The sequence below is a fragment of the Mesorhizobium sp. CNPSo 4671 genome (assembly GCF_057784245.1).
On the sequence record NZ_JBWLUW010000001.1, the window covers coordinates 285897 to 342854 of the forward strand.

51 protein-coding genes (2 of these 51 running past the window's edge) are annotated in these 56958 nt (G+C 63.9%); 26 read left to right on the forward strand and 25 right to left on the reverse strand.

The window, feature by feature from the left end; genetic code table 11:
* Positions 1 to 347, forward strand: the end of a protein-coding gene (locus tag AC04SF_RS01220; protein ID WP_488476154.1) for an aldehyde dehydrogenase. 1144 nt of this gene lie to the left of the window's left edge; only the last 347 of its 1491 coding nucleotides appear in the window; its start codon lies off the left edge, out of view; it ends in the stop codon at positions 345 to 347.
* Positions 348 to 397: 50 nt separating this feature from the next.
* Positions 398 to 1333 carry a LysR family transcriptional regulator gene (locus tag AC04SF_RS01225; protein ID WP_488476155.1) on the forward strand — a complete coding sequence of 312 codons (936 nt, stop codon included), beginning with the start codon at positions 398 to 400 and terminating at the stop codon, positions 1331 to 1333.
* A gap of 12 nt (positions 1334 to 1345) precedes the next feature.
* Here the strand turns inward: AC04SF_RS01225 and argE are convergent, their stop codons facing one another.
* A complete protein-coding gene (gene argE, locus AC04SF_RS01230) occupies positions 1346 to 2512 on the reverse strand; it encodes an acetylornithine deacetylase (RefSeq protein ID WP_488476156.1) in 1167 nt (388 codons plus the stop codon).
* Between the two features lie 280 nt (positions 2513 to 2792).
* Between argE and AC04SF_RS01235 the strand changes: the two genes are divergently transcribed.
* Complete coding sequence (locus AC04SF_RS01235) at positions 2793 to 4862, forward strand: oxidoreductase (RefSeq protein WP_488476157.1); 2070 nt, start codon at positions 2793 to 2795, stop codon at positions 4860 to 4862.
* Positions 4863 to 4936: 74 nt separating this feature from the next.
* Positions 4937 to 5809 carry an S-formylglutathione hydrolase gene (gene fghA, locus AC04SF_RS01240; RefSeq protein ID WP_488476158.1) on the forward strand — a complete coding sequence of 291 codons (873 nt, stop codon included), beginning with the start codon at positions 4937 to 4939 and terminating at the stop codon, positions 5807 to 5809.
* Between the two features lie 13 nt (positions 5810 to 5822).
* Here fghA and AC04SF_RS01245 read toward each other — a convergent pair whose 3' ends face one another.
* The 6 genes from AC04SF_RS01245 to AC04SF_RS01270 form a co-directional block, all read right to left on the reverse strand.
* Positions 5823 to 6755 carry a nucleoside hydrolase gene (locus AC04SF_RS01245; protein WP_488476159.1) on the reverse strand — a complete coding sequence of 311 codons (933 nt, stop codon included), beginning with the start codon at positions 6753 to 6755 and terminating at the stop codon, positions 5823 to 5825.
* A gap of 11 nt (positions 6756 to 6766) precedes the next feature.
* Positions 6767 to 7780: a nucleoside hydrolase gene (locus AC04SF_RS01250; RefSeq protein ID WP_488476160.1), complete on the reverse strand. Its 1014-nt coding sequence runs from the start codon at positions 7778 to 7780 to the stop codon at positions 6767 to 6769.
* Positions 7781 to 7793: 13 nt separating this feature from the next.
* Positions 7794 to 8777, reverse strand: a complete 984-nt coding sequence (locus tag AC04SF_RS01255) for an ABC transporter permease (RefSeq protein WP_488476161.1) — start codon at positions 8775 to 8777, stop codon at positions 7794 to 7796.
* Entirely contained in the window at positions 8765 to 9805 is a 1041-nt protein-coding gene (locus tag AC04SF_RS01260; RefSeq protein WP_488476162.1) for an ABC transporter permease, read from the reverse strand. The genes AC04SF_RS01255 and AC04SF_RS01260 overlap by 13 nt, the downstream gene beginning before the upstream one ends.
* On the reverse strand, positions 9805 to 11322 hold the full coding sequence (locus tag AC04SF_RS01265) for an ABC transporter ATP-binding protein (RefSeq protein WP_488476163.1): 1518 nt from the start codon (positions 11320 to 11322) through the stop codon (positions 9805 to 9807). Before AC04SF_RS01265 ends, AC04SF_RS01260 begins: the two co-directional genes overlap by 1 nt.
* A gap of 143 nt (positions 11323 to 11465) precedes the next feature.
* Positions 11466 to 12443, reverse strand: a complete 978-nt coding sequence (locus AC04SF_RS01270; RefSeq protein WP_488476164.1) for a BMP family lipoprotein — start codon at positions 12441 to 12443, stop codon at positions 11466 to 11468.
* Positions 12444 to 12723: 280 nt separating this feature from the next.
* Here AC04SF_RS01270 and AC04SF_RS01275 point away from each other — a divergent pair, with 280 nt between their 5' ends.
* The gene (locus AC04SF_RS01275; RefSeq protein WP_027033912.1) at positions 12724 to 13308 is read left to right on the forward strand and encodes an amino acid synthesis family protein; all 585 of its coding nucleotides are present in this window, start codon (positions 12724 to 12726) and stop codon (positions 13306 to 13308) included.
* Positions 13305 to 13889 carry an amino acid synthesis family protein gene (locus tag AC04SF_RS01280; RefSeq protein ID WP_488476165.1) on the forward strand — a complete coding sequence of 195 codons (585 nt, stop codon included), beginning with the start codon at positions 13305 to 13307 and terminating at the stop codon, positions 13887 to 13889. Before AC04SF_RS01275 ends, AC04SF_RS01280 begins: the two co-directional genes overlap by 4 nt.
* 3 nt (positions 13890 to 13892) lie before the next feature.
* Here AC04SF_RS01280 and AC04SF_RS01285 read toward each other — a convergent pair whose 3' ends face one another.
* From AC04SF_RS01285 to AC04SF_RS01295, 3 genes are read right to left on the reverse strand one after another with little or no spacing between them, the layout of a single operon-like run.
* Positions 13893 to 15086, reverse strand: a complete 1194-nt coding sequence (locus AC04SF_RS01285; RefSeq protein ID WP_488476166.1) for an amidohydrolase family protein — start codon at positions 15084 to 15086, stop codon at positions 13893 to 13895.
* Positions 15087 to 15127: 41 nt separating this feature from the next.
* Entirely contained in the window at positions 15128 to 15676 is a 549-nt protein-coding gene (locus tag AC04SF_RS01290; protein ID WP_488476167.1) for a MarR family winged helix-turn-helix transcriptional regulator, read from the reverse strand.
* 42 nt (positions 15677 to 15718) lie between these two features.
* Positions 15719 to 16363: a cysteine hydrolase family protein gene (locus tag AC04SF_RS01295; RefSeq protein ID WP_488476659.1), complete on the reverse strand. Its 645-nt coding sequence runs from the start codon at positions 16361 to 16363 to the stop codon at positions 15719 to 15721.
* Between the two features lie 234 nt (positions 16364 to 16597).
* Between AC04SF_RS01295 and AC04SF_RS01300 the strand changes: the two genes are divergently transcribed.
* Together AC04SF_RS01300 and AC04SF_RS01305 are read left to right on the forward strand one after the other, a co-directional pair.
* Complete coding sequence (locus AC04SF_RS01300) at positions 16598 to 17452, forward strand: NAD-dependent epimerase/dehydratase family protein (RefSeq protein WP_488476168.1); 855 nt, start codon at positions 16598 to 16600, stop codon at positions 17450 to 17452.
* Positions 17449 to 18255, forward strand: coding sequence for an SDR family NAD(P)-dependent oxidoreductase (locus tag AC04SF_RS01305; protein WP_488476169.1), 807 nt, complete (start codon positions 17449 to 17451; stop codon positions 18253 to 18255). The genes AC04SF_RS01300 and AC04SF_RS01305 overlap by 4 nt, the downstream gene beginning before the upstream one ends.
* A 34-nt stretch (positions 18256 to 18289) precedes the next feature.
* Here the strand turns inward: AC04SF_RS01305 and AC04SF_RS01310 are convergent, their stop codons facing one another.
* From AC04SF_RS01310 to AC04SF_RS01340, 7 genes are all read right to left on the reverse strand, one after another.
* Positions 18290 to 19360 carry a Gfo/Idh/MocA family oxidoreductase gene (locus tag AC04SF_RS01310; RefSeq protein ID WP_488476170.1) on the reverse strand — a complete coding sequence of 357 codons (1071 nt, stop codon included), beginning with the start codon at positions 19358 to 19360 and terminating at the stop codon, positions 18290 to 18292.
* A 1-nt stretch (position 19361) separates the two neighbouring features.
* Positions 19362 to 20255 carry a carbohydrate ABC transporter permease gene (locus tag AC04SF_RS01315; protein WP_488476171.1) on the reverse strand — a complete coding sequence of 298 codons (894 nt, stop codon included), beginning with the start codon at positions 20253 to 20255 and terminating at the stop codon, positions 19362 to 19364.
* Positions 20255 to 21187 carry a carbohydrate ABC transporter permease gene (locus AC04SF_RS01320; protein ID WP_488476172.1) on the reverse strand — a complete coding sequence of 311 codons (933 nt, stop codon included), beginning with the start codon at positions 21185 to 21187 and terminating at the stop codon, positions 20255 to 20257. Before AC04SF_RS01320 ends, AC04SF_RS01315 begins: the two co-directional genes overlap by 1 nt.
* On the reverse strand, positions 21184 to 22122 hold the full coding sequence (locus tag AC04SF_RS01325; RefSeq protein WP_488476173.1) for a sugar phosphate isomerase/epimerase family protein: 939 nt from the start codon (positions 22120 to 22122) through the stop codon (positions 21184 to 21186). The genes AC04SF_RS01320 and AC04SF_RS01325 overlap by 4 nt, the downstream gene beginning before the upstream one ends.
* Positions 22123 to 22220: 98 nt before the next feature.
* Positions 22221 to 23573, reverse strand: coding sequence for an ABC transporter substrate-binding protein (locus tag AC04SF_RS01330; protein WP_488476174.1), 1353 nt, complete (start codon positions 23571 to 23573; stop codon positions 22221 to 22223).
* A 316-nt stretch (positions 23574 to 23889) separates the two neighbouring features.
* Positions 23890 to 25173: an NAD(P)/FAD-dependent oxidoreductase gene (locus AC04SF_RS01335; RefSeq protein ID WP_488476660.1), complete on the reverse strand. Its 1284-nt coding sequence runs from the start codon at positions 25171 to 25173 to the stop codon at positions 23890 to 23892.
* 162 nt (positions 25174 to 25335) lie between these two features.
* On the reverse strand, positions 25336 to 26439 hold the full coding sequence (locus tag AC04SF_RS01340; protein ID WP_488476175.1) for a histidinol-phosphate transaminase: 1104 nt from the start codon (positions 26437 to 26439) through the stop codon (positions 25336 to 25338).
* Between the two features lie 229 nt (positions 26440 to 26668).
* Here AC04SF_RS01340 and AC04SF_RS01345 point away from each other — a divergent pair, with 229 nt between their 5' ends.
* From AC04SF_RS01345 to AC04SF_RS01375, 7 genes are all read left to right on the forward strand, one after another.
* Positions 26669 to 27442, forward strand: coding sequence for an SDR family NAD(P)-dependent oxidoreductase (locus tag AC04SF_RS01345; protein ID WP_488476176.1), 774 nt, complete (start codon positions 26669 to 26671; stop codon positions 27440 to 27442).
* Positions 27443 to 27526: 84 nt separating this feature from the next.
* Positions 27527 to 28849, forward strand: coding sequence for a histidinol dehydrogenase (hisD, locus tag AC04SF_RS01350; protein WP_488476177.1), 1323 nt, complete (start codon positions 27527 to 27529; stop codon positions 28847 to 28849).
* Positions 28850 to 28864: 15 nt separating this feature from the next.
* Positions 28865 to 29890 carry a zinc-dependent alcohol dehydrogenase gene (locus AC04SF_RS01355; protein WP_488476178.1) on the forward strand — a complete coding sequence of 342 codons (1026 nt, stop codon included), beginning with the start codon at positions 28865 to 28867 and terminating at the stop codon, positions 29888 to 29890.
* Positions 29891 to 29921: 31 nt separating this feature from the next.
* Positions 29922 to 30653: a histidine utilization transcriptional repressor HutC gene (gene hutC / locus AC04SF_RS01360; protein ID WP_488476179.1), complete on the forward strand. Its 732-nt coding sequence runs from the start codon at positions 29922 to 29924 to the stop codon at positions 30651 to 30653.
* A 296-nt stretch (positions 30654 to 30949) separates the two neighbouring features.
* Positions 30950 to 31957 (forward strand): ABC transporter substrate-binding protein, encoded by a 1008-nt coding sequence (locus AC04SF_RS01365; RefSeq protein WP_488476661.1) that lies wholly within the window; start codon positions 30950 to 30952, stop codon positions 31955 to 31957.
* A 28-nt stretch (positions 31958 to 31985) separates the two neighbouring features.
* On the forward strand, positions 31986 to 32849 hold the full coding sequence (locus AC04SF_RS01370; RefSeq protein WP_488476180.1) for an ABC transporter permease: 864 nt from the start codon (positions 31986 to 31988) through the stop codon (positions 32847 to 32849).
* Positions 32850 to 32859: 10 nt separating this feature from the next.
* Complete coding sequence (locus AC04SF_RS01375; RefSeq protein ID WP_488476181.1) at positions 32860 to 33642, forward strand: ABC transporter ATP-binding protein; 783 nt, start codon at positions 32860 to 32862, stop codon at positions 33640 to 33642.
* Positions 33643 to 33743: 101 nt separating this feature from the next.
* Here AC04SF_RS01375 and AC04SF_RS01380 read toward each other — a convergent pair whose 3' ends face one another.
* On the reverse strand, positions 33744 to 34064 hold the full coding sequence (locus AC04SF_RS01380; RefSeq protein WP_488476182.1) for a hypothetical protein: 321 nt from the start codon (positions 34062 to 34064) through the stop codon (positions 33744 to 33746).
* Between the two features lie 323 nt (positions 34065 to 34387).
* Between AC04SF_RS01380 and AC04SF_RS01385 the strand changes: the two genes are divergently transcribed.
* Together AC04SF_RS01385 and AC04SF_RS01390 are read left to right on the forward strand one after the other, a co-directional pair.
* Complete coding sequence (locus tag AC04SF_RS01385; RefSeq protein WP_488476183.1) at positions 34388 to 35833, forward strand: DHA2 family efflux MFS transporter permease subunit; 1446 nt, start codon at positions 34388 to 34390, stop codon at positions 35831 to 35833.
* Between the two features lie 537 nt (positions 35834 to 36370).
* A complete protein-coding gene (locus AC04SF_RS01390; protein WP_488476184.1) occupies positions 36371 to 36772 on the forward strand; it encodes a hypothetical protein in 402 nt (133 codons plus the stop codon).
* 559 nt (positions 36773 to 37331) lie between these two features.
* On the opposite strand, the gene AC04SF_RS01395 is transcribed toward AC04SF_RS01390, so the two are convergent.
* Together AC04SF_RS01395 and AC04SF_RS01400 are read right to left on the reverse strand one after the other, a co-directional pair.
* The gene (locus tag AC04SF_RS01395) at positions 37332 to 39224 is read right to left on the reverse strand and encodes an ABC transporter ATP-binding protein (RefSeq protein ID WP_488476185.1); all 1893 of its coding nucleotides are present in this window, start codon (positions 39222 to 39224) and stop codon (positions 37332 to 37334) included.
* Positions 39224 to 41107 carry an ABC transporter ATP-binding protein gene (locus tag AC04SF_RS01400; protein WP_488476186.1) on the reverse strand — a complete coding sequence of 628 codons (1884 nt, stop codon included), beginning with the start codon at positions 41105 to 41107 and terminating at the stop codon, positions 39224 to 39226. Before AC04SF_RS01400 ends, AC04SF_RS01395 begins: the two co-directional genes overlap by 1 nt.
* A gap of 256 nt (positions 41108 to 41363) precedes the next feature.
* On the opposite strand from AC04SF_RS01400, the gene AC04SF_RS01405 reads away from it, so the two are divergent.
* The 3 genes from AC04SF_RS01405 to AC04SF_RS01415 all read left to right on the forward strand — a co-directional run bounded on the left by AC04SF_RS01405 (position 41364) and on the right by AC04SF_RS01415 (position 45617).
* On the forward strand, positions 41364 to 42341 hold the full coding sequence (locus AC04SF_RS01405; protein WP_488476187.1) for a phosphatase PAP2 family protein: 978 nt from the start codon (positions 41364 to 41366) through the stop codon (positions 42339 to 42341).
* A 272-nt stretch (positions 42342 to 42613) separates the two neighbouring features.
* Entirely contained in the window at positions 42614 to 43960 is a 1347-nt protein-coding gene (locus AC04SF_RS01410) for an NAD(P)/FAD-dependent oxidoreductase (RefSeq protein ID WP_488476188.1), read from the forward strand.
* Between the two features lie 217 nt (positions 43961 to 44177).
* Positions 44178 to 45617: an NAD(P)-dependent oxidoreductase gene (locus AC04SF_RS01415; RefSeq protein ID WP_488476189.1), complete on the forward strand. Its 1440-nt coding sequence runs from the start codon at positions 44178 to 44180 to the stop codon at positions 45615 to 45617.
* Between the two features lie 47 nt (positions 45618 to 45664).
* Here the strand turns inward: AC04SF_RS01415 and AC04SF_RS01420 are convergent, their stop codons facing one another.
* The 5 genes from AC04SF_RS01420 to AC04SF_RS01440 all read right to left on the reverse strand — a co-directional run bounded on the left by AC04SF_RS01420 (position 45665) and on the right by AC04SF_RS01440 (position 51941).
* On the reverse strand, positions 45665 to 47161 hold the full coding sequence (locus AC04SF_RS01420) for an HAL/PAL/TAL family ammonia-lyase (protein ID WP_488476190.1): 1497 nt from the start codon (positions 47159 to 47161) through the stop codon (positions 45665 to 45667).
* Positions 47162 to 47299: 138 nt separating this feature from the next.
* Complete coding sequence (locus AC04SF_RS01425; RefSeq protein ID WP_488476191.1) at positions 47300 to 48403, reverse strand: alcohol dehydrogenase family protein; 1104 nt, start codon at positions 48401 to 48403, stop codon at positions 47300 to 47302.
* A gap of 9 nt (positions 48404 to 48412) precedes the next feature.
* The gene (locus AC04SF_RS01430) at positions 48413 to 49792 is read right to left on the reverse strand and encodes an aminotransferase (RefSeq protein WP_488476192.1); all 1380 of its coding nucleotides are present in this window, start codon (positions 49790 to 49792) and stop codon (positions 48413 to 48415) included.
* 33 nt (positions 49793 to 49825) lie between these two features.
* Positions 49826 to 51319, reverse strand: coding sequence for an NAD-dependent succinate-semialdehyde dehydrogenase (locus AC04SF_RS01435; RefSeq protein WP_488476193.1), 1494 nt, complete (start codon positions 51317 to 51319; stop codon positions 49826 to 49828).
* A 130-nt stretch (positions 51320 to 51449) separates the two neighbouring features.
* Complete coding sequence (locus AC04SF_RS01440) at positions 51450 to 51941, reverse strand: Lrp/AsnC family transcriptional regulator (protein WP_488476194.1); 492 nt, start codon at positions 51939 to 51941, stop codon at positions 51450 to 51452.
* An 83-nt stretch (positions 51942 to 52024) separates the two neighbouring features.
* Between AC04SF_RS01440 and ehuR the strand changes: the two genes are divergently transcribed.
* From ehuR to eutA, 6 genes are all read left to right on the forward strand, one after another.
* On the forward strand, positions 52025 to 53410 hold the full coding sequence (gene ehuR, locus AC04SF_RS01445) for a MocR-like ectoine utilization transcription factor EhuR (protein ID WP_202351033.1): 1386 nt from the start codon (positions 52025 to 52027) through the stop codon (positions 53408 to 53410).
* A 125-nt stretch (positions 53411 to 53535) separates the two neighbouring features.
* Complete coding sequence (ehuA, locus tag AC04SF_RS01450; RefSeq protein ID WP_488476195.1) at positions 53536 to 54327, forward strand: ectoine/hydroxyectoine ABC transporter ATP-binding protein EhuA; 792 nt, start codon at positions 53536 to 53538, stop codon at positions 54325 to 54327.
* A gap of 65 nt (positions 54328 to 54392) precedes the next feature.
* A complete protein-coding gene (gene ehuB / locus AC04SF_RS01455) occupies positions 54393 to 55244 on the forward strand; it encodes an ectoine/hydroxyectoine ABC transporter substrate-binding protein EhuB (protein ID WP_488476196.1) in 852 nt (283 codons plus the stop codon).
* 205 nt (positions 55245 to 55449) lie between these two features.
* Positions 55450 to 56109, forward strand: a complete 660-nt coding sequence (gene ehuC, locus AC04SF_RS01460) for an ectoine/hydroxyectoine ABC transporter permease subunit EhuC (protein WP_096455411.1) — start codon at positions 55450 to 55452, stop codon at positions 56107 to 56109.
* A 34-nt stretch (positions 56110 to 56143) separates the two neighbouring features.
* On the forward strand, positions 56144 to 56803 hold the full coding sequence (gene ehuD, locus AC04SF_RS01465) for an ectoine/hydroxyectoine ABC transporter permease subunit EhuD (protein ID WP_475452226.1): 660 nt from the start codon (positions 56144 to 56146) through the stop codon (positions 56801 to 56803).
* A 3-nt stretch (positions 56804 to 56806) separates the two neighbouring features.
* Positions 56807 to 56958 carry the 5' end (the start) of an ectoine utilization protein EutA gene (gene eutA / locus AC04SF_RS01470; RefSeq protein ID WP_488476197.1) on the forward strand. Its footprint extends 625 nt past the window's final position, so the window shows 152 of its 777 coding nt (coding positions 1-152); it begins with the start codon at positions 56807 to 56809; its stop codon lies beyond the right edge, outside the window.

The following is a 56958-nucleotide window of genomic DNA, read 5'->3' on the forward strand; positions in this document are numbered from 1 at the left end:
TACAGCCCACCATCTTCGACAATGTTGCCCATGACGACCCGATCGCCAGGGACGAGATATTCGGGCCGGTGCTCTCGGTCATTGCCTTCGACGATGAGGACGAGGCTATCCGCATCGCCAATGACAGCCCGTACGGGCTGGCCGCCTCGCTGTGGACCGACAGTCTTTCGCGCGCCCACCGCGTTGCCGGCCGGCTGCGCGCCGGCAATGTTTCCGTCAACACCGTCGATGCGCTGAGCCCGATGACGCCGTTCGGCGGCGTCAAGCAATCCGGCTTCGGCCGCGACCTGTCGCTGCACGCGCTGGACAAGTACACCGCGCTGAAAACGACATGGATCAAGTACTGAGGCGGAGCGGGCGCTTGATCGCAGCGCCCAAACCGGCAACATAGAAGCCCATGCCGTTACGCTTCACCCTGAGACAGTTGGAATATTTCGTCGCCGTCGGCGAAGCCGGCTCCATTACCAAGGCCGCCGAGCAGGTCAATGTCTCGCCGCCTTCGATCTCGGCGTCGATCGCGCAGCTGGAGGCCGAATTCGGCGTCCAGCTTTTTGTCCGCAAGCATTCGCATGGCCTGTCGCTCACGGCCGGCGGGCGCGTTTTCCTCAAGGAGGCCGCTCGGCTGCTGGCCGACGCCGATGCCCTGCACGATATTGCCGGCGACATCGCCGAGAAGGTGCGCGGGCCGCTGGCGGTCGGATGCCTGCTGACCTTCGCGCAGATCGTCATGCCGACCCTGCGCATGAAATTCGAGCGTGCCTATCCCGAGGTGCGGTTCCGGCAGTTCGAGCGCAACCAGGGTCAGTTGCTCGAAATGCTGCAGCGAGGCGAAATCGACGCGGCACTGACCTACGATCTCGAACTGTCGCAGGACACGACGTTCGAACCGCTGATGCTGGTGCCTGCCTATGTCATGCTGCCACAAGGGCATCGCTTCGCGGCCAAGGCTTCGATCACGACGGAAGAACTGGCCGACGAGCCGATGGTGCTGCTCGACCTGCCCTATAGCCGTGAATACTTTCTCTCGGCCTTCCAGATGCGGGGCATACGGCCGAACATTGCCGAGCGCACCGGCGACATCGCGGTGATGCGGTCGATGGTCGCCAACGGCTTCGGCTACGGCATCGCCAACATGCGGCCGCTCAACACGCTGGCGCCAGACGGCAAGCCGCTGGTCTTCGTGCCTCTGGCGGGGGATTTGCGGCCTCTGACGATGGGGGTAGCCTTGCCCAATGCCGAGCACCGCACGCAGACGGTGCAGGCCTTCATCGATCACTGCCGCCGTTTCGTCGTCGAACAGGGTGTGTTCGGGAGTGGACGGGTCGTCGAATAGCCGCGGCCTCTGTCAGGCGACCTGCAACTGTTGTCCGACAAGCCGCTGCAACAGGTTTTCCAGCATGTCGTCGCAGCGGCGCAACTGTTCGACGTTGACGAATTCGTCCGGCCTGTGCCCTTGCGCCATCGACCCCGGTCCGCACACGATGGTCGGCGTGCCGAGGTCACGGCTGAACAATCCGCCTTCGGTGCCGTAGGCGACCTTCATGGTGTCGTTGGCGCCGGTCAGTGACTTCACGAAGGCGACGGCTTGCGAATTCGCCGGCGTGTCCAGTCCCGGATAGGTGTTGGTTATGTCTATGTCGATGGCCGCCTCCGGCGCGATCGCCGAAGCGGCAGCGGCAATGCGTTGCGCCTCCGCACGCAGCCCGTCGAGGATTTGGTCGGGATTGTCGGCCGCGACATTGCGGATCTCGAAGTCGAGCTGGCAGAGGTTCGGCACGATGTTGAGCGCCACGCCGGCATTGATCTTGCCGACATGGACGGTGGTGTAGGGAATGTCATAGTCGCCGTCGCGCGCGCCATCGCGCGCCAGCCGGTCCTGTTCCCGGCGCAATGCGGAGACGAAGTCGCAGCCGAGATGAATGGCGTTGAGCGCCAGCGGGGCCAGCGCCGAATGGCCTTCGCGTCCCCTGCAGAGCGCGCGCGCCGCAAGCTTGCCCTTGTGGCCGGTCGCCACCTGCATATTGGTCGGCTCGCCGACGATGCACAGCAATGGCCGGTGCGGCGCGGCTTGCAGCATGTCGATCAGGCTGTGCACGCCGATGCAGCCGATCTCCTCGTCATAGGAAAGCGCCAGATGCAAGGGCGTTAGCAGGCTCATTTTCGCGGCCTTGAGACAGGCGGCAAGCGCGCAGGCGACGAAACCCTTCATGTCGGCAGCACCACGGCCATAGAGCTTGCCGTCGCGCGCAGTCATCTCGAAAGGCGGCAGTGTCCAGTCCTGCCCGTCGATGGGGACGACATCGGTGTGGCCGGACAGCATGACGCCAGGGGCATCGGCCGGCCCGATGGTGGCGAACAGGTTCGCCTTGTGGCCATCGGAGCTGCGGATGATTTGGCAGGCGATGCCCTGCGTCCCCAGCAACTCCGTCACATAGCCGATGAGATCGAGGTTCGAAACGCTGCTCACCGTCGGGAATGCGATCAGCTTTTCAAGGATCTGGATGCTGTCCATGCGTCTCACGTCTCGTTGGCCGTGCGCTATCTAGCATCGCGTGGCCACGGCCTTGAAGTCGCATTTGGCTCAGCCGGGATTCACCGGATGCTAATCCAGGCGGCAAGGGCGGATTAGGCGCGTCCTAATCGGCACAGAAGAAATCTGTAGTTTTCCGGCACGCGCTGCAACTTATGAGTAGGTTCACCGCATCTACCCCACCGGGCGGACCGGCTTGCGCCAAGGCTGAAAAACCATCGCCGCGCATGCCGCGATGCGACGCTGGCAGGAAGGAAACACCATGCGTGATCCACGCTACGACATTCTGTTCGAGCCCGTGAAGATCGGTCCGGTGACCGCCAAGAACCGTTTCTACCAGGTGCCGCATTGCAATGGCGGCGGCTACCGTGATCCCTCCGCCGCGGCCGAGATGCGGCGCATCAAGTCGGAAGGCGGCTGGGGTGTCATCTTCACCGAGCAGACCGAGATGCACCACACTTCGGAGATCACGCCGTTCATCGAGCTCAGGCTGTGGGACGACGCCGACATCCCGGCGCTGGCGAAGATGGCCAAGGCCATGCACCAGCATGGCGCGCTGGCCGGTATTCAGCTCGCCTATTCCGGCATCAACGGCCCGAACCTCTACACCAAGGAAGTGCCGCGCGGGCCGTCGGCTCTGCCCATCCGCACCTTCACCAACGACCCGGTTCAGGCCCGCGCCATGGACAGAGAGGATATACGCGACCTCAGGCGCTGGCATCGCAATGCCTTCAAACGCGCCAAGCTGGCTGGCTTCGACCTGGTCTGCCTCTACGGCGCGCATGGTTTCGGCATCATCCAGCACTTCCTGTCCACCGCCACCAATCAGCGCACCGACGAATATGGCGGCTCGCTGGAAAACCGCTCGCGGCTGATGCGCGAGCTGATCGAGGAAGGCAGGGATGCCATCGGCGACACTTGCGGCCTGACGCTGCGGCTGTCGCTGGACGAGATGATCGGCGAGCTTGGCTTCGCCAATTCCGAAGTGCGCGACATGATCGAGATGCATGCCGAATTGCCCGACCTCTGGGATCTGGCGCATGGCGCCTGGGAGGATTGCTCGGGGCCGTCGCGCTTCAAGGAAGAGGCCGCGCAGGAAAGCCTTGTCTCCGGCATCAAGACGCTGACCTCGAAGCCGGTCGTCGGCGTCGGCCGCTTCACCTCGCCTGACGTGATGGTCCGGATGATCAAGTCCGGCACGCTCGATTTCATCGGCTGCGCGCGCCCGTCGATCGCCGACCCCTTTCTGCCGAAGAAGGTGGAGGAGGGGCGTATCGAGGACATCCGCGAGTGCATTGGCTGCAACATCTGCATCACCGGTGACATGACCATGTCGATCTCGCGCTGCACGCAGAACCCGACCTTCATGGAGGAGTGGCGCAAGGGCTGGCATCCCGAACGCATGCAGGCCAAGGGCGACAGCGACAGCGTACTGATCGTCGGCGCCGGTCCCGCAGGACTGGAGGCCGCCCGCGCGCTCGGCCTGCGCGGCTATCAGGTGGCCATTGCCGAGGCCGGCACCGAAGTCGGCGGCCGCGTCGCGCGCGAGTGTCGCCTGCCTGGGCTCTCGGCCTGGGGTCGCGTGCGCGACTATCGCCAGTACCAGCTCAGCCAGATGTCCAATGTCGACATCTATTTCGAAAGCCGGTTGTCGGCGCAGGACATACTGGCCTTCGGTTTTCAGAACATCGCGCTGGCCACCGGCTCGACATGGCGCCGCGACGGCGTGGCGCGCGCCCATGTCGTGCCGATGCCGATCGACCCGGCCATGCCGGTCTACACGCCGGACGATCTGATGGCTGGAAACGTGCCGACCGGCAATGTCGTGCTGTTCGACGACGACCACTACTATATGGGCGGCGTTCTGGCCGAGCTGATGGCGCGCAACGGCGCCAAGGTGACGCTGGTGACGCCGTCCGCCTATGTCTCGGACTGGACCCGCAACACGCTGGAGCAGGGCGCCATCCACCGCCGCCTGGCCGGGCTCGGCGTCGAGATCGTGCTGAACCGGACGGTGACGCACGTGGTACCGGGAGGCGTTGCCACCGCCTGCGCCTACACCAGTGCCGAACGCGACATCGCCGCCGACGCCGTGGTGCTGGTGACGTCGCGCCAACAGGACGACGAGGTCTGGCGTGACCTGAAAGCGCGGCGCGACGAATGGGCCGACAATGGTATCAGTTCGATCAAGGTAGTAGGCGATGCCGAGGCGCCGGGGCCGATCGCCTGGGCGACCTATGCCGGCCACCGCTTCGCGCGTGAGCTGGACGAAGACGATATCGGCGATGCGCTGCCGTTCCGGCGGGAGGTGACGGCCCTGGCGGCGGAATAGGCGGGACTTGCGCCTGGCAACCGTGGTCCTTAGACAGGTGGCCGTGACGTTTGCCGATGGCGGAGAAGAAGAACATGTCGGACCGGATGAAGACCATCTCCTCGGCCAAGTCGCATGGCGGCGTGCAGGGCGTCTATTCCCATGCTTCGGATGCCTGTGCCTGCGACATGACATTCGCCGTCTTCGTGCCGCTGCAGGCCCGTGAAAAACCTTGCCCTGTCGTATGGTACCTCTCCGGCCTCACCTGCACCCATGCCAATGTCATGGACAAGGGCGAGTACAGGCGCATGGCCGCCGAGCTTGGCCTGATTGTCGTCTGTCCCGACACCAGCCCCCGCGGCGCCGACATTCCCGACGAGAAGGACAATTGGCAGTTCGGTTGCGGCGCCGGCTTCTATGTCGACGCGACGCAAGCACCCTACGCCACGAACTACCGCATGTATTCCTATGTCACCGAGGAATTGCCGGCATTGATCGCCCAGGAATTTCCGGCCGATATGACGCGCCAGGCGATCTTCGGCCACTCGATGGGCGGGCATGGCGCGCTGACGATAGCGCTCAAGAATCCCGAGCGCTTCCAAAGCTGCTCGGCCTTCGCACCGATCGTGCAGCCGAGCACTGCCGGCTGGTCGCGGCCGGCTCTCGAAAAGTACCTCGGCGCCGACGAGACATCATGGCGGGGCTACGATGCCACCTTGCTCATCGAGGATGGCCACCGTTTCCCCGAACTTCTCGTCGATCAGGGGACGTCGGACGGCTTTCTCAACGATGGGCTGAGGCCGTGGCTGCTGGAAGCGGCCTGCGGCAAGACCGGCATTGCGCTGACGCTGCGCATGCAGGACGGCTACGACCACTCGTACTTCTTCATTTCGACATTCATGGACGACCATCTGCGATGGCATGCCGAAAGGCTGTCCGGCCCCGTCGCCGGGACCGGGTCACGCTGAACCAAGGGGATATCTAATCCCGCAGCAGGTCGAACATCAGCTTGAAGAAGCGGTCGGCATCGACCTCGTGGGCTATGCGCGCATTGTCCTTCTCGCCGCGCTCGCTCCAGAAATCGGCAACGGTCGCGCCGAAGGCATAGGTGCCTGTGAGATCGACACCGATATGGGCCGGACGCGTGCGCACCAGTGTCGGGTCGATGGCCAGCGCCAGCGCCAACGGATCGTGCATGGCGCCGCCGACGCCCATCGAGTTGCGGTGTAGTTTTTCGTAGAACAGTAGCCAGTCGTTAACGAGCTTGCCGAGCGGCGTGTCGATCGTGGCGAGCTCGGCATATTGCGGCGCCTCGATCAGCACCTGCATGGTGACGTCGAGGCCGACCATCAGGATCGGCACGCCGCTGTCCAGCACGATCTTCAGCGCTTCAGGGTCGCAGAACGCATTGAACTCCGTCGGCGTGATGATCTCGCTCTTGCGGTAGAACACGCCACCCATCCAGATCAATTCCTTGATCTTGGGCAGCACGTCGCGATGCTTGAGGATCATCAGGCCGATATTGGACAGCGGGCCGGTGGCGACGACCAGGATCGGTTCCGGCGAGGCGCGCAGCTTGTCGGCCAGGAAATCGACAGCGTGCTGGTCGACCGGCTTGATCGTCGCCTGCGGCAGATAGGGCGAGCCTTCGAGGCCGCTCGGACCGTCGGCGGTGCCGAGCACCAGCGACCGCGCCAGCGGACGGTGACACCCTTGCGCGACCGGCACGTCGCCGGCGCCGATATACTCCAGGATGCGCAGCGCATTGGCCGTCGTCTTCTTGACCTCGGCATTGCCGCAGGTGGTGGTGACGCCGAGCAGTTTTATCGCCGGCGAGCGATGCGCCATGACCAGCGCGATGGCGTCGTCATGGCCGGGGTCGCAGTCGAACAGGATGGGAGTTGCAATGGTCATTTTGTCGGTCCTCACGCGGCTTGTTCGTAGCGCGCGATGGTTTGCTTGAAGATGTTCAGGAAGCGGCGGCCGTCGAGATCGGTGCAGATGCGCGTGGTCTTCGGTCCGCCACCGGGCAGCAACTGCCGACCGCGATGGGCAACCGTCTGTCCGCGCGCGAGACGCCCGTCCAGCACGACGTCGACGAAGAGCGGTTCGGTCATCGTCGCAAGAGCCGGGTCGAAGGCCAGCGCCACGGTGATGACGTCGTCCATCGGGAAGCCGACCAGGTCGAAGAACTCGCGCCAGATGTCGATGTAGATCGGGAAGCTGTCGGCGATCATGTCGAAGACGGCGTTCTTGCGGGCAACGGCCTGCATGTCGGCGATGTCGTCGCGCGTCAGCATCGAGGCGGCGACGCGGTTGTCCTCGCAGATGTCGAGCGGTACCAGGATCTTGTCGACATCGGCGTTGAGCACGATGCGCGAAGCCTCCGGATCGGCCCAGATGTTGTACTCCGACAGCGGTGTGATGTTGCCCGGTGTCTGGAAGTTGCCGCCAAGCACCAAGAGCCGCTTCAACGCGCCCGTCAGGCGCGGCTCCTGCAGCAGCGCCATCGCTGCATTGGTCAGCGGCCCCGTCGTCACCAGCGTGATCTCGCCGGGATTGGCCATGACAGTCCCGATGATGAAATCGACCGCGTGTCCCGGCGTTGCCGGGCGGGAGGGAGGCGGCGCCGGCGGGTTGAATTTCTTCAGCCGGTCGCCGAAGCGGGCAACGAGCCGCTTCTCGAAATGCACCGGCGCTTCCATGTCGGCCTTGGCGTTGCCGACGATCGGCCGCCAGGCGCCGGCATGGACCGGAATGTCGTCACGCCCGGCCAGCGTCAGCGTGTTGAGCACGACATTGGTGACCTGTTCGATCGGGCCTGCCGCACCGGTTACGGTGGTGACGCCTTCGAGCCGGACATTGGAGTTCGCCGCGGCAAACAGCACGGCGAGAATGTCGTCGCCGGCAGAATCCACGTCGAGGATTATGCGTTCCATGAGAGTTCCTTCACTAGGGATTTTTGTCGACCGGGGCGCTGTTCCTGTCCACCGACAGAAGTTTCTGCATCGAGGCCAGCGTCTCCTTGATGATTTTCGGCCGTGCCCGGTAGGACAGTGCGAACAGCGCCGTCAGCGCGACGACATAGGGCACGGTGAGCACCAGATAGGACGGGAAACCGAAGGTCTGCAGGCGCAGCGAGAAGGCATCGGCGAAGCCGAACAAAAGGCACCCGGCCAGCACCTTCAGCGGATCGCCATTGGAGAAGATCAGGATGGCCACCGCCATGAAACCGCGGCCCGAGGACATGTTCTCGGTGAACATGGTGATGTAGCCGAGCGACAGATGCGCGCCGGCCAACCCCGCCAGCAATCCGCACAATAGCGAGGCGATGTAGCGGACGCGGGTGATCGAAATGCCGAGTGCTTCCGCGGCTTCGGGCTTTTCGCCGACGACGCGGATATAGAGGCCGAGCCGGGTGCGGTTGTAGAACAGCACCAGCAGCGGCACGGCGATGAAGGCGACATAGACGATCGGCGTGAAGCCCGAGATCAGCGGCGCCCACGAGCCGAGCAGCGCCTGGGCGCCGGGTACCTGCACCTTGGGCAGGCCGACAATGCCGTGACCGACGATCGATCCGCGCGTGCCGAAAATCGCTTTCATCAATGAGATCGTCATGCCGCCGGCAAGGATGTTGAGCGCCAGCCCGACGACAACCTCGTTGGCCCGGAACGTCACCACCAGCACGGCAAAGGCAAGCGCGAAGGCAAGGGCCGCGGCGACGCCGCAGGCGACCCCCGCGAATGGCGAACCTGTCCAGATCGAGCCGATGACGGCGAAGAAGGCGCCGGCCAGCATCTGTCCTTCGAGGCCGATGTTGAAGATGCCGGCCTTGGTGGTGAACGACCCGCCGAGCGCCACCAGCAGGATCGGCGCGGTGGTGCGAAGCGTCGCGGCGATCAGCGCGACGTTGATGAGCTTGTCTAGAATTTCCATCGCCGCTCCCCCGCCTGGCTGTCGCCGCGGCGTTTGATCAGGACCTGCGCCGAGACGCTAAGGATGATCAGCGCCTGGATGACGGTGATGATTTCGCGCGAGGCGCTGGTGTCGACCTCGAGCAGCAGCGACCCGCTGCGAAGCGCGCCGAAGAACAGCGCCGTGACGATGGTGGCAACCGGCGAGCCATTGGCGAGCAGGGCGGCGATCAGCCCGTCGAAGCCGAAGCCGGGAGCAAAGCCCTCCATGAAGCGGTGATGCACGCCGAGCGTCTCGACGCCGCCGGCGAGGCCGCCGACGGCACCTGAAAGCAGCAGCACGACAAAGCCCTGCCGCTTCACGTTGACGCCGCCATATTCGGCGAATTTCGGCGCCGAGCCGACCATGGTCACGCCATAGCCCCAGCTGGTGTAGCGGAAGATCAGCGCGACGCCGACCGCCAGCGCCAGGCCGATGAACAGCCCCCAGTTCAGCCGCGAGAAGGAAAAAATCTCGGGCAGATAGGCCGTCGCCAGGATCGGCGGCGTCTCCGACCAGCCGCCGGGCCGTTTGAACAGGAAGATGGTGAAGTAGGAGGTCAGCAGCACCGCGATGTAGTTCGACAGGATCGTCGAGACGACCTCGTTGGTGTTGTAGCGGGCGCGGAAAAAGGCGGGGATGGCAACCCAGGCAGCACCCGCGACGACCGCGAGTGCCAGCGCCGCCAGCATATGGATGCTAGCGGGCAGGGAAAAGGTGAAGCCGACCCAGGCCGCGGCGAAACCGCCGAGGAACAGCTGGCCCTCGATGCCGACATTGAACATGCCGCCGCGCAGGCCGATGCAGGCGGCGACGCCGCAGATCAGGATCGGCGTCGTCTGCAGCAGCGTGCCGGCAATCTTTTCCTGGTCGCCAAAGGCGCCGCGCAGCAGCGTCATCAAGACATGGATCGGACTTTCGCCGACCAGGAGGATGATGATCGCCCCCAAGAGCAAGGCTACGCCGACGGCGATGATCTGGCCGGAAAAGGCGCGCAAACGGTCGCTCATCATGCGGGCTCCAGCTGCGGCGAAACACCCGCCATCATCATGCCGATCCTGTCTTCGTCGGCATCGTCGCCGGCGACTTCGCCCATGATCCGCCCGTTGAACATCACCAGGATGCGGTCGGCGAGCGCCGCCAGTTCGTCGAGCTGCACGGAAATCAAGAGGATGGCCCGGCCGGCCGCGCGCTGGCGCATGATCTCGTCATGGATGGCCTCCTGGGCGCCGATATCAACGCCGCGCGTCGGCTGGTCGATCAGCAGGAAGTCGGCGCCATTGGTGAATTCGCGCGCCAGCACGACCTTCTGGATATTGCCGCCGGACAGCCGCTTGACGGCATCGCCCGCTCCTTGCGCACGAATGTCGAAGCTCTTGATCAGCGCTCCGGCATTTCCGCCGATCGCCTTCCAGTCGAGCATACCGTTGCGGCTCCACGGCGCGCGGTGCTGGCGGCCCATCAGCGTGTTTGCCGCGATCGACGCATTGCGATCGACCCCGCGCACCATGCGATCGCCAGGGACATGGGCAAGGCCGGCTTCGCGGATCGCGGCGGGGGAGAGGGTGGTGAGGTCCTGGCCTTTCAGCCAGGCTTCGCCATGGCTTGCCGGCCGCAGGCCCGAAAGCACTTCCGCCAGTTCCGTCTGCCCATTGCCGGCGACGCCCGCAATTCCCACCACTTCGCCGGAGCGGACAGTGAAACTGACGTTGCGAAGAGCCGGCAGACGGCGATCATCACGCGCCCACAGATCCTTGACCTGAAGAACCACGTCACCCTGCAGCGCCACGCGTGGCCGCCGGTCGAAACTGACCTCGCGGCCGACCATCATGCGCACCAGCTCGTCCCTGCTGAGTTCCGATGTCGGACGGGTCGCAACCTTCCTGCCGTTGCGCAGCACCGTCACGGTGTCGGACACCTCCATCACCTCTTCCAGATGATGCGAGATGAAGATCACCGTCATGCCCTCGGCGACGAAGCTGCGCAGCGTCTGGAACAGTTCGCGGCTTTCCTGCGGCGTCAGGACGGCGGTCGGCTCGTCGAGGATGATGGTGCGGGCGCCGCGCACCAGGACTTTCAGGATTTCGATGCGCTGCTCGATGCCGACGGACAGCAGCCCGACGCGCTCGGTCGCATCGACATGCAGCCCGAAACGCTTCGACAGTTCGTGCGTGCGCGCGATCTGCGCGGCGTGGTCGATCAGCCCATGACGCCGGATTTCCATGCCGAGAAAGACATTGTCGGCGACCGAGAGCGAAGGCACCAGTTTGAAATGCTGGTGCACCATGCCGAGCCCTGCCTTGATGGCGGCGGCCGGGTCGGCGACCACCGTCGCCTCGCCATTCAGTCGGATCGAGCCTTCGTCCGGCTGCAGCAGGCCGAAAAGGATGTTCATCAGCGTCGTCTTGCCGGCGCCGTTCTCGCCGATGATCGCGTGGATTTCGCCCCGGCGCACGGCAAGATCGATGCAGTCATTGGCAATGAAGGCGCCAAAACGCTTGGTGATGCCTGTCAACTCGACGGCCATCGCTACTGTGCTGTGAAGGGTCGGGGACCCCGGCGCGTTCGACACGATGCTCTCGCAGATTGGCAGACTGGACACTGATCCGCCGCGGCAAGCCGCGGCGGATCAGTGTAGCGCGTTCTTGGGAGGGATGCGCTGTTGCTGGCTTACTTCGCCTTGGCGATCACGATCTTGCCGTCGAGGATGCCCTTCTTGATCTCGTCCAGCTTGGTGGTCACGTCGGCCGGGATCTTCGGCGCGATGTCGTCGCAGACTTTGAACTCGACGCCGCCCGACGCCAGGTCGAAGGTGCGGGTGCCGGCGGTGACCTTGTTGCCCCCGACCTCGTCCTTGATCAGCGTGTAGACGGCGATGTCGCCGCGCTTCAGCATACTGCCGAGCACATTTCCAGGCGCCGTGCCGCACATGTCGATATCGACGCCGATTGAATATTTGTCGGCGGCGGCACTGGCCTGCATCACGCCTTCGCCGGTTGGGCCGGCGACGTTGTAGACGATGTCGGAGCCTTGGCCGTACAGCGCCTGGGCAAGCTCGCTGCCCTTGGCCGGGTCATCGAAGGTCCCGGCGAACACCGAGTTCACCTTCACATCGGGCGCGGCATATTTGGCGCCTTGCTCGTAGCCGCCGAGGAAGTTGCGGATCACCGGGATGTCGCGGCCGCCGACGAAGCCGATTGCCTTGCCGTCGCCGATCTTGGGAAATTCGCTGCCCTTGGCCTCGATCATGCTGGCCAGCGCGCCGGCGACGAAGGAGCCCTGTTCCTCGGCGAAATTGGCATAGATCATCTTGGGATTGTCGAGCACGCCATCGATGAAGACGAAGCGCTGGTCGGGGTATTCCTTGCTGACCTTCTGCAGCGAATCCACCAGCTCCCAGCCCATGACGAATATGAGGTCGTACTGCTTGCCCTTGGCAAGGTTTTCGAACTGCTCCTCATAGTCCAGCGCGCGATTGCCGGTGTCGACCAGCTTGAGGTCGATGCCGAAATCGGCCTTGGCCTTGTTGAGGCCGTTGACGATCGAAACGCCAAAGCCCTGTGCGAAATATCCAGAGATGGCTGCCACCGAAACCTTGGTCTGTGCGGCGGCCGATCCCAACGAAACGGCCAGCATCGTGCCAGCCATAAACAAACTCTTGAGCGCCCTTTTCATGTTATTCCCCTTCAGCCTTTTTCAGCTTTTGAAGCCACGCCTTGACCATTCCCACATGTCGCCGAGACGGCGGCGAGTTCGTTGATGGTCATATGAGTTTAGGAGCGGCTAAACAGGCTGTCAATCGTCATCCGATTCGGTTTTCTCGGGCTCGTCATTGGCGTCCTCCACCTCCGTGCTTGACAAATATCGCGATGCATAATTGTTGATGCTCTAACGAATTTTCGTGAGTGACGGACGAAGGATACGCGCAATGCCAGCTGTGGTGGTCAGGAAATTTCTGGTCCAGGTCGAAGAGATCTTCCATGAGGGCGGGCCGCCCGCAGCGCGTCCGCCCAAGCGCGGCGCGATCGTCGCCGTCATCGCCAACCCTTTTGCCGGACGCTACGTCGAAGAGATCACCGGCTTCATGGAGGATCTTAAACCGCTTGGCCTCGAAATGGCGCGGCGCCTGATAGACGCCATGGGCGATGGCGTCGCCGCCGTCGAAGGCTATGGCAAGGGCGCCATCGTTGGTGCCGCCGGCGAACTTGAACACGGCGCGCTGTGGCACAATCCGGGCGGCTACGCGATGCGCGAACTTCTTGGCGACGCCAAGGCGATCGTGCCCTCGACCAAGAAGGTCGGCGGCCCCGGAACGCGCATCGACATTCCGATCACCCACATCAACGCCTCCTATGTGCGCAGCCATTTCGACGCGATCGAGATCGGCGTTGGCGATGCGCCGCGCAGCGACGAGATGGCGGTCATCCTGGCGATGACGACAGGTGCGCGCGTTCACGCAAGGGTTGGCGGCCTGGCTGCTGCCGACATCAAGGGCGAGGACGGATTGCGATGAGCCTGGAAATCCGCCGCATCATCACTATTGTCGAGGAAACCCGGATCGAAGGCGGCCGCCCCGTCGATCCGCCGACGCGGCGTGCCGCGGCGATCGCGGTGATCCGCAACCCCTATGCCGGCACGTTTGTCGAGGACCTGTCGGCGCTGAGCGATATCGGCGAAGTGTTGGGCGATATCTTGCCCAGGCGTGCGGTGGCAGCCCTTGGCATTGCCGGCAGTGAGGTCGAGAGCTTCGGCAAGGCTGCTGCCGTCGGCGCCGACGGCGAGCTCGAACATGCCGCCGCCATCCTCCACCCGACGCTCGGCGCCCCGTTCCGCGACGTGCTGGGCAAGGGCGCCGCGCTCATACCCTCATCCAAGAAGCGCGGCGGCCTCGGCGTGCCGCTCGACATTCCGCTCGGCCACAAGGACGCGGCGAAGGTGCGCAGCCATTTCGACGGCATGGAGGTCCGCGTCCCCGACGCGCCGCGTGCCGACGAGATCGTCGTCGCCATCGCCGTCACCGATTCCGGCCGGCCGCACCCGCGCGTCGGCGGGCTGACCAAGGACAAGATCGTCGGGGTTGACGGTGTGAGCTGACCGTCAAGCCGCCCGAACTTCCGGCACTCGCATCGCCGGCGGGGTGTTGCGGCTCCGGCCCGTGCGCACCTCGCCGTCGATGACGACCATGCCGATGCCCGGCAGATTGCCGAGCGCCACGCTGTCGAGCAATCCGTCGCCGGCACCGCCCATCGCCTGGTCGATGAAGATCAGATCGGCTGCACGGCCGACCTCGATGATGCCCCGGTCGGTCAGTCCGCGCACGCGCGCCGTGTTGCCGCTGGCAAGGCAGAACGCCACTTCCGGCGCGATGCCGCCCAGCGAAGCAAGCATGGTCAGCGTCCTCAGGATGCCGAGCGGCTGCACGCCGGATCCGGCCGGGCTGTCGGTGCCGAGGACGACGCGCGAAAGCTCGCCGCGCTGCCTGGCGAGGTCGAGCACGAACAGTCCGGTGCGCAGATTGCCGTTGTGGACGATTTCAAGCGCGCGCGAGCCGTTTTCGCAGATCTGCCGGATTTCGGCTTCGGGAAGAGCCGTCGGTCCGCCATTGACGTGGGCAACGATATCGGCGTCGACCTCAAGCACGACATCGGCACCGATGCGGCCGGAGCCGGGCAGGGACGGACCGCCCGTATGAGTCATCGAGGTCATGCCGTATTTGCGCGCCCAGGCGATCATCTGCCGGCCGGTCGGACCATCCTTGACGCCGCCAAGCCCGACCTCGCCGATGAGTGTCACGCCGGCTTCGGCGAGATAGCGGAAATCATCCTCGACCAGGCCGTGCTCCAGGATGGGCGCGCCGGCCAGGATCTTCATGCCGTTGGGACGGAAGGTGGAGAAGGTCCGCTGCGCCGCGATCGCCAGCGCCTTCAGCCCGACCAGGTCGCGCGGGCGGCCCGGCGTGTGGACCTCGCCCGCCGAGATGATGGTGGTAACGCCGCCATGCACGGTGGAATCCATCCAGCCGATCTGGTTCTGCCGCGGCGTCCAGTCGCCGGCCACCGGATGAGCATGGTTGTCGATAAGCCCTGGCGCGACCGCGCAGCCCATCGCATCGATGATCGTTGCCGTGTTGCCACCGTCGACATCGCCGGCCTTGCCTATGGCTGATATGCGCCCGTCGGCCACGACGATGGTGTCGGCATCGAGGATCGGCTGGCCGAGGTCACCGCTCAGCAGGAGGCCGATGTTGCGGACGATGAGCGTGTTGGCAGACGACTTGGGGTCGGACGGCATCGGATCTCATTTCTGCTGGTATGGAAAGGTCCAGGCGCGGCCTATTTGCCGCCGTCGCCATTCGATGGATCGTCGTCATTGATGCGCTTGAGCAGGCGAAGCAGCGTCGCCTGCTCGGCGGGTGACAGCGGTGACAGGAAGCGGCGTCCGACCTCGACGCTGCGTGCGAGCCGGTCGAGCGTGTATTCGGTCCCTTTCTCGGTCAGCGCGATCATCGACAGGCGCTGGTCGGTGTCGGAAGCGCTGCGCGTGATCAGGTCGTGTTTCAGCAGCTTGCGCATGACGATGCTGATGGTCGACGGGTCCATCGCCGTCAGCCGGCCGAGATGGTTCTGCGAGACTTCGCCATGTTTGAGGATCGTGGCAAGGGCTGCGAATTGGGTCGGCGACAGGTCTTCGCCGGCCATGACCTGCTGGAAACGCAGCGTCGCGCGCTGATGCGCCTTGCGGATGACGTGCGCCGGGTGCTGGTCCAAGGCGTAGCCGGTCTCGGCGTATCGCTCCAGCACCTGCTCGCGGCTCAGTGGTTCCGCGTTGCCGCTCGGCCTCTTCGGTGTCGCGCTTTTCTCGGATTTCTTTTCGGCCGTCAAACCGGACTCCTGTTGCCTGTCTCGGATGCCGCTGGCTCTAGGTCAAGCCGCGACTTCAGTCGGTTGCAGCGACGTCCCGTCGCGAAGCGCCGCGACGACATCAGCCGAATCGCTGACCACGCCGAAATGCGTCGCTATGTCGTAGAGCGAGCTTTCCTGCTCGCGGGGTCCCGTCGCCGCGCAGCAATCGCTCGGCACCACCACTTCATAGCCCTGGAAAAATGCGTCGTGGACGGTTGATCGCACGCAGATGTTGGTGACCACGCCGAAGATGACCAATTGGTCGATCTGCATGTCCTTGAGCGTCAAATCGAGGTCGGTCTGAAAGAAGGCCGAATAGCGCCGCTTGATGACGTGGATCTCATCATCGCGGGCGCCAAGATCTTCGATGATCTCGGGGCCCCAACTGCCTTCCAGGCAATGCGGCGTGCGCTTGACCCATTCGCGCTCGCGGCGCATGCCCGGCCGGTGCGCATCGTGAACCCAGATCACCGGCACGCCGCTTGCCCGCGCTGCCTCGATGACGGCCAGCTGCGGGCCGACCAGCGTCTCATATCCCGGCAGGACCATGGCCCCGCCGGGTTTGCAGAACTCGTTGACCATATCGATGACGATAATGGCTGCGCGTTGCGGATCAAGGCGCATCGCGTCATCGTGCCGATGTGAGGAAAAAACGTCCACGGCCATGGCGGACTCCTTTGGTCGATCGTTGATGCTCATACAAAAAACCCTGGCGGGTGCCAAGTCAATCCCGTTCGACGCAAAGCAGTAGTCACCGGCCTTGCGCATCCCGCTCTGACAAGCGTATGCGCTATTTGTCCAGCCGGATATGGCCTTGACAAGGGGTGGCAATCATGGACTCAATTTGTATGACCATCAATGATATCCAAGCCTCTGTGCTTGCGAGCCGAGGGCCGTGATATGAGGGCGATCGTCACCGGTGCCAGTGGCCTGCTTGGCCGCCACGTTGCCGAGGCCCTGCTTGCCGCCGGCCATGACGTGCTGGGCATCGATACTGTGGCGCCGGTCGGGGGCGCATGGTGTCACGTCACCGCCGACCTGACGGATCTGGGATCGACCCTGCAGCTGGTGCGCGACTGCGACGCCGTCGTGCATGTCGCGGCGATTCCGCGGCCGACCGGGCGGGCCGGCGGCGAGGTGTTCAAGACCAATGTCGCGACCGCCTACCATGTCGTCGAGGCCGCCGCCCTGGCTGGCATCAGTCGCTTCGTCTATGCCTCGTCCTTCAGCGTCTTCGGTTATCCCTTCTTCGAGAAGGCTGTCACTCCGCCCTATCTGCCGGTCGACATGAACCACCCGGTCGGCGCGCAGGATCCGTACGGCCTGTCGAAATGGCTGGGTGAGGAAATCGTCGATGCCGCGGTGCGCCGCGGCGCTTTTTCGGCGGTCAGCATCCGCATGCCATGGATCCAGACCCCGCAAACCTTCTTCGCCGGCGTCGGTCCGCGCCGCGCCACCGCTGACAGTGCCCGCGACCTGTGGGCCTATCTCGATGCGCGCGATGCCGGGCAGGGTTTTCTACGGGCGCTCGAATGGCAAGGCGACGGCCATCTGCGCGTCCTGCTCAGCGCCGCCGACACCTTCATGGAGGAAGAGACGGAAACGCTGGTGCGTCGGGTCTATCCAGGCGTTGCCCTGTCGCGGCCGATCGCCGGTTTCGGCTCCGTGCTCGATACGGTCCATGCGCGCGAAGCGATAGGCTTCGCGCCGGAGCATTCATGGCGTTCCTATCCAAAGCCGGAGACCAAGGGATGAAGCGGTTCGACCAGAAGAAGGTCCTTGTCACCGGCGGTGCTGGCGCCATCGGCAGTGCCGCGGTCCGCCGCTTCCTCGAAGAAGGCGGGCGGGTTGCCATCGTCGATCGCAACGGGGCGGCGGCCCACGAGCTGGCTCGCTCTCTCGGCGACAGCACCATCGCCATCGAAGCCGACGTCACCGACGAGAAGAATGTGCGCAGCGCCGTCGCAACCACAGTCGAGACATTCGGCGGGCTGGATGTGGTGTTCAACAATGCCGGCATTTCCGGCGTCGTCGCTCCCGTGCACGATTTGCCGGTCGAGGACTGGGACACCGTCATCCGCATCAATTTGCGCGGCATCTTCCTCGTCCTGCAGGCATCGCTCCAGGCGATGATCCAGGCCGGAACCGGAGGCTCGATCGTCAATATGGGATCGTCGATGGCCGGCTGGGACGTGCTTGCGGGCGGTGCCGGCTATGTCGCCTCCAAACACGGCGTCGTCGGGCTGACGCGGGTCGCGGCGCTCGATTCCGCGCCCTACGGCATCCGCGTCAATGCCATCTGTCCCGGCGTGATCGAGACGACGCTCGGCGTCCCGGCTTCCGGCGACGGCGATTTCAAGAGCAGCGTCCAGCATTTCGCCGACCGGATTCCGCTGCGCCGCATCGGCCAGCCCGACGATGTCGCGGCCGCCGTGGCCTTCCTTGCCTCGGACGAGGCAAGGCATGTCACCGGCGTCGACTGGCTGATCGACGGCGGCCAGACCTTGCAGAGCTGGGCCAACGCGCCGGCCGGCAACGCGTTTCCGAAGTATCGCTAGGAAACGGCCACGGCTCGCGTAGGCGGATTCACCGTCAGAGCCTTTTGGGCGGCATCGCCTGGATGATCCGGACCGCAAGGTCGAGGTCGGCGAGCCCGCCCGAGAGAGGCGTGCGCGGTTCTGCCCCGGCCAGGATGCAGTCGGCGAAATGCTGCCATTCGCGGCGGAACGAGGTGTCGGGGACACCCGGTATGACGCGCTCGGACGCGGTTTCGCCTGTTGCCTCGCGTACGCGAACCGTTGCCGAGGCATTGCGGAAATAGGGGTTCTGGAATTCGATCCGCACCTCGTCGCGCTCGCCATGCACATGGATCCACTCGTCCCACCATTCATACTGGGCCAGCGCCATGTCGAACAGGCAAGGGACGCCGCCATAGTCGAGCACGGCCAGCAACTGGTTGGGACCGGTCTGTTGCGCATGGACGACGCGGTCCGGCGTGCCGAAGGCGCCGCGCATGACGGCAAGGTCATGGCTGCTGAGACCGAGCAGCAAGAGGTAGAGGTCGCGATAGCCGGCATGATCGGCGCCGAGCGCCGCCTCGACGCGCCGGGCGACCGCATCGCGTCCCGCCGCGAGCATATCGGCCGGAACGTCGGCAATTCGGGTCTGCGTGTACAGCTTGCCATAGCGGTCGAAGCGGCCGGCGAAATCATGGACATGGATCGACTTCGGCCGGCCGATCGCGGCAATGCGCTCCAGCCCGGTCTCGTAGCCGGGATCATAGAATTTCATGTAGCCGACAAGCGCGACGAGGCCGCTCCGCTCGGCCTGCTCGACCAGGGGGCGCGCCTCCTGCGGCGTGAAGGCGAGCGGCTTCTCGACGATCAGGTGCTTGCCGGCGCGGATCGCGTCGGCGACCATCTCGCCATGGTCGTAGGTGCAGATCACCACCGCATCGACATTGGGATCGGTGAGCAAAGCGCGATGGTCCGTATAGCGGGCGGCGACCCCGTAGTGCTCTCCGACCTTGTCGACCGTGCCGGGCGAGATGTCGCACAGGGCGGCGATGCGAAACGCCGGCAGTTCCATGAGATACGGCAAATGCATCAGCTGGGCGATCTCGCCGCAACCGATGACGCCAACGCCGATAGTGCGGTCCTGCATGTCAACCCTTCACGGCGCCGGCGGTCAGGCCGGCGATGAACTGCCGTTGCATGGCGAGGAAGACGACGATCACCGGCAGTGTCGTGATCGTCAACGCGGCGAAATAGAGGGTCCAGAGCGAATCGTACTGCTGGAAGAAGCTGACCAGGCCAAGCGGAATGGTCTGCACGGAGGGGGCGCGCAGCAGCAGGAAGGCGAGGAAGAAATCGTTCCAGATCTCGATGAAGCCGAAGATCACGATCAGCGCGACGCCCGGCCGCACCAGCGGCAGCATGATGTGGATCAGGATTTCGAGCCGGCTCGCCCCGTCGACGCGCGCGGCGTCCTCGAGGTCGGCGGGCAGCGTCACGAAGAAGCTGCGCAGGATGAAGACCGACAGCGGCAGCGACGTCGCCGCGTAGACCAAGGCGACGCCGAGCCGGTTGTTGATCAGGCCGAGGTCGCGCGCCACCATGAACAGCGGAATGGCCATCACCTGCGGCGGCACCAGCATGGCTGCCACGGCCACCGCCAACACGATGCCGCGCCCGGGAAACCGCAGCCGCGCCAGCGCATAGGCGCAGGGCGTTGCCACGACGACCAGGATGATCAAGGCCGAGCCGGTGACCAGCACGCTGCTGACGATGCGCGAGCCCATGCCGGCGATGCGCCAGGCATCGGCATAGTTCTGCAGCACCAGGCTCGATGGCGGACCCCAGATGTTGCTCAGCATTTCCTCCTTGGTCTTGAGCGAGCCGAACAGCACCCAAAGCAGGGGATAGAGTGTCTCGATAAGCACCAAAGCGAGCGCCGCGTAGATGCCCGCGACCTCCAGCAGGCCGCGCGTGCCGAGGCGGCGCCAACGGCGGGCGGCACCATCATCGAGGGCGGGCAAAGGGTTGGCTGCGGCGCTCATCAGACATCCAGCCTTTGCCGCCGCATCAGCGCGAGCAGGCCGACGCTGGCCAGCCCGACGATCAGGAACAGCACATAGCCGATCGCCGCGGCATAGCTCATGGCGCCGTCCTGGAAGGCCTTGCTCATCATGTAGGTGAGAACGACTTCGGTGGCGTGGTTCGGGCCGCCCTTGGTCAGCACGTAGACGATGTCGAAGTTGCGCACGAAGGCGCCGGACAGGCCCAGAATGGTGTTGATGAAGACGATCGGCATCATCATCGGCACGGTGACGTGCCGGAAGCGCTGCAGCGGGCCGGCGCCGTCCATTTTGGCCGATTCATAGAGTTCCGACGGGATCGTCTGCAGTCCGGCGAGATAGATGACGGCGTGGAATCCGAGCCATTTCCAGACGTCGACGACGATGATCGAGTAGAGCGCGATGTCGGCATCGCCAAGCCATGACTGTTTCAGACCGCCAAGGCCGAACAGGTCGAGCGCTCCGTTGAGCAGGCCGAAGACCGGATTGTATATCCACGACCAGAGCAGCCCGACGGCGACGAAGGACATCGTCACCGGAATGAAGGCGGCGGCGCGAAGGAAGGCGCGGCCGACCAGCGCCCGGTTGAGCAGCAGCGCCAGCCCGAGGCCGAGCACATTCTTCAGGATGACGACGGCAACGACGAAGATCAGATTGTTACGCAGCGCGCCGAGGAAGATGCGGTCGTGCAAGAGGCGCTGGTAGTTGGACAAGCCTGCCCAGGTCGGGTCGGAAAACCCGTCCCAATTGTGCAGGCTGAGCCAGAAACCGTTGACGAAGGGCCAGAGATAGAAAAGGCAGAAAAGGATCGCGGCGGGCAGGATCATCAAGAAGGCGACTGCGCCGTCCCCGGCAAGAAAGCGCCAAGGGTCGGAACGGCCCGAAGCAGCAGCCTCTTGTGACCGCGCGGTCATGCGGCCTCGGCGCCTTGCGGCGTCAGCACCAGGCCGAGCGTGTCCCTGACATAGGCGATGCTTTCCAGCGTGCTCTGCTCCGCCGTCTTCTTCGATGCATCGAGCTCGATGATGGCGAGACCGTCATAATTTGCCGCCAGCAGCACGTCGACGATGCCGGCAAGATCGACGACGCCGGCGCCGAGTTCGCAGAACGCGCCATAGCGGTCATAGCCCTTGAGTGCCGGATCCACCCTGGTGTCCTTGAAATGCATGTAGCGCACCGCCGAGATGTAGGTTCGGACCGCGTCGACCGGATCGGAGTTGGTGTGGGCAAGATGCGCCGGGTCGATGCAGAGGCCGGCGAGATCGGTATCGAGCTCATCCATCATGCGGTCGAGTTGGTCGCGGCGCTCGATGAAGGTATCGAGATGCGGGTGATAGACGGTCTCGATGCCGAGGTCCTTTGTCCGCCTGCCGATATCCTCCAAGGCCCGGCAGAAGGCGCGGTAGTCGTCGGCCGTGTGGGCGCCGGCAATGGCTTCCGAAGGACCGCCGCCGAGAACCAGAACCGGCGAACCAAAACCCTTCAGCATCCTGGTCAGCGCCACCAGCACATCGCGTTCGTAAGGCCAGGCGACAGGGTTGGTGAAGATCGCATTGACGTAGAAGGATGAGAGCTTGATGCCATATTCGCTCTGGCCTTCCGAGAGCAGTGCGTAACGCCTCAGGATGTCGGTGTCGGTGGTGACCCCCATCGGTTCCTGGTTGCCAAGCTGCATGTATTTGCGGGCATACTGGTCCGACAGGCTGGTGAAGGCGAGGATCTCGAACCAGCCGAAACCCTGTTCGGCGAGGAACTTGATGGCTGGCCTGAGCGGAAGGCCGGTCAGGTCCCAGCTGTTCAGATGATAACCGATCGAGAAGCGCTGCCGTTCGGCACGGGTTTGCGTCATGGATTCTCTCCGATTGATGAGGCTGCCCCGAAGCGGGCGGCCTCTATTTTCATGCTTGGCGCATCACTCGGCTCGATGCGCGCTCGCTCAGTTCGCGCTTATTTCGGCGGCCAGTTGCCCTGCGCCTTGAGGTCGTCGAAGGTCGTCTGGATCGAGGCGGCGGCATCCTCGGGCGTCGTCGTGCCGCCGACGATGCCCGCAATGGCCGAGGCCGTGGCGGTCGCGACCTCCGACGGCCAGATCCAGTCGAGGAACTTGATCGTGCTCGGGAAGGCTTGCTTGCGCAACTCGACGGCGTAGGCGTCCTCGACCTGCGGCACGCCCTTGATCGAGGCGGCGATCGGCTGCTCGGGTGCAAGGTAGAGCGTCGCCACCTCCGGCCGTGTCAGATATTCGATGAACTTGACCGCGGCATCGAGCTTCTCGGGCGGGATCGACGAGGCGACGCAGATGCCGTTGTCGGCGCCGCCGCCATGGCCCGGCGCGCCCGGTGTTCCGTCCATTTTCGGAAAGGCGAAGACGCCCCATTTGAACGTCTTGACGCTGGTCTGCAGCGACGGGATTTCCCAGGTCCCGCCATAGTACATGGCACTCTTGCCGGCGGCGAAGGCTGCCCGCATGCCATCCTGGTCGACGGAAAGCGAATCCTTGGACAGGATCCCGTCGTCGACCCATTGCTTGATCAGCTTGAAGCCTTCGACATCGGGCGCGTCGGTGAATTTCGCCGTGCCTTCGAGGTTCTTCTGGGTCTTGCCGATGGCATCGCCCGAGGCCTGCGAGAAGGTTTCGAAGTACCACATCGGCCACATCACGGTGTTCGAGCCCTGATGCAGCAACGGGATCACTCCTGCCGTCTTGAATTTAGGCACGGCTGCCTTGAGGTCGTCATAGGTCGGCGGAACGGGGATGCCGAGCTTCTGGAAGAGGTCGACATTGTAGAAGATCGTCGATGTCGAGAGCGTCGAGATCGGCACGCCATAGACCTGGCCGCTGATGGTGAAGGCGCCGAGTGCGGCGGCGTCGATCCGGTCCTGGAACGGCTTGATCTTGTCGGTGATCGGCATCACCAGCTTGCGCCGGACATAGGCGCCATTGGTATAGAAGGCCGGGCAGGCGATCAGGTCCATTTCCTGATTTGCCAGCTTGGCGGTCATCAGGCGCTGGATCGAATCGGTCTGCGGCCCCTGGGCATCCCACTCGACAGCGGTGACGTCGGGATTGGCCTTGAGGAAGCCGTCGATGACCTGCTGCTGGATTTTCTTCTGCTCGTCCGGCGCTTGGCGCGGCGCGAGTTCGTCAAGCGCCGAGCCGCCGAAAACCTTGAGCGTGATCCCGTCGGCATGGCCGACGCCAGGCATTGTGATCAGGCTGAGGCTTAGCAGTGCGGCGGCAAGTATCGAGCTGGCGGGGCTTTGTTTTGAACGATGGGTCACTCTCTGCTGAACAGGCATCTGGCTCTCCTTTTCGCCAATGCCGAGGGGCAACCTCGGGACCAAAGATCGTTGATGGTCATATGATCTTGGTCGCCTGTTATGATTTTTGTCAATCGGCAAGTGTGCCTATAATTTGATCCGTCTCGTGGGTGGTCTGCGGGCGTGAAAATGGCTCCTCGCGTCCGGACGTGAGGCGGCCTCGGGAGCAAAACCGCTGGCCGCCCCACCCCGTCGAGAGGCGATGAGGCCGAAGCGTCGAGTTCCCGCAATGGGTGCCTATTTCGATGAAGCCGTTGCGGCCTCACGCGCCGTCAGGCTCGGCGGGCTCTTCGTGTCAGAGGCCGAACCGGTCTTTCAGCCGCCCCGAAAGGATCGCTGCCTTCACCCCGAGCGGCCAGAAGCGGTGAAACCGGATTGGCTTGAGCGGCGATATCGGCATGGGGAACGGCGACGTCTCGTCGCCTCGCAGGCGTTGCGCCAAAGCGGCGCCCATCGCCGAGGCCATGGCGACGCCACGGCCGTTATAGCCAAGGCAGATCAGCACGCCGTCTTCCGGCTCGTGAATGTGCAGAAGATGGTCCTTGGTGATCGCGACCCGGCCGTTCCAGCCATGTGTCCAGCGTATTCCCTCGAGTGCTGGCCACAGTCGCAGCGCATAGTCGGTGAGGTAGCGGATGGCGGAAGCATCTCCGATCGGTTTCATCGGTCCCCGGCCGCCCATAAGCAGACGGTTCTGGGCGTCGATGCGGTAGTACACGGTGATGTTGCCGGCCTCGTAGAGAACAGGCCTTTCAGGGAGGATGGCAGCTGCGGCCGCCGGCGACAGCGGTTCGGTAGTCGCGATCGCGCTGAACACCGGAACCAGCGACTGCTCCAAGCCCGGCCACAGGGTTCCGGTATAGCCGTTGGTCGCGACAAGCACTTTCTCGGCGCTGACGGAGCCATTCGCGGTTTTGAGGATCCAACGTCCGGCCTCCCTCTTCAGCGAAAGCACTTCGCTGCCGCCGAATATCCGTGCACCCGCGTTTTGCGCGGCGGCTGCCAGGCCGATTGTATATTTCAAGGGGTGGAGGTCGCCGCCGCGGGCGTCGAACATTCCGGATATGTATCTGTTCGTCCCGGTTCGCGCCGCCATCGCTTGCGCGTCCAACATGCCGACCGGCATGCAGCGCCGTTCGCATTGCGCCGCGGTGGTCCGCACTGCGGCTTCCGGCTTCGGCCGGATCGCCGCGCGTATGGTGCCGTTCTGCCGGGCATCGCAGGCGATCGACAGGCGCTTGATGAGGCCGAAGGTGAAATCCGGCGCGCCATAGGAGAAATCGATCATCCGCGGCCCGAGGTCAGGGCCGAACATAACTTCGATCGTGTCCGGATCGTATTTGAGGCCGGGATTGACCTGGCCGCCATTCCTGCCCGACGCGCCCCAGCCAGGTTGCTGGGCCTCGAGCACGGCAACGTCGTCGCCGGCTTCCGCCAGATGCAGGGCGGTCGAAAGGCCGGTGAAGCCGCCGCCGACAATAGCCACCCTTGCCCGCTGCGCGCCGGCAAGGGCAGGGTAGTTGGCGGTGGCGCCGGCCGTTTCGCGGTAGAGGCTCCGGGTCGGGCTGCTTTCGAGCAAATTGGACATCGTCAAAGTGGCCGGTAGGGATGCACGTCAGAGGGGCTGGACGGAAGCATTGGACGAAAGACGATGTGCCACTTGCGAAACTCCATATGGGAACCGTAGACCCTCGAATATCGTGCCTGGCGCGCCAGGCAATTCAGCACGGCTTTCGGGAAATCACAACAGCTGCGACAGCGCCGCCATGAAGTGGTCGTTCTCCGATGGCGAGCCGATGCTGACACGCACATAGCTGTCGAAACCTTCCTGCTTCCAGGGTTTGACAATGACGCCTTCGCGCAGCAGGTGCTCGGCGAAGTCGGAGGCATTCTGCTGGCAGTTGAAGAACAGGAAGTTGCCTCGTGAAGTTGCGACTTCAAGGCCCTTGCTGCCGAGGAAATTCTCGACACGTATTCTCTCGGCCTTGGCCAGCGCGACGACCCTGGCGAGGTGTTCCTCATCCGCGAGCGCCGCCAGCGCGGCGGCCTGCGCAACGCCATTGGCGTTGAACGGTGTTCGCACCCTGTCGAGCAGCGCGCGCAGTTCCGGATCGCCGACGATGCCGAAGCCGATGCGCAATCCGGCAAGCCCGAACGCCTTGGAAAATGTCCGCAGCACGATCCAGGACCGGTCGCGTTTGCCGAGGTCGGACAAGGCCGAGGCGTAGTCCTCGCCCTCGGCATATTCGGCATAGGCCTCATCGACGACAACAAGCGTCTCATCGCTCACCGCATCCAGCACCTTCGACAGATCGCCGCCGGAGAGCCAACTGCCGACCGGGTTCATCGGGTTCGAGAACAGCAGCATGCGGGGCCGTTCGCGCACCGCCTCGATCAGCGCGTCGACATCGATGGTGAGATCGTCGTTGACGGCCACACGGTTGACGGTCGCACCCATCAGCGTCGCATAGTCTTCATGCAGCGGGAACGACGGATATAGCGTGACGACGGCGTCGCCGGGCCGCAGCACGGCACGGCTGATGACGGAGAGAAGGTCCTCCGAGCCATTGCCGAGGATGACCTGATCCTCGCCGACTTCATATCTGGCGGCGATGGCCTGGCGCAGCGCGCGCCCGGCCGGATCCGGATAGAGCCGGAACATCTCGGCGACGGCCTGCATCATCGTGGCGAGCGTCGGGCTCGGGCCAAGCGGGCTTTCATTCGAGCCCAGCTTGGCGATCCTGGCCGGGGCGTATCGCTGCATGACCTCGGCGATGGTCAGTCCGGAATTGTAGGGCGACAGGCGTGTGACTTCGGTTCGGACCATGTCTGATGCTTTCGACACGAGTGGGCTCCTCTGCGGTGGGCCGACAGACTCGCGTCATCGACCGGCTTCTCAAACATTGGGTTTCGCGGCATCGTCCTGGGGCAAGCCAGGTCACCGACGGGCGCCCTGGTGCGGCGAATTTTGTCAGGAGTAGCGTAGCCGAAACGGTTTGTATATGCTTGTATATGTAACCTGATCTGATAATCTCGGTATTGAAGCGGGAACCGACACCGGCAAGGAGGATCACATGCGCAATGCTTCTCTGTTCGATCTTGCCGGAAGGAAGGCGCTTGTCACCGGCGCCAGCCGCGGCATCGGCCGCAGCATCGCCGAGGCGCTGAGCGCGGCCGGTGCCGACGTCGCGGTCACCGCGCGCAGCCTGGCCTCCCTCGAGGAGACGACAGCAGCGATCCGTGCGGCCGGCGGGGTTGCGCATGCCGTTGCGCTCGATGTCACCGATGTCGGCCGCTGCCGGACAGCCACCGCCGAGGCCGCGAGCCTGCTTGGCGGTCTCGACATCCTCGTCAACAATGCCGGGATGGAAGAGGTCCGGCCCTCGCTCGATGTCGACGAGGCGCTGTGGGACCGGATCGTCGACACCAATCTCAAGGGCGCGTTCTTCTGCGCCCAGGCCGCGGCGCGGGAGATGCGCGACGCCGGCCGGCCCGGCGCCATCATCAATCTCTGCTCACTGACTTCAGAAGTCGGCATTCCGACAGCGGTGCCCTATGGCTCGTCGAAGTCGGGCCTGCTTGGCATGACGCGGGCGCTGGCAGTGGAATGGGCGGATCTCGGCATTAGGGTCAACGCCATCACTCCGGGCTATTTCAGGACGGCGATGACGGACGTGTTCTACAGCAACGAGGCATGGCAGCAGTCGATGCTCGCCAAGATCCCGCAGCACCGTTTCGGCGATCTCGGCGACCTGCACGGCGTTGCCGTGTTCCTTGCCTCGGATGCGGCAGCTTACATTACCGGCCAGTCCATTCCGGTGGATGGCGGTTTCCTGGCATCGATCTGAGGTGTGGCTCGCCACAGGTTCGAAATCAAGATCTTCCGCACTGTGACCGCCCAGCACGTTGCGTTCTAAAAGAGGGAAATATCCATGTCCGACATCAGCTTCCACGATCTGTCATCGCTCGACGCCACCCAGCGGGCTGGCCTGCTGAAACGCGCCGAGGCCGATCTGTCGGTCTTCGTCGAGAAGGTCCGGCCGATCATCCAGGCCGTCAAGGACGAGGGTGACGCCGCGCTGATCCGCTTCGCCAGGGAACTCGACAAGGCGGATGTGCCTGAGGGCGGACTGAAGGTCTCGGAAGCCGAGTTCGATGCAGCCTTCGACAAGGTCGAAAAGGATGTCGTGGAGAGCATCGGCTTCGGCATCGACAACATCCGGCGTTTCCATGAGGAGCAGAAGCCGGAAACGATGTGGCTCAAGGAAGTCCGGCCGGGCGCCTATGCCGGTGACCGGTACACGCCGATCGCCTCCGTCGCGCTTTACGTGCCGCGCGGCAAAGGCGCCTTTCCGTCTGTGACGATGATGACCTCGGTTCCGGCTGTCATTGCCGGCGTGCCGCAGATCGCCATCGTAACGCCGCCGACATCGGATGGTTCGGTGGATGCGGCGACCCTGGTCGCGGCCCGTCTTGCCGGCGTGCACACCGTCTACAAATGCGGTGGCGCGCAAGCCGTCGCCGCCGTCGCCTACGGCACCGAAACGGTGAAGCCCGCGCTCAAGATCGTCGGCCCCGGCAGCCCCTGGGTGGTGGCGGCCAAGAGCGTGCTGTCGTCGATCATCAACACCGGTCTGCCGGCCGGTCCGTCCGAAGCCATCATCTTTGCCGATGACAGTGTCGACGGCGGCCTTGCCGCGCTCGATCTTTTAATCGAGGCCGAGCACGGGCCGGATTCCTCGGCCTATCTGGTGACGCACAGCCGCAAGGTCGCCGAGGCTGCACTTGCCGCACTCCCGGAACACTGGTCGCGGATGACCGAACAGCGCGTCGAATTCTCGCGTGCGGTGCTGACCGGCGAGCGCGGCGGAATCGTGCTGACGGCGTCGCTGGAAGACAGCTACCGCTTCATCAACGACTATGCCCCCGAACATCTGGAAATCCTGTCGAAGGAGCCGTTCGCGCATCTCGGGCACGTCACCGAGGCGGCCGAAATCCTCATGGGTCCGCATACGCCGGTGACGCTGGCCAACTTCGTCCTTGGGCCTAATGCGGTGCTGCCGACCAGCCGCTGGGCGCGAACCTATGGGCCGCTTTCGGTGACCGATTTCGTCAAGCGCTCGTCGGTCGGCTACGTCACTTCGGCCGCCTATCCGGAACTGGCGATGCATGCCCGCAGGCTCGCTCGCTACGAGGGCTTCAGTTCGCATGAGAACGCGGTCTCGGAGATCCGCGATCGTTACCTCGCCGGCTGAGTGGAGACGATCGCGATGAAGGCGGCACGGCTTTATGGACCTGGCGATCTGCGCGTCGAGGACATCGCTACGCCAGGCATTCCGGACGCCGGCTGGGTGAAGCTCAGGGTGGATGCGGCCGGCATTTGCGGTTCGGACCTGCACAATTTCCGCACCGGCCAATGGATAAGCCGGTCGCCTTCGACGGCCGGCCACGAACTGACTGGCACGGTGACCGCACTGGGCGAGGGCGTCCACACCGTCGCCATCGGCGACAGGGTGGTCGCCGATTCCCGTTTCTGGTGCGGGGAGTGTGCGCAATGCCGTGCAGGCAGGCGCCATCTCTGCTCTTCGCTGGGCTTTGTCGGCGAAGTCTGCGACGGCGGCTTCGCCGAACAGGCGGTGTTGCCCGCGCGTCTGCTGCATGTCGTCGATGCAGCACTTGACGAGCGGGTGGCGGCGATGGCCGAGCCGCTCAGCGTTGCGCTGCATGCAGTGCGGCGCCTGCCGAAGACGACAGGCTCCGTTCTTGTCGTCGGTTGCGGGCCGATCGGCGGTCTCGCCGCGCTGCTGCTCTCCAGAACCTTCGCCGGCACCGTGCTCGTCGCCGACCGCAACCAGGCCCGCTGCGCCCGCGTGGCGCGGGTGACCCGTGCAACAATCGTCGATCTCGACCGCGATGCCATTGCCGCCGCGACCGGCAATGCCCCGTTGCTGGCCGCCGTCGAGGCGACCGGCAGCATTGCCGCATTCACTCAGTTGCTTGGCGTTCTCGATTCCGGCGGCGCGGTGGCGATGGTCGGCATTTTCCATGGCCGCCTCGACATCGACCCCAACCTTCTGGTCGAACGCGAGATCGCGCTGCTGGGATGCCACGCCTTCGCCGACGAACTGCCCGACGCGGTGGAGATGCTGGGTGAGCTCAGCGAACCACTGCTGGCCCTGATCGATCGCGAGATCGGCCTCGATGACATTCCTGCTGCCTATGAGCGGCTGTTGGCGGGGCAAAGCGACGGCTTGAAAACAATCATCCGCATGCGGCAACCTGTCGAGCCGGCGTGATTTCCGATAAATTGCCGGAAAGGATTTTGAAATGATCGAGTTGCCCGACACGGCGAGCCCCCTTTACGAGAAGGTGAAGGACTACATCCTGACCAATATCGGAACGGGCCGGTGGGGCAAGGATCGCAAGCTGCCGTCCGAGAACGAGCTGGTGGTTTCGCTTGGCGTGTCGCGGATGACGGTTCACCGCGCCTTGCGGGAACTGACCGCGGCGGGATTCCTGATCAGGCTGCAAGGTGTTGGCACATTCATCGCGCCGCCCCGGCCGCAATCGACGCTGATCGAGATCAACAACATCGCGGCCGAGATCGTCGAGCGCGGCAACAGACATCGCTCCGAGGTGCTTGTGCTGGAAACCATCACGCCGACGAAGGAGCTCGCGCTGTCCTTCGAGTTTCCGAAGCGGGTCTCGATCTACCACTCCGTCGTCGTCAATTTCGAGAATGATCTGCCGGTGCAACTGGAAGAGCGCTTCGTCAATCCGAGCCTGATCCCCGACTACGACAAACAGGATTTTTCGAAGACGGCGACCTACGACTACCTCATGCAGAAGACCCCGGTGACCGAGGTCGAGCACATCATCTCGGCCATCCCCGCAGACGCCGAGACGGCGCGGCATCTTAACATCGATGTCGGCAGCTGCTGTCTGTTTCTGCATCGCCGCACATGGACGGGCGCGATCGTCGCCACCATCAGCAAACTGACCTATGCCGGCAGCCGCTACTCGCTCGGCAGCCGCTATTCCCCCTCCAAGAGCCACTGACGACAACAGGGCAACGGCAGCTCGCCGAGGTTTTGCCTGAAAGAGTATGAACTGATGCCGCAAAGGACCGGCAAATGCGCTCGATCACAGCGGGAAATTGAGCCGTCCAACTTGTATATGCATGTATGTATTTTAGCCTTGACATCCGCTCCGGCTGACGCTGAAATATCCCCGCACTTCACCATGAAGTGGTGGGCAAGACGCCGAGGCACGGTGCCGCGAGAGCAGAAACCCGCAGTCTCACCAGACCGGATGCCTGGTAAAAAAGCGGTCTGATCATCAAGGGGAACTAGATGATGCGTAACCTAGCAGGACAATTTCGCGCGCTCATGATGGCCGCTGCCATCGGGCTCGCCGCCGCGCCAGCGGCCCACGCGGCCGATGCGGCCATTCCCACGACGCCCGAGGCAGGATCGTTCAAGATCGGCATCGAGCCCTGGCTCGGCTACGGCCAGTGGCACGTCGCCGACGCCAAGGGCCTGTTCAAGACGAATGGCCTGTCGGACGTCCAGATCGTCAATTTCGCCGAGGACAAGGACATCAATGCGGCGCTCGCCAGCGGCCAGCTCGACGCCGCCAACATCGCGACCCACACGGCGATGGGCATGGTTGCGGCCGGCCTGCCGGTGAAGATCGTGCTGCTGCTCGATGTCTCGATGACGGCCGATGCGATCATCGCTGGCAAGGACGTCACCTCCATCAAGGACCTCAAGGGCAAGCAGGTCGCCTTCGAGGAAGGCACGACGAGCGACATCTTGCTCAAATACGCGCTCGCCAAGAACGGCATGTCGATCGACGATGTGAAAGCCGTTCCGATGCCGGCGTCCGACGCCGGCGGCGCGCTGATCGCGGGCCAGGTGCCGGTCGCTGTCACCTACGAACCTTACCTCACCGTCGCCATGGCCCAGAACAAGGACGTCAAGCTGCTGTTCACCGCCGGCGAGGATCCCGGCCTGATCAGCGACGTGCTGGTGGTGCGTGACGAGGTGATCAAGTCGCGGCCCGGCCAGGTGCTGGCCATGATCAAGAGCTGGGACGCCGCGCTGAAGGATTACAATGCCGACACACCCGGTGGCCGCGCCATCATCGCCAAAGCGGTCGGTTCCGACGTCAAGGACCTCAACACCGCTTTCGACGGCGTGCGCTACTATTCGCTCACCGAAAACAAGACGGCGCTCACCGGCGATTTCACCACCAAGACATTCGCAGATGTCGAGGCGGCCGCCAAGAACGCCAAGCTGCTGCAGGCCGACGTGACGCCGGAGCAGATGATCGACCCGGCCTTCGTCAAGGCGGCGCAATGACAAAGGCCGGATCGCGGTGGTAACGCAGATGTCCGCGGAGCCTCCCGCGAAAACCGACCCGGCGCGCTCCGCGCCAAAGGCGGCCACAAAACAGGCCAGGCGCCGCCGATCCTCCGGGATCGGCGTGCCCATCGCCAGGTCGCGTTTCCTGATGATCGCGGTGGCCGTCTTTGTCGGGCTTGGCCTCGCCTGGTGGGCGGCGACCGGGTTGGAATGGGTGAAGCCGATCTTCCTGCCGTCGCCCGGCAGCGTCGCGACGCAGATCGCCAAGCTCGCGACCGACGGCACGTTGTGGGTGGACCTCAGCGCCTCGGCGTACCGCATTTCCATCGGCTTCCTCATCGCCTCGGCTTTGTCGATCCCGATCGGCGTGCTGATCGGCAGTTTCCGCTCCTGGGAAGCGGCCATCGAGCCGCTAGTGGATTTCATCCGCTACATGCCGGTCGTCGCTTTCGTGCCGCTTTCCATCCTGTGGGCCGGCACCGGCGACACGCAGAAATTCCTGATCATCTTCATCGGCACCTTCTTCCAGCAGGTGCTGATGATCATGGACAATGTGAAGCGGGTTCCCGCCGATTTCATCGGCCTTGGCCGCACGCTCGGCCTGCCGGACCGCAAGATCCTGACGCGCATCGTCGTGCCCAGCGCTTTGCCGGGCATCTGGGATACGCTGCGCATCAGCCTCGGCTGGGCATGGACCTGGCTGGTGCTCGCCGAACTCGTCGCCGCGACGTCCGGGCTCGGCTATCGCATCACCGTGTCGCAGCGCTATTTCCAGACAAACACCATCATCGGCTACATCCTGCTGCTCGGCCTGCTCGGTCTCATCACCGACCAGGTCATGAAGGCCCTGGAAAAGGTGCTGTTCCGGCAGGATGGCCACGCGCAATGAGGAGCCGCCGATGACTGTTCCCAAATTGCGCATCGCCGGTCTCGACAAGAGCTTCGGCACGGGCGAGCGGCGCACGGAGGTGCTGCGCGACATCAACCTCGATCTTGCCGACAATGAGTTCGTCTCCCTTGTCGGCACGTCGGGCTGCGGCAAGAGCACGCTGCTGTCGATCGTCGCCGGACTGCAGGACTTCGACGCCGGCGATCTCAGCATCGATGGCGCGCCGATCCTGCAGCCGGGTCTCGACCGTGGTGTCGTCTTCCAGTCCTACACGCTGCTTCCCTGGCTGACGGCGCGGCAGAACATCGAGTTTGCCCTCAAGGCCGCCGGTTACGATCGCACGGCCTGCCGCGAGATCGCGCTCGAGCATCTCGACCTGGTCAAGCTGTCACAGAGTGCCGACCGCTATCCATCCGAACTGTCGGGCGGCATGAAGCAGCGCGTCGCCATTGCGCGCGCGCTGTCCTATCGTCCCAAGATGCTCTTGATGGACGAGCCGTTCGGCGCGCTCGATGCCTTGACCCGGCACCAGATGCAGGAGCTGCTGACCCAGATCTGGGAAGAGCACAGGCTGACCGTGCTCTTCGTCACCCACGATGTGGAGGAGGCGGTCTATCTGTCGGACCGCATCGTCGTCATGGGGATCGGCCCGGGACGCATCATGCAGACCTTCAACGTCGACATCGAGCGCCCGCGCCGGGAAGAGGTGATGGAAACGCCGGCCTTCATGGCTTTGCAGCGCGGCGTACACAAGGCAATCCGCGAGGCCTCAAGACGCCCCGAAATGGCCTAGCTCCGGGCGAGGCCTCCTCCTGCATTGCGCGGAATGACGAGGCAGCCGTCCCGGAACATCCGGGCCGGCTGTCCTGTGCGGGTGGGTAGTCTGGTCAGCAATCAGGGGCCGTGGGGGCCGCAGAGGTCGAGCGTCCAGGCGATGGTTCCGCAGAAGCCGCCGACGTCGCTATGGTAGCTGCCGTAGCCATTGTAGTAGCTGTCCATCCAGCCATTGCCGCCGGTCGAATTGTCGGCGGTCCAACCGCCGCCAACCCAGCCGCCATGGCCTCCATGCCCGCCATTCGAATGGCCGCCATGGGCAGCTGTGAGGTGGACATAGTGGTGCTTGACGACGGCGGCATCGGCGGCGGTCGCAAACGGGACCGAGCTCGCGGCCAGGGTCAGCAGGATGGAGCTGATGAATACAAGTTGTCTTTTCATGGGAATGTCTCCTTTCCGTTCCAGAGATATGGGAAGGAAAGCCGTCCCTCGCCGGACACGTTCCTTCACGAAATCGGGACGGGCAACTCGCTGAACTGTAGGGTGTCTTCAGGCGGTCTCACGACACATCGCCTGAATTGCCGGCATCCCAGGCCACTCACGGCGCCGGTCAAGTTTTGTTGACTTCCGGCAGGCTGGAAATGACTACCACCGACCTATTTGTCGGACCATAAGACGGCCGTGCGATCAGGCTCCGGCCGGGTGGCACGTAGGGCAATGAACTGGGAAGCGCCACTTTGGCTAGAGAAACATAAGCCGCCCGCATGACGGAATTGGCCGTAGCACTGGAACAGCCTCAATTTGTCACCGAGCGTGATCCGAGGCTGAGACTGATCATCCCCATCATCGTCGCCATCGCTTTTTTGATGGAGCAGCTCGATTCCACCATCATCACCACCGCTATCCCGGCCATCGCGCACAGCCTCGACACGACACCGGTCCGGCTGAACCTTGCGATCACCACTTACATCCTGACGCTCGCCGTGTTCATTCCCGTCAGCGGCTGGTTCGCAGACAGGTTCGGCGCGCGAAAAGTGTTCGCGCTGGCGCTCTTCACCTTCACGCTCGGCTCGGCGCTATGCGGCGTGGCCAACAGTTTCACCATGCTGCTGGCCATGCGCGCGCTGCAGGGGCTGGGCGGTGCCATGATGACGCCGGTCGGACGGCTGATCCTGCTGCGCAGCTTTCCGCGCAGCGGGTTGATCACCGCCATGACCTACATGACCTTGCCGGCGATCATGGGACCGGTCATCGGGCCGCTGCTCGGCGGCCTGCTCACCACCTACGCTTCATGGCGCTGGATATTCTACGTCAACGTGCCGTTCGGCTGCCTTGGCATTCTGGCGGCACTGCGCTTCGTCGACGATTTCCACGAGGAAGCCGTGCAGCGCTTCGACTTCGCCGGGTTCCTGATGGTGGGATGTGGCGTGGCGCTGCTGCAATTCGGGCTGGAAAATATCGGCCGGCCGATCATTCCCGTTTCAGCCACAGTGCTGGTGCTGGCTGCCGCCGTCCTGCTGCTGCTCGCCTTCGGGCGCTATGCGCGCCGCGTCGCGGCGCCGGCCGTCGACCTGACGCTGTTTCGGTTTCGCTCCTTCTGGGTCGGCACGCTGGCAGGCGGCCTGTGCCGCGTCGGCCTCAACGGCGTGCCCTTCCTCGTGCCGCTGATGTTGCAACTCGGCTTCGGCATGAGCCCGGTCACTTCGGGGTCGCTGACATTCGTCGGCAGCTTCGGCGCCTTGCTCATGCGGCCGCTGCTGTCACCGCTGCTGCGGCGCTTCGGCTTCAGTGTCGTGCTGATCGGCAGCGCCGTCGTCGGCTCCGCCACCGTGGCGGGTTTCGCCGTCATGGAGCCCGACACACCGCATTGGATGATCGGCGTCTATGTCTTCCTGTTCGGCATCGTCCGCTCGGCGCAGTTCATGACTTCCAACACTTTGTCCTATGCCGACCTGCCGGCGGACAAGCTCAGCCGCGCCACCAGCCTTGGCGGCGTGCTGCAGCAGCTCAGCGTGTCGCTTGGCGTCTCGATCGCCGCCATGCTGCTGGGCCTGATCGCAGGGGAGACCCATGTGCTGACCCCGGAACGCTTTCACCAGGTGTTCCTGCTGACCGCCATCATCCCGCTGATCTCCATTCCCGGCTTTCTGTACCTGCGCGCCGAGGACGGCGTGCAGGTCAGCGGCCACGTCAGGGGATCTGGCAAATAGGCTCTGCCGGCACCGAAACATGTCGCGGCGCCCGGCTTTCTCGTCGTTGACGACGATCTGCGCAGCGGTGCGCTCGTCGCTCTCAAGCTCGACCCTCCTACCAGCCTCATGCATGCTTACGCGCTGTTTGCCCGGGCGCGATGGCAGCCGGCGAAGGTCCGGGCGATGATCGATTTTCTGGTGGAGCGGCTATAGCCTACTGCGGCTTCGCGCCGGTACGGACTGGGTGACCCGCCTTCAGCTTGTCAGGCATTCGTACTGGATTGACAACCGGAAAGCTTCGAAGCGGCTGCAGAGGGAGTCTCAGCGATGGCCTATATGCGCAAGAACAAGCGACAGAGGTACGCAAGAAGCCAGCGAGGCGTTGTGCTGGTTATCCACTTACGGAACCTTAGTACCAGCGTCCGCGACCGTAAAATCCGCCACCGCCCAGCACGATAACAATAAGAACTATGAGCAGGATTGTGGTGATATCCATATGCGCCTCCTGAGCGCGCCCGGCCGAGTCGGCCGTTCACCGCTCTTGCCCTGTAGGGCATGATTGTTCCTGTTACTTTGACATCCACCAACGTTCCGCACGGCATTCTTGTTCCAATGGACGCACGGCATGAACCGCCGCCCAACGAACCGCTGGCCTCGCATCTCGGCTGGAAAGGTTTCGGAAACCATGTCCGGGTCCACCAAGGAACCAACTGGCCTGACGATTTCTTTAGCTGTATGAAAAGACTTGGCCCGCTCACAACGGAAGATCACGACCACACCGATGCGGTGCGCACGCCGCCCGAATTGCCATCCCAATACCAGGATGCTGAAGGAGATTTCGGCGGTCGATTTGGATATGGGCATCCCACTCACAAGCCGGATCCTTTTGCCACATCCACGTTTTCGCCCGGGGCTGTTCGTCCTCTACCGGTCGAAAACAAGAAAAGATGGCGCTAACCGGCTGTGCAAAAACCCTATGAAACGGCCTATTTCGCCAGGAAGCACGGGATCACGCAGGCCCAGGCACGGCGGATCACCAAGGACTTCGGCCCTTCACGTGTCAGGTGCGACACAGCCGCCCAGAATCTAAACTTGGCCCTGACAGGCTCATCGCCCTGTATGAGCGTCAGCCAGCATCTGTGTCTTCCATACCGAAGGAATCCCTGAGTTCTGAACGCAGACTACCAAAGCCGATGCATCGGTCTTGGCACAATCAGCGAAGCCACTTCCTGAACCTCGCGGCTTTGTTCCGCGCGAATGCAGCAGCTGCCACATCACACGTCCTGCGCGATGGTCCATTCGCGGCAATGATGAACTTGGCGTCTCTGAGCGTGAGACCGTGCTTCTTTGCAAAGTGGGTTGCTCCATAGGGCTCGTCTTGGGGTATGCCCCCGTTGGTGTGGGCCATTTGTGCCTCGCATGACGGATGGCTAAGCTTCGGCCTCTTCCGCCCGCCCAATCTGGTACATCAACCTTCGACGACAGGCGAAGGTTCCGATCGCTGGAACGGCACCATTCACGTCGCTTTGCCGACCGCCGCGTCCATTCCCATCTCTTCCTGCGAAATGTCGTCGAACGAAGCGTAGTTCATGTTGTAAAGGCGGGCGTACAGGCCTTTCCTCAGCATCAGCTGTTCGTGGTTGCCGCTTTCGACGATCTCGCCATTCTGCAGCACGATGATGCGGTCGGCGCCGCGGATGGTGGCGAGCCGATGGGCGATGACCAGCCCGGTGCGGCCCTCCAGCAGTTTGATCAGCGCCTTCTGGATCAGCATCTCGGTGTAGGAATCGATGCTGGCGGTGGCCTCGTCGAGCACCAGGATCTTGGCGTCGGCCACCAGCGCGCGCGCAAAACTGATCAGCTGGCGCTGGCCGAGCGAAAGGTTGCCGCCGCGCTGCTCGAGTTCAGTGTCGTAGCCATCGGGCAACTGCTCGATGAAGTCATGTGCGCCGACGGCCTGTGCCGCACGCACCACTTCTTCGCGGCTGGCGCCGGTCTTGTGGTAGCGGATGTTTTCCAGCACCGTGCCGGAGAACAGGAAAGGCTCCTGCAGCACCATGGCCACCTGATCGCCGAGTGAATCCTGCGTCAGGTCGCGCACGTCATGCCCGCCGACCAGGACCTCTCCCGACCAGACATCGTAGAAGCGGTGCACCAGGGCCATCGAGCTCGACTTGCCCGATCCGGTCGGGCCAACCAGCGCGACGGTCTCGCCAGGATTGACGCGGAAGGAGATGTTCTTCAGCACCGGCTGGTTCGGCCGGTAACCGAAGGTGACGTTTCGGAACTCGACCGAGCCGTCCGTGTCGCGCGACAGCGCCACCGCATTGTCCTTGTCGCTGACATCCACCGGCACGTCGAGCACTTCGGAGATGCGCTGGCCCGAGGCCATGGCGCGCTGCATGACGCTGTACTGCATGGTGAGCGAGCGGATCGGGTCGAAGAAGCGCTGGATGTAGAACAGGAACGCCACCATGACGCCGACATCGAGGCTGTGCGACAGCACCATCGAGCCGCCGACGACGATGACCGTCGCCATGGCGATGCCGGTCAGCGTGTCGACGATCGGCACCATCACCTGAGCGTATTTCGCCGACCGCAGATGGGCATTGAGGTTGGCCAGCACCTTCTCGTCATAGAGGTCGAAATTGACGTGCTGGCGTTCCAGGCTCTGCACGGTGCGCACGCCATGGATGCCCTCGGCCAGCGCGCCGTTGGCGATGGAATTGGTCTCGTGCGCGGCCATGAAGGCGACCTTGGCGCGCGGCAGCCAGAACAGCCGCACGATGAACAGCATCGGCATGGTCGACAGCGTCAGCAGCCCAAGCCGGAAATCGAGCCACAAAAGGACGGTGACGATGCCGAACAACAGCACGATGTCACCCACCGACATGACGGATGTTTCGAGGAATTCCTGCATCGAATTGACGTCCCCCTGCAGGCGGGACATCAGCCGGCCGACCTCGGTCTTGTCCATGAAGCTGAGCGACACGCGTTGCAGATGGCTGAACATGGCGCGGCGCAGGTCGGACAGCACATTCTCCGCCACCTTGCCGACGACGCTTTCCTGCACATGGCTGGCGGCATAGTTGATCAGGATGATCGCGATGAAGGTAATGATCGCGGAGATCATCACCGAGCGGTCGAGCCTGCCCGGAGCCATGCCGTGGTCGATTGCGTAGCGGATGACCAACGGTATCGCCAGCTGCGTCAGCGTGAACACCAGCACCGCCGCCACCGAGATGAAGATCCGGCCCTGATAGGGTCTGACGAAGCTCCAAATGCGCCTGACGATGCGCGGATCGTAGGCCTTGCCGAAAACCTCTTCCTCGTCGCGGTGGGAGCCGACGACCGCCTTGGTCGGCCGCCCGCTTTTGTCGTCCTTCTCGTCGTCGTCTTGTGCCGACATTATGCGGCTCCCTCGAGCCGGTCGTCGTCCGGGCGCAGCTGCAGGTCGTAAAGTGCGCGGTAGCGACCGCCCTGCGCCAGCAGTTCCTCATGCGTGCCGCGCTCGACGATGCGGCCACCCTCTACGAACAGGATCTGGTCGGCATGCATCAGCGAACTCAGCCGGTGCGAGATGATCAGCGTCACGCGATCCCTGGCGAAGCGCTTCATCGCCGCCCGGATACGCTGCTCGGTGCCGGCATCGATGGCCGCGGTGGAATCGTCGAAGACCAGAACCGATGGCCGCAGCATCAGGCTGCGCGCAATGGTCAGGCGCTGCCGCTGCCCACCGGAAAGCGACGCACCGCGTTCGCCGACTACCGTGGTGTAGCCGGCCGGAAGGCCGATAATGTAGTTGTGCAGCTGCGCATACTCGGCGGCTTGCCCGATGCGCGTCTCGCGCGCCCAGGGATTGCCGTAGGCGATGTTGTTCTCGATCGAGGTGGTGAACAGGAACGCGTCCTGCTGCACGACACCGACCACCTTGCGCAGCGATTGCAGGGTCACCTTGCGTATGTCCTGACCGTCGATGGTGATCGCGCCTGACGTCACGTCGTAAAAGCGCGGGATCAGATGGGCGATGGTCGATTTGCCGCTGCCCGGCGGGCCGACGATGCCGATCGTCTCGCCGGGTCTCGCTTCGAAGGAAATGCCGGACAGCGTCGGGCGGTCGCCCGCGCCTTCATAGCGGAAGCCGACTTTGTCGAAGCGCAGCACGCCCTCGGTAATGACGAGGTCTCTGGCGTCAGGCGCATCCTTGATATCGAGTTCGGTGTCGAGCAGCGCGAACAGCCGCGTGCCGCAGGTCGAGGCGCGCGCGAATGAGTTGACCATCAGGCCGAGCTGGCGCACCGGCATCTGCAGGATGGTCATGAAGGTGAGGAACTGCGCCAGCGTGCCGACACTGATCTGGCCCGCGATCACCTTCTGGCCGCCGAACCACAGCACCAGGCCGATGGCCGCCAGGAAGGAAAAATTCATGGCGCTGGTGTTGGAGACGCGGATGTCGACGCGCTCATTGGCCAGCTCCAGCGCAGCCTGCTTTGCGCGGTCGAATTTTTTGAGCTCATGGCGCTGCGCCGCGAAGGCGCGCACGACGCGGATGCCGCCGAGATTTTCGTCCATCACCCGGCTCAGCACCGACAGCCGCTCCTGCAGGGTCAGCCAGGTGCTGCGCAATCTGAGCTGGGTCACCGAGGAACGCCAGGCGACGAACGGCACGAAGCTGAGGCTGAGCAGCCCGAGCACGAGATCGGTGCTGATCAAGAGATAGGCGCCGACACCGATCAGCACGCCGAGCAGCACCACGCGCAGTATCCCGGTGGAAAAGAACATGCGCACGCCGTCGAGATCGAGCAGCCCGAGCGTGATGAGGTCGCCGGTATGGACCTTGTCGTGGAAGGAGAAGCTGAGCCGCTGGATCTTCTCGTAGAAGGCCAGCCGCAGTTCGTAGCCCGTCTGATGGCCGACGGCCTCGCCATAGTAGTTCTGCGCCATGGTGAAGAGGCCGCGCAGGATGCTGACGACAAGCAGCGTCAGCGCCGTGTGCCACAGTGCCTGCTCGGCGACAGTGCCGCCACTGGCAGCGATCACGCCTTGCGCCTGGTCGATGGCGCGCCCCAGCAGGCGCGGAATGAAAAGCTGCAGCGTCGCGGCGATGAAGGTCGAGACCAGGGTGATGGCGACCTGCCAGGGATGGCGCAACGTCATGCGCACGATACGCAGCAAGGTGCTGAGGCCCTTGCCCCAGGAGGCTTCCGCCACATGGGCAAACGATTTGCCGCGCTTCGCCGCGCCGCTGGTTGCATCCGTGGGCAAGGAAAATATCCAGTCCAATCCGGACATTAGCCCGGACGAATGAAGCAGACTCAGTTCTGATGGCGCGATGTTACGCGTGTCCGACTTGACCCTTCAAGGGGCCAATAGTGTGGCGCGCAAAATCGTTTGGCACCGCCGCGCAACTTCATTTGGCACCAGATCGATGCCAGTAGGGAACACTTCAACGGCCGAATAAATCGCCCTTCGAGGGTATGAGCAGGTCGTGGGCTTGTCTTAAACCTGATGGTGATGTTTCAATGCACCCCAAGCCGTGGGGGCGGACATGCAGATCAGCCAAAATACCAGATTGGCCATGATCGTCGCGATAGTAACGATCGGCTTCGCCGTTGCGGATGTCATCTGGTCACGGAACTCCGACATCAGTCTCGATCCTCGAAGCTGGGGCGAGTTCGCCAAGGTAATGGCGATGCTCGCTGTGGTCTTCCTTGCAATGAGAACGGTCGAACGACGCCTGTCCGAGGACCGGTCGCGGCCGGGACGCCTGATCAGCTATTCGGCCGAGAGCCTCAAATCCCTTGCCGCCAACGCGTTCCTTCTCATTCCGATCGGCTTCGCGTCGATCTATTTCATGTATCTGGCGGCTGATACCGACAGGCCGTTGATGGATGAGACACTGGCGGCGATCGACGCGGGGATCGGTTTTAACTGGCTGTCCTTTCTCGAACTGACCAACTCGCACCCGGCCATCGCCTCTGCCTTGGTCTTTGCCTACCACTCGGTCGGGCCGCAAATCCCGCTGCTGATTGTCCTGCTGGCTTTCACCGATAGGGTCCGGCTCACCGAATTCATGGCCACGATGGCGGTGTCATCAGCTTTCACGGCCGCAGCAATGAGCTTGGTGCCGGCGGCGGGGGCCTATGCCTATTTCCAGCCAGTCGCCGCCGATTTCAGTAACTTCACCGCAAAGGCAGGAGTGTGGCATCTGGCCGAGCTGACGAGGCTGCGCGGCGATGAACCGGTCGGCCTGCTGGTGTCACAAGCCGAAGGGCTGGTAACGTTCCCCTCCTACCACACGGCGCTTGGCATCATGATGACATACGCGCTGCGTAAGCTTCCCCTTGTTGCCTGGCCGGTCGGCGTCCTCAACGCCATGATGCTTGTGTCGACCCTTCCCGAGGGAGGACACCACCTGATCGACGTATTTGCCGGGGCTGCTGTCGGCGCGCTCACCATCCTGTGTGTTTCGATGGCGCAGTCGCCATTGGCTCAACGCGACCTTCGGGTCGACATGGAAGGTTGAGGACGCCTTTGCTGCCTTGACGTGCAGCTTTCTTGCGGCGTGATGGCCGCCGCCATCCTGAACCGCTGCATGCTGCCCAGAAAGCGGCCATGATGGTGTCCAGGTGACGTTTGACTGGCATAAGAATTTTATTGCATTGACGCGCAGATTCTCCAGCTCGACCCAGCCTTGACGGACTATCAGTTCTGTCACGCATCGCCGAGATTCCTCGTAAGCGGCCGGTCCGGCAACGAGGGCCGGTACCGCCGTGAATACCAAGAGGGCCGTCTTCCTTGACAAGTTTTCCCTTCACCGAAGCCATGCCGATCCAGTTTCAAGCGCCGTTGCCGAAGGCTTGCGAGGTTGTGGTCATCGGCGGTGGCGTCATCGGCGTGACCACGGCTTTGTTCCTGGCGCGACGCCACATTTCGGTGACATTGCTGGAAAAGGGCCGAATCGCCGGCGAGCAGTCGTCGCGGAACTGGGGCTGGATCCGGCAGCAGGGTCGCGATGCCGATGAACTGCCTGTGGTCATCGAAGCGCAGCGCCTCTGGCGGCAACTGGCCGAAGAGTGTGGCGAGGACATCGGACTGAAGCAGACGGGCGTTACCTATCTGGCGCGAACGGACAAGGAGATGGCCGGCTTCGCCAAATTCCTGAAGATCGCTGAGGTACACGGCGTCGATACGCGTCTCCTCGACCAGGCAGAGACAGCCAGGTTCGTCCCTGCCATGTCGCGCTCCTTCAAGGGTGCAATGACGACCCCATCGGACATGCGCGCGGAACCCTGGGTCGCGGTGCCGGCACTTGCCCGCCTGGCTGCGCGGCAAGGCGTCACGATCATCGAGAATTGTGCGGCGCGCATGCTCGACATATCGGCTGGACGCATCAGCGGGGTGTGGACCGAGCAGGGCCGTATCGCCACCTCGAACGCGGTCGTGGCGAGTGGTGCGTGGACGTCGCTCTTCCTGCGCGCTCACGGCGTCTCCATTCCGCAGCTCAGCGTCAGGGCGACCGTCGTCGCGACTGGACCCATGCCCGAAATCCATGCGGGAGCCGTGGCCGACGACCATATCGCGTTCCGGCGCAGGCAGGATGGCGGCTACACGCTGGCATCGGGCGGCAGCAATCAGCTGTATGTTGGGCCTGACGCCTTTCGTCATGCGCGCAAATATGTTCCCGCGCTGATGGCCAATCCTTTTGGCACCCACTATTCGCCGGCGGCGCCGCGAGGGTTTCCGGACAGCTGGTCAACCCCACGCAGATGGCACGCGGACGAGGAAAGCCCGTTCGAACGGATGCGCATCCTCAATCCAGCCCCCAAAGCCTCGGCACTGCGCGACATCGAGCGCGAATTCACGGCACTTTTCCCGCAGTTCAAGACGGTGCCGGTCAGGGCGAGCTGGGCGGGCATGATCGATGCCATGCCGGACGTCGTGCCGGTGGTCGATCGTGCCGCCGAAATTCCGGGGCTCGTCATCGCCACCGGGATGAGCGGTCACGGCTTCGGTATCGGGCCTGGGATGGGCCGCGTCGTGTCCGACCTCGTCCAGGGAAACAAGATCGGACATGATCTTCACCGGTTCCGTCAATCCCGCTTCAGCGACGGCAGCCCGATCAAGCTGGGACCCAGTCTCTAGATCAGATCGGGCGTCGCGGGCGCAGAACGTCATCTATGCCTTGGGCCATGGCCATCAAGGCCTCATTGGCGGCGCCATCATCGGCAAGATCGTGTCGCAACTTGCCGCCGGTTTGCCGCCGGCGATCGATCTGACGCCCTTCCGGGCGGATAGGTTCTGATTTCAGAGCGCGCTGCCGTGCCGGCAGACCTTTCCGATCTTGCACGAGGGAAACGACTTGACCGCGAATACCAATAAACAGGCCTTGGAGCCGATCGATCCGCAGAAGATCTACGCCGTGCTGATTTGCGACCTGGTCGGCCTGCGCTTCGGGCCTGACGGCAAGCCTGACCCGAGCGAGGTGCGCGCCCATATCGAGGCCAAGGGCGGCCGCTTTCACCTGTCCGCGCTTGGCGACAGAGCAGGTCTCGAGCGGGGCCGGGTGCATTTCTTCTACCAGCCGGAGCTCAGCACAAGCGAGGAGCTGATCGAAACCGCCGGCGATGGCCGCTATGACGCCGTCATCGCCGCCGCGACCTTCCTGCCCGCCGAGACCGTCTTCGCGCTCGCCGGCGTGCGGATCGGCGCCGGCACCGGCAATATGGGCTCGCGCTCCTGGGGTGGCGGCAACGGCGAGGGCGGCATCGCGGTGCTGATGAACACACCCGGCATCAACAGCCGCGCCACCGCACAGATGGTGATGAAGGCGATCCTGAAAGTGCTGCCGGATCTCCCGGCCGACAGACTTCACCAGCGGGTGGCGAGCGGCGATTTCGACACCGGCAGGGAGCTGCGTGATTTCCCGACCGAGAAACTCGAAGGCAAGACGATCGCGATCATCGGCTACGGCAATATCGGCAGGGAGGTGGCCAAGCTCGCCCGCGCCTTCGGCATGCGCGTGGTGATCCATGCACGGCCACGGCACCGCGACTGGATAGAAGCCGAGGGCTTTGCCTTTGCGCCGGACCTCATCGATGCGGCAGAAGGCGCCGATGTGCTCAGCGTCCATGTCGGCCTCGGCAAGCAGGACGCGCAAAGCGGGCGCTACGCCAATGCCGGGCTCATCGGCAAGGATGTCCTGTCGCGCATGAACAAGGGCGCGGTGCTGGTCAACTATGATCGCGGCGAGCTTGTCGACGTCGCGGCGCTTGGCGATGCCCTGGATGCAGGGCAGGTGCGCCATGCCGCCATAGACGCCGATCTGTTCAGGAATGCCTCGACCGGCGCTCTTTCCGGTCCGATGCTGCCTTATCTCGACCTTGTCGAGAAGCATGGCGACAAACTCGAACTTCTGCCGCACGCCGCGGCCGATACGGACCATCCCTCCCGCGTTGCCGGTGCCAAACAAGCTGTCGACCAGATATTCGATGTCATCTGCCGCAAATCGGCGACCAATGCCAAAGGCACCTTGCCGCCGGGCTTTCTTTCCCTGGGCGCGACGACGCCTCCCGGCATCGGGCCGGTGACGGCGGATCATTTCTCGAGATTGACCGCCAGCAACTGCTCCGAACTGGCGGATGTCTGCGACCGGCAAAGCCGGTTGTGGAAGGCCCTGGCAGACACACCGTCCGTCGAGCGCAACAAAATCGTCGCCGAGCATGGTGAGGAGCTCGTGCGGCTGATCGACCGCTTCTGCCTGCTGGCCGAGAAACTGAACCTAAGAGGCCCTTACCAATAGGCTCGACCTGCCGCTGTAGAGTTTGCGGCAGGTGGAATGACCGGCGCTCAGTACCGTGGGCCGGCCACCATCCGCGCCACCCGCGTCATGTCGGTGCTCATCTCGCGGTCGTCGTCGAGTGGGCAGACGAGCGCGCGCACGGCGGCAAAGGTGCGCTGCGGCCCTTCGCCCATGCTGTCGACGACACCGCGCAACTCCACGCCGGTCGCCGCGAAGATCAGTTCCATCGCCACGAGATAGCGCATGCGCTCGATGATCTCGGCGGTCTTGGCCACGACCCGCGGCGCCATCGATGATTGATCTTCGATGCCGTCCGAAACCGCGAGCGGGCTGAGCGACATCGGGTTGGCCAGATGCCGGATTTCTGCTTCCAGCGCGGACAATGGTTTCTGCAGTTCCGCATAGCCCTGGCGGCTGCCGCCCCTGGCCGACAGGAACCGCGGCAGGTCGGCTATCGTTGGCGACATCAGCTTCATGCAGCGGTTGGCGGTGCCGACAGCGCAATGCGCGAGCGCCTGGCCGAGCTGTTCCCAGGCGAGCGTCATTGCCGTGAGGTCGAAATTGCCGTTGGAAATCACCCGTTCGCCCTCTGCCAGGATCACCGGATTGTCGCCCGAATGGGTCAGTTCGATCTCGGTCGCCAACCGCGCCTGTTCGAATGCATTCAGCAGGCCGCCCCAGACCTGCGGCACACAGCGATAGCTGAGCGGGTCCTGCAAGCGCCGCGCTGCTCTGTCCTTCCACAGGCCGCTTCCGGTCAGCTCCGTGCGCAGCCGCGCGCCGATCTCGCCCTGGCCGAAGGCCGGCCGCGCGGCAAGGGCATCCGCGTCGATCGCGGTAAGGGAAGAGCGGAACGCCTCGTAGTTGAGAGCGACAGCGGCCAGCGCCCAGTCGATGAGATGGGCGACGTCTTCGAGGCGCAGGCACGCCGTCCCGGTCGACAGGCTATTGGCGACGATGATGGCGTGGCCGTCCTTTTCGCGTAGGTCGAGCGGTTCGAGCCCGGCGAGCGCCAGCGCCTCGGCGGATGGCATAATCCTGCCCTGGAACTCCGCCTCGCCGTCGCCGCGCAGCGACCTTGCCATATGGCCGAGATGGGCAAGGTCCGCCGCGCCGATCGAGCCCCAGGTCGGGATCACCGGATGGACGCCGGCGTTCAGCGCCGCGACCAGACCCATGACCACGCGTTCGGAGGTGCCGGTGCCACCGGCGGCCATGCCTGAAATGCGTGCGGTCATCATCGCCCGCACCGCCTCGGTCGGGAGCGCCGGTCCGATGCCCATGCTGTGGCTGAGCGGCACGCTGTGCTGGAAGGCGATCAGGTCGGCCTGCGCGAGTGGCGTGTCGACACAGGCGCCGAGGCCTGTGGTGACGCCATACATCGGCTTGCCAAGCCCGGTGAGATGCTCGATCAGGGCGCGGCTCGCCCGGATGCGGCGCATCGCGTCTTCGCCCAGCATCAGCCGGGCGTTGCGGCGTGCGATCTCGGCGACGTCAGCCACGCCAAGCGGCTTGGCGTCGAGCAGTATCATGCGGGCTGTCATATCTCGCCTGTATCCTGTGACCAGAGGCCCGGACCAGCGGCGCGGCGGGCGTCACCGTTTGTGGCGGCTTGCCGGTTGGACTGCAAGCCATTCCCATTGGGGCAGCAGTCAGAAGCGAGGATGACTGGATTTCCGAAACTACGCCGAGCGCTCCGCGACAGCGTCGGGCACCACCACCAGCTTGCCGACAAAATCCTTGGCGATGAAATCGGCCTGCGCGTGGTGAAAATCGGAGAGCCTGTAGACGCCTCCCACCACCGGCCTGATTTTCTTCGCCTCGATGTAGCCGACGATGCGGCGGAAATCGGCGCGCGTGCCCTGGCTCGAGCCATGCAACTGCAACTGCTTGAGATACATGGTCCGGAGATCGAGCTGCACCACCGGGCCTGCGATCGCGCCAGCGGTGGTGTAGCGGCCCTCAGGCCTCAGGATACGCAGCAAGTCGTTGAAGATCGCGCCGCCAACGAGGTCGGCCACGACGTCGATCGGCTTGCCGCCGGTCGCTTCAGTCACGGCTTGCGGCAGGTCGGCGACGCCGCGGGTGATGACAGCCTCGGCGCCGATGTCGCGCACCGCCTGTTCCTTGCCCTTGCCAACGATTGCATAGGGGATCGCGCCGCGCGCCCGCGCCAGCTGCACGATGCCCGAGCCGACACCGCCCGAGGCGCCGGTGACCAGCACGCGCTCGCCGGCCTTCAAGCCGGCGCGTTCCAGCATCTGCTCGCCGGTCAGATAGGCGCAGCAGAAAGTGGCGAGTTCGACGTCGCTCATCTCCGTGTCAACGACATGTGCGTTCTGCGCCGGCACGGTCTGGTACTCGGCGTAACCGCCATCGCGGCCATGACCCATATAGTCGATGTCGGCCAATGAATCGTCGTCGCGGTTGTAGATGGAGAAATCGACCATCACCCGTTCGCCGACACGGTCCGGCGAAACGCCTTCGCCGACGGCAACGATGGTACCCACCGTGTCGGTGCCCTGGATGCGGGGGAAAACAAGCGTGTTGCCCTGCCTCCGCCAGGTCGACACGGCGGCGGCGTCCTCTTCCGTGCCATAGGCGCCCTGGCGCACCCAGACATCGGTGTTGTTCATGCCGCAAGCGGTGACCTTGACCAGCACTTCACCTGGGGCGGGCGCGGGTACTTTCACATCGGTGCGGTAGACGAGCTTTTCCGGTCCGCCGTGCCCGGTGAGCAGCACGGCGGCCATGGTGGCGGGGAGGGCTCTGGTCATGGCATTCATGGGTCGATCTCAGAGATTGGCAAACACGCTTTTCACCGCATCTGCCGTCTTCGACACGACGATGTCGGCTTCCTCACGCGTCAGGCAAAGCGGCGGTGCAAAACCAAGGATGTCGCCCTGCGGCATGGCGCGGCCGATGACGCCGCTTGCCGCAAGCGCTGTCGCCACTTGCGGCCCGATCTTCTGCGACGCATCGAAGAACACCCGGTCATCCCGATCGGAGACGAACTCGACTGCCGCCAGCATGCCGTCGCCGCGCACATCGCCGACATTTTTATGCCCGCCGACGGCCTTGGCGAGTTCGGCGCGGAAATAGGCGCCGGTTTCGCGGGCATTTGTCACCAGGTCCATCTCGTCGATCAATTCGAGATTGGCGACGCCGGCGGCAACGCAGATCGGATGCGCCGAATAGGTCCAGCCATGGCCGAGCGAGCCGAGCTTGTCGGAACCCTGCACCAGCACCTGCCACATCTTGTCGGCGACGATGACGCCCGACAGCGGCGCATAGGCCGAGGTCAGGCCCTTGGCGATGGTGATCAGGTCCGGCTGGATGCCGTAATGGTCGGAGCCGAACATGGTGCCGAGACGACCGAAGCCCGTGACCACCTCGTCGGCGACCAGCAGCACGTCATATTTCTTCAGCACCGTCTGGATCTTTTCCCAATAACCGGCCGGCGGCGGCACGATGCCGCCAGTGCCGAGGATCGGCTCGCCGATGAAGGCGGCGACGGTTTCCGGGCCTTCGGCCAGGATCATCTCTTCGAGCTTGTCGGCGCAATGTTGCGAGAACTGCTCCTCGCTCATCGAGCGGTCGGCACGACGGAAATAGTACGGCGCCTCGGTGTGGAGCACCGGCGCGCGCGGCAGGTCGAAAGCGTTGTGGAACAGGTCGAGCCCGGTCAGCGATCCCGTCATCACGCCCGAACCGTGATAGCCGCGCCAGCGCGAGATGATCTTCTTCTTCTCCGGCCGGCCGAGCACGTTGTTGTAGTACCAGATCAGCTTGATGTTGGTCTCGTTGGCGTCCGAGCCGGAGAGGCCGAAATAGACCCTCGACATGCCCTTGGGCGCGCGGTCGATGATCATCTTGGCCAGCGTGATCGAGGCCTCGGTGCCGTGGCCGACATAGGCGTGGTAGTAGGCAAGGTTCTTCGCCTGGGTAGCGATGGCGTCGGCTATTTTCTGGCGGCCATAGCCGACATTGACGCAATAGAGGCCGGCGAAGGCATCGATGCTCTTCTTGCCATTGTTGTCCCAGACGGTGACGCCTTCCCCACCGGCCATGATCCTGGTCGGTGATTCACCCCGTGCGTGCGTGCCCATATGGGTGGAGGGATGGAAGAAGTGGTCGCGATCCCACGCGGCGAGTTCGTTGGACTGGTCGAGCATTTTTTTGACTCCTTGAAATGTGGCCGGGCGGACTTACGCGACGTCCAGGCAGAGATACTTCAGATCGGTGAAAGCTTCGAGCCCGTGGCGCGAGCCCTCGCGGCCGATGCCGGATTGCTTGACGCCGCCGAAGGGTATCGGCGCGCCGGTGATCTTGACGCGGTTGATGGCGACCATGCCGTAGTCGAGGGCGCGGCCCATGCGCTGCTGGCGCGCGCCGTTCTCGGTCACGACATAGGCGACGAGGCCATATTCGGTGGCGTTGGCGCGCCCGATGACCTCGTCCTCGCTGTCGAACGGCGTCACCGCGGCGACCGGTCCAAAAGTCTCCTCACGCATGATCAATGCCTCGTCGGGCACATCGGCGAGCAACGTTGGCTGGTAGAACAGCGGTCCGGCCGGATGTCGCTTGCCGCCGGCGAGACAGCGCGCGCCATGAGCGATGGCGTCGGCGACCTGTTCCTCGACCTTCGCCACGGCGCGCTCGTGCATCAGCGGCCCGATATCAATCTTGTCGACGAGCCCATTGCCGGTCCGCAGCGCCTCGATGCGCCTGGCAAAGGCGGCGCAGAAGCGGTCGTAGAGCGGGCGCTGGACATAGATACGGTTGGCGGCGAGGCAGTCCTGGCCTGATGTGGCGAATTTGGCGTCGATGGCGATGCTGACCGCGTTGTCGAGATCGGCATCGGCAAAGACGATCAGTGGCGCGTGGCCGCCAAGCTCCATCACTAGCCGCTTCATCGTCGGCGCGCTCTGGGCGGCGATCAGCCGGCCGATCTCGGTCGAGCCGGTAAAACTCATGGCGCGGACGCGTGCGTCCTCGCACATGCGGCCGACGATCGTCGCGGCCTTGCCGGTGACGATGTTGAAGACGCCGGCGGGCAGGCCGGCCCGTTCGCCAAGCTCGGCCAGTGCCAGCGCCGACAGCGGCGTTTCCGAGGACGGGTGCGCGACGATGGTGCAGCCGGCGGCAAGGGCGGCGGCCGCCTTGCGGGTCAGCATGGCCGAGGGGAAATTCCATGGCGTGACGACACCGACGACGCCGAGCGGCTCGCGCCGCACCATCATTTCCGCGTTCGGCAGATGGCTGGTGACACTCTCGGCGTTGAGGCGTTTTGCTTCCTCGGCATACCATTCGACGAAGGAGGCCGCATAGTCGATCTCGCCGAGCGATTCCTGCAGCGGCTTGCCCTGTTCCAGCGTCATCAGCAAAGCGAGGTCGTCTTTCGCGGCGATGATCAGCTCGAACCATTTTCGCAGAATTCTTGACCGCTCTTGCGGCAGCAGCGATCGCCAGGCTGGAAAGGCGCGGGCGGCGGCATCGATCGCTTTTGTCGTTTGCCGTGCATCCAGCGCGGCGACAAAGGCGACCGTGCTTCCCGTCGCCGGGTCGGTGACCTCAAAACTTTCGGCCGCCTCGCTAGCAGTCCAGTGGCCGTCGACATAGGCGAGTTCGCGCAGCAGCCGGCGGTCGGCGAGGCGGTCGAGCGCTTCATGGCGATGCGAGCGAGCGAAATGCGCGGACATGGTCGAAGCCTCCCGGTTCGGTCTGATGCCGGGAGAGTATCCATCGTGGGCAGACAGAGAGGCTGTTTGGACGCATGCTGGTAGTGAGTTTCTCTCTATTGCGCCGATCGGGCAGACGATCTCTCCGGCGTTAGGTCGACACCGGCAACAGGTCGCCTATGGGCAGCGCAATATCGTCCTTCACCGTCTTGATGACGATGTAGGTGAAGTAGCGGTCGATGCCGATCTCGCGCTCGAGCAAGCTGTCGACCAGCCGCTGATAGGCATCGATGTCGCGCGCCATCACCTTCAGCACATAGTCGACCCCGCCGCCAACCGACCAGCAGGCGACGATCTCGGGAATGTCGCGGATGACGCGCTCGAAACGGTCGAAATCGGCCTGGCGGTGGCTGGCCAGCGTCACCTCCATCAGCACGGTGGCGACCGGCGCCACGACGCGCATGGCGATCCTTGCGTGATAGCCCGAGACGATGCCGGCTTTCTCCAGCTTGCGCAGCCGCATCCAGCATGGGGTCGGCGACAGCCCCACCTGCTCGGCCAGCGCCAGCTTGGTGATGCGGCCGTCGCGCTGGATGGCTTCGAGGATTTTGAGGTCGATGGCGTCGAGTTTCGCGGCAGTCATCAGGGTCCACTTTTTCGTCAACAGTACCATGATGGCGCATTATTTCGATTGTCAATTGCACTGATTTCGATCTCTAATAAGTCATGACATTGTGGCAACCCGACCCCGCGCTCATAAGGCGGCCAGCCTATCAATCGCTGGCCGACCAGTTCGCCCGCGCCATCCATGACGGGCGGCTTGCCAATGGCGCACGCCTGCCGACGCATCGCCGGCTGGCCGACGATCTCAAGCTGTCGGTGCAAACGGTCAGCCGCGCCTATGAGGAGTTGATCCGGCGCGGCCTGATCTCGGGCGAGATCGGGCGCGGCAGCTTTGTCCAGACGCAACGCCGCGAACCGGAGCCGCCCTATCTGCCAGAGCGTCTTGGCGAGGTCATCGACCTGTCCATCCTGAAGCCGGTCTGCGAGCCGATGCATCTGGAGCGGCTGAAGCAGGCGCTGGGCTGGCTCGCCGAAAACCTGCCGTCGAGTTCGGCGCTGTCCTTCCGGCCCAACATGGTGTTTCCGCGCCACCGCGCCGTGGCGGTCGAATGGCTGAAACTATGCGGGCTCGATGTCTCCGCACAGAACATCAGCCTCACCAATGGCGCCACCGCCGGCATGACGGTGGCGCTGATGAGCGTGGCGCCGCCGGGCTCGACCGTTGCCACCGAGGCGATCGGCCACCACACGCTGGTGCCGCTGGCACGCTATCTCGGCTTCAACCTCCAAGGCCTGCCGATCGATGACAACGGCCTGATCCCGGAAGCGCTGGACGAGGCCTGCCGGCTGTCCGACATCCGCGCGGTGTTCGTGCAGCCGTCTGTGATCAATCCGACGGCAACGCTGATGGATGCTGCAAGGCGCGAAGAAATCGCTGCCGTTGCGCGCAAGCACGACATTGCCATCATCGAGAACGATGTGCTGGGTCCGCTGGTCGAGGACCGGCCGCCACCGGTCGCCGCCTTCGCGCCGGAGCGCACGCTCTACGTTACTTCCTTCACCAAGATCACCGTGCCCGGCCTGCGTATCGGCTACCTCGCCGCGCCCGACCGCTATGTCGCCGCCGTCGCCAACCGGCACCTCGTCTCCAACTGGATGGCAACGCCGCTGGTGGCCGAGATCGCCACCAAATGGGTGACCGACGGCACCGCGATGGAGCTGGTGCGCTGGCAGCGCACCGCACTGCGGCGGCGGCAGGACATCGCCGCGGAGGTGCTTGCCGGGATCGACTATCGCGCCCGGCGCGACGGGCTGCACGTCTGGCTGCAACTGCCTGACAACCGCGCAGAGGAGGGGTTTGTCGCCCAGGCGCGGCTGCAGGGCGTGGCGATCGCGCCGGGCACCTCCTTCCGCATTTCCGACGCGCCCTGGCATCCGGCGGTGCGCATCTCGCTGGGCTCGACCACCGAAGGGGAACTGCGCGCCGGCCTCGGCGTTGTCACCAAGCTCTTGCTTGGCGATCCGGAGCACCTGCTGCTTGCCATTTAGGCCCGCGTTGCTCGGAAATTGTGCGGAATCAGAATAATTGTCATGATATTATTTTCCCAATTGACATGATTTGGTGCGTTCCGCATCGTTAAGGGCATAGGCTTCTCCAGCACGGGGAAATTCATTTGTCCACAACCGCGCCCATCATCAAGATCGACGGCATCTCGAAGAGCTTCGGCAGCTTCAAGGTGCTGGACGGCCTGTCGATGCAGGTCATGCCGCGCGAGAAGCTGGCGCTGATCGGTCCGTCCGGCTCTGGCAAGACGACGATCCTGCGCATCCTGATGACGCTGGAGCGCATCGATGGCGGCCACATCCAGATCGAAGGCGAGCAACTCTACCACATGGAACGCAATGGCCAGCTGCTGCCGGCCGACGAGCGGCATCTGGCCAGGATGCGCCAGAAGATCGGCATGGTCTTCCAGCTGTTCAACCTGTTTCCGCACAAGAGCGTCATCGACAATGTGACGCTGGCGCCGATGCTGACCAAGGGCACGCCGCGCGCCGCCGCCGAGAAGCGGGCGATGGAACTGCTCGACATGGTCGGCATGGCCGACAAGGCCAAGGCGATGCCGGCGCAACTGTCGGGCGGCCAGAAGCAGCGCGTCGCGATCGCCCGCGCGCTCGCTCTGCAGCCGAAGATCATGCTGTTCGATGAGGTGACGTCGGCGCTCGATCCGGAACTGGTCGAGGAAGTGCTCAATGTCCTGTGGCGGCTCTGCGCCGAGACCGACATGACCATGCTGCTGGTCACCCACGAGATGGGTTTTGCCCACGACTTTGCAGACCGGGTGCTGTTCTTCGATCGTGGCAAGATCGTCGAGGAAGGCAAGCCTGACGAGATTTTCCGCCATCCCAAACAGGAGCGCACGCAAGGCTTCCTGAAGAAGATCATCGCGGCCGGACATCGCGTCTGACCGCTTTGCAGGGGCGGAAGATCGCCCCAACCAAACCAAGAAACGAAAACAAGGAGTTGGGAACAATGAAGAAACTTGGCATTCTGGCCGGCGTCGCCGGCCTGGCACTGACGGCGGTTCTGGCCGCCTCGATCCCGGGTTTGGCCGACGACAGCAAGCTCGAGCAGTTGAAGTCGCAAGGCTTCGCCCGTGTCGCCATCGCCAATGAGCCGCCCTATACGGCGGTCGCCGCCGACGGCAAGGTTTCTGGCGCAGCACCCGACGTGGCGCGTGAGATATTCAAACGCCTCGGCGTTGGCGACATCGTCGCCTCGATCTCCGAATACGGCGCCATGATCCCCGGCCTGAAGGCCGGCCGTTTCGACGTCGTCACCGCCGGCCTGTTCATGAAGCCGGAGCGTTGCGCCGCGGTCGCCTATTCCGAACCGGTGCTGTGCGACGCCGAGGCGATGCTGGTGAAGAAGGGCAATCCGAAGGGCTTCAAGAGCTACGAAGACGTCGCCAAGGACACGTCGGCCACGATCGGTGCGCCCGGCGGCGGCACCGAGGAGAAGCTGGCGCTCAACGCCGGCGTGCCGCGCGAACGCGTCATCGTCGTGCCAGACGGCCAGAGCGGCCTGAAGATGGTGCAGGACGGCCGCATCGACGCCTATTCGCTGCCGGTTCTGTCGATCAACGATCTGATGAAAAAGGCCAATGATCCGAACCTCGAAGTCATCGCGCCGGTGCAGGGCGCCCCGGTCTATTGCGACGGCGCCGCCTTCAAGAAGGGCGACGAGGCGCTGCGCGATGCCTTCGACGTTGAGCTCGCCAAGATGAAGAAATCCGGCGAATTCGCCAAGATCATCGAGCCATACGGTTTCTCGGCCGCCGCCGCCATGTCGACGACGCGCGATAAGCTCTGCTCGGCGAAGTAGCGCCCTTCTTCCTTCTCCCCATTTTACGGGGAGAAGGTGTCACGAAGTGACGGATGAGGGGCGGCGCCATACCTTCATAAGTTCGCGCTGCCCCTCATCTGCCTGCCCGTCCTACGCAGCAGCTGCGCTGCAGCTACGGAGGGTAAACCGGCATCTTCTCCCCGTTAACGGGAAGAAGGGACCAAGATCAAACGTTGGAATTTCAATGACCCAGTGGTCCGGCTATCTCGGCCTGATATTGCAGGGAGCGCTTGTCACCATCGAGCTGACGCTGATGGGGTCGGTGCTTGCCCTGATCATGGCCTTTCTTGCCGGCATGGGACGGCTGTCGCGCTTTTTCGCGCTGCGGGCGCTGGCCACCGCCTATATCGAGTTCTTCCGCGGCACCTCGATCTTCGTGCAGCTGTTCTTCGCCTATTTCGTGCTGCCGCTGATTGGCCTCGAACTGACTCCGCTGCAGGCCGGCGTGCTGGCGCTGGGTTTGAATGTCGGCGCCTATGCCGCGGAAGTGGTGCGCGGCGCCGTGCAGTCGATCGGCCGCGAACAGCACGAAGCCTGCATCGCGCTCAATCTCGGCCGCTGGCAAGGCATGCGCCATGTCATCCTGCCGCAGGCGTTCCTGGTGATGCTGCCGACCTTCGGCAACAACGCCATCGAACTGCTCAAGGCGACATCGGTCGTCTCGCTGATCTCGCTCGCCGACCTGACCTTCCAGGCGCAGGTGGTGCGCGCCCAGACCGGCAACACCATGGTGCCCTTCGCCACCATCCTGGTCATCTACTTCATCCTGGCGCTGCTCATTTCATGGGGCGTGCGCTCGCTGGAACGCCGCATGGCGCGCGGCCTTGATGGGGTGCGCATCTGATGGGCAATGCCTTTCTGATAAATTGGGCCTGCTGATGGAGTGGGATTGGGATTTTGTCCGGCAGATCCTGCCGACGCTGATCCAGGGGGTGAAGATCACCATCCTGGCGACGCTGCTCGGCTCGGTGCTGGCGGCGATCGTCGGGCTCGGCATTGCACTGGCGCGCCGCTCGCCCAACAAGGCCTTGTCGCGCACCGTCGGCTGGGCGGCCGAATTCATCCGCGGCACACCGCTTCTGGTGCAGCTCTATTTCATCTTCTACGTGCTGCCCGACATCGGCATCCTGCTGCCACCGCTTGTCGCCGGTGTCATCGGGCTCGGGCTGCACTACGGCACCTATACGGCCGAGGTCTACCGCGCCGGAATCGACAATGTGCCGCGCGGCCAGTGGGAGGCCGCCAAGGCTTGCAATCTCAGCGCCACGCAGACCTGGACGCACATCATCATCCCGCAGGCCATCCCGCCGATGATCCCGGCACTGGCCAATTATTTCATCGCCATGTTCAAGGAGACGCCGTTGCTTTCGGCGATCACCGTACTGGAACTGATGAACCAGGCGAAGAGCGTCGCCAACACCTACTATCGTTACATCGAGCCGATCACGCTGGTCGGCGCCTTCTTCCTCGCCATCAGCCTTTGTTCGGTCGTGCTGTTGCGCTGGCTGGAACGCCGTTACGGCAAGATCGAGAGGTAGCCGATGAAACCCTTGCCCGAAATCAAGGTCCATCCGAAACGGCCATCGCTTGATGATCGTCCGCTCGAAACGCGCATCGGTCTGATCATCCTGGCCACGGATCACACCAGCGAGCCCGACTTTCGCCGCATGGTGGCCAGCGAGCGCATCGGCGT

What these genes read in the sequence shown, in the direction of transcription:
- AC04SF_RS01225 (WP_488476155.1), top strand. Translation starts at nt 398, where the DNA reads ATGCCGTTACGCTTCACCCTGAGACAGTTGGAATATTTCGTCGCCGTC.
- argE (WP_488476156.1), bottom strand. Translation starts at nt 2,512, where the DNA reads ATGGACAGCATCCAGATCCTTGAAAAGCTGATCGCATTCCCGACGGTG.
- AC04SF_RS01235 (WP_488476157.1), top strand. Translation starts at nt 2,793, where the DNA reads ATGCGTGATCCACGCTACGACATTCTGTTCGAGCCCGTGAAGATCGGT.
- fghA (WP_488476158.1), top strand. Translation starts at nt 4,937, where the DNA reads ATGTCGGACCGGATGAAGACCATCTCCTCGGCCAAGTCGCATGGCGGC.
- AC04SF_RS01245 (WP_488476159.1), bottom strand. Translation starts at nt 6,755, where the DNA reads ATGACCATTGCAACTCCCATCCTGTTCGACTGCGACCCCGGCCATGAC.
- AC04SF_RS01250 (WP_488476160.1), bottom strand. Translation starts at nt 7,780, where the DNA reads ATGGAACGCATAATCCTCGACGTGGATTCTGCCGGCGACGACATTCTC.
- AC04SF_RS01255 (WP_488476161.1), bottom strand. Translation starts at nt 8,777, where the DNA reads ATGGAAATTCTAGACAAGCTCATCAACGTCGCGCTGATCGCCGCGACG.
- AC04SF_RS01260 (WP_488476162.1), bottom strand. Translation starts at nt 9,805, where the DNA reads ATGAGCGACCGTTTGCGCGCCTTTTCCGGCCAGATCATCGCCGTCGGC.
- AC04SF_RS01265 (WP_488476163.1), bottom strand. Translation starts at nt 11,322, where the DNA reads ATGGCCGTCGAGTTGACAGGCATCACCAAGCGTTTTGGCGCCTTCATT.
- AC04SF_RS01270 (WP_488476164.1), bottom strand. Translation starts at nt 12,443, where the DNA reads ATGGCTGGCACGATGCTGGCCGTTTCGTTGGGATCGGCCGCCGCACAG.
- AC04SF_RS01275 (WP_027033912.1), top strand. Translation starts at nt 12,724, where the DNA reads ATGCCAGCTGTGGTGGTCAGGAAATTTCTGGTCCAGGTCGAAGAGATC.
- AC04SF_RS01280 (WP_488476165.1), top strand. Translation starts at nt 13,305, where the DNA reads ATGAGCCTGGAAATCCGCCGCATCATCACTATTGTCGAGGAAACCCGG.
- AC04SF_RS01285 (WP_488476166.1), bottom strand. Translation starts at nt 15,086, where the DNA reads ATGCCGTCCGACCCCAAGTCGTCTGCCAACACGCTCATCGTCCGCAAC.
- AC04SF_RS01295 (WP_488476659.1), bottom strand. Translation starts at nt 16,363, where the DNA reads ATGGCCGTGGACGTTTTTTCCTCACATCGGCACGATGACGCGATGCGC.
- AC04SF_RS01300 (WP_488476168.1), top strand. Translation starts at nt 16,598, where the DNA reads ATGAGGGCGATCGTCACCGGTGCCAGTGGCCTGCTTGGCCGCCACGTT.
- AC04SF_RS01305 (WP_488476169.1), top strand. Translation starts at nt 17,449, where the DNA reads ATGAAGCGGTTCGACCAGAAGAAGGTCCTTGTCACCGGCGGTGCTGGC.
- AC04SF_RS01310 (WP_488476170.1), bottom strand. Translation starts at nt 19,360, where the DNA reads ATGCAGGACCGCACTATCGGCGTTGGCGTCATCGGTTGCGGCGAGATC.
- AC04SF_RS01315 (WP_488476171.1), bottom strand. Translation starts at nt 20,255, where the DNA reads ATGAGCGCCGCAGCCAACCCTTTGCCCGCCCTCGATGATGGTGCCGCC.
- AC04SF_RS01320 (WP_488476172.1), bottom strand. Translation starts at nt 21,187, where the DNA reads ATGACCGCGCGGTCACAAGAGGCTGCTGCTTCGGGCCGTTCCGACCCT.
- AC04SF_RS01325 (WP_488476173.1), bottom strand. Translation starts at nt 22,122, where the DNA reads ATGACGCAAACCCGTGCCGAACGGCAGCGCTTCTCGATCGGTTATCAT.
- AC04SF_RS01330 (WP_488476174.1), bottom strand. Translation starts at nt 23,573, where the DNA reads ATGCCTGTTCAGCAGAGAGTGACCCATCGTTCAAAACAAAGCCCCGCC.
- AC04SF_RS01345 (WP_488476176.1), top strand. Translation starts at nt 26,669, where the DNA reads ATGCGCAATGCTTCTCTGTTCGATCTTGCCGGAAGGAAGGCGCTTGTC.
- hisD (WP_488476177.1), top strand. Translation starts at nt 27,527, where the DNA reads ATGTCCGACATCAGCTTCCACGATCTGTCATCGCTCGACGCCACCCAG.
- AC04SF_RS01355 (WP_488476178.1), top strand. Translation starts at nt 28,865, where the DNA reads ATGAAGGCGGCACGGCTTTATGGACCTGGCGATCTGCGCGTCGAGGAC.
- hutC (WP_488476179.1), top strand. Translation starts at nt 29,922, where the DNA reads ATGATCGAGTTGCCCGACACGGCGAGCCCCCTTTACGAGAAGGTGAAG.
- AC04SF_RS01365 (WP_488476661.1), top strand. Translation starts at nt 30,950, where the DNA reads ATGCGTAACCTAGCAGGACAATTTCGCGCGCTCATGATGGCCGCTGCC.
- AC04SF_RS01370 (WP_488476180.1), top strand. Translation starts at nt 31,986, where the DNA reads ATGTCCGCGGAGCCTCCCGCGAAAACCGACCCGGCGCGCTCCGCGCCA.
- AC04SF_RS01375 (WP_488476181.1), top strand. Translation starts at nt 32,860, where the DNA reads ATGACTGTTCCCAAATTGCGCATCGCCGGTCTCGACAAGAGCTTCGGC.
- AC04SF_RS01380 (WP_488476182.1), bottom strand. Translation starts at nt 34,064, where the DNA reads ATGAAAAGACAACTTGTATTCATCAGCTCCATCCTGCTGACCCTGGCC.
- AC04SF_RS01385 (WP_488476183.1), top strand. Translation starts at nt 34,388, where the DNA reads ATGACGGAATTGGCCGTAGCACTGGAACAGCCTCAATTTGTCACCGAG.
- AC04SF_RS01390 (WP_488476184.1), top strand. Translation starts at nt 36,371, where the DNA reads ATGATTGTTCCTGTTACTTTGACATCCACCAACGTTCCGCACGGCATT.
- AC04SF_RS01395 (WP_488476185.1), bottom strand. Translation starts at nt 39,224, where the DNA reads ATGTCGGCACAAGACGACGACGAGAAGGACGACAAAAGCGGGCGGCCG.
- AC04SF_RS01400 (WP_488476186.1), bottom strand. Translation starts at nt 41,107, where the DNA reads ATGTCCGGATTGGACTGGATATTTTCCTTGCCCACGGATGCAACCAGC.
- AC04SF_RS01405 (WP_488476187.1), top strand. Translation starts at nt 41,364, where the DNA reads ATGCAGATCAGCCAAAATACCAGATTGGCCATGATCGTCGCGATAGTA.
- AC04SF_RS01420 (WP_488476190.1), bottom strand. Translation starts at nt 47,161, where the DNA reads ATGACAGCCCGCATGATACTGCTCGACGCCAAGCCGCTTGGCGTGGCT.
- AC04SF_RS01425 (WP_488476191.1), bottom strand. Translation starts at nt 48,403, where the DNA reads ATGAATGCCATGACCAGAGCCCTCCCCGCCACCATGGCCGCCGTGCTG.
- AC04SF_RS01430 (WP_488476192.1), bottom strand. Translation starts at nt 49,792, where the DNA reads ATGCTCGACCAGTCCAACGAACTCGCCGCGTGGGATCGCGACCACTTC.
- AC04SF_RS01435 (WP_488476193.1), bottom strand. Translation starts at nt 51,319, where the DNA reads ATGTCCGCGCATTTCGCTCGCTCGCATCGCCATGAAGCGCTCGACCGC.
- AC04SF_RS01440 (WP_488476194.1), bottom strand. Translation starts at nt 51,941, where the DNA reads ATGACTGCCGCGAAACTCGACGCCATCGACCTCAAAATCCTCGAAGCC.
- ehuR (WP_202351033.1), top strand. Translation starts at nt 52,025, where the DNA reads ATGACATTGTGGCAACCCGACCCCGCGCTCATAAGGCGGCCAGCCTAT.
- ehuB (WP_488476196.1), top strand. Translation starts at nt 54,393, where the DNA reads ATGAAGAAACTTGGCATTCTGGCCGGCGTCGCCGGCCTGGCACTGACG.
- ehuC (WP_096455411.1), top strand. Translation starts at nt 55,450, where the DNA reads ATGACCCAGTGGTCCGGCTATCTCGGCCTGATATTGCAGGGAGCGCTT.
- ehuD (WP_475452226.1), top strand. Translation starts at nt 56,144, where the DNA reads ATGGAGTGGGATTGGGATTTTGTCCGGCAGATCCTGCCGACGCTGATC.